Below are 56,972 nucleotides of genomic sequence, written 5' to 3' on the forward strand. Positions count from 1 at the left end.
GCAAGTCCTCACGTCCCATGGGCCGGGGCGAGCGTGTGCGCACCCTGCGTCCGGCCCACGACGGCGCGCCGTCCACCGAACAGCGCCCGGCTCGCCAGCCGCGTGGCGATTCGGCGCCGGCTTCGCGCAAGGACAGTGGCCGTGGCACACCCGTGGCCGAGCGTCCGGCGGACATGAACAAGCGCCCGGCCAAGCCTGCGGGCAAGCCAGGTGCCAAGCCTGCGGCGAAGCGTCCAGGCATCAAGCTGGTGGACGACGCGCCTTCGGGCAATCGTCGCGGTCCGGCAGCGGGCACGGGTCAGCGTCCAGGCTTCGGCCGTCGCAAGCCCAAGCCTGAGTAAGGACGGCTGATGTCCACGTGCGCCAACCTTCCAGGGTTGGCGTTTTTTTGTGGGGTGTCGGTGGGGGGCTCTTCGCGGGCAGAGACCCGCTCCCACAGAACACCAGCGTGAAGCGATAGGCTATTGCGCCTTCAATACTTCAAGCATTGAACAAGTGACTTCTCCCTGATGACTGAACCAAACCAGCTCAAGCGTGGGCTGAAGAATCGCCACATCCAATTGATCGCCCTGGGCGGAGCCATCGGCACCGGGTTGTTCCTGGGATCTGCGGGCGTGCTCAAATCGGCCGGGCCGTCGATGATCCTGGGTTACGCCATCTGCGGCTTCATCGCCTTTCTGATCATGCGCCAGCTGGGCGAGATGATCGTCGAGGAGCCGGTCGCCGGTTCCTTCAGTCATTTCGCCCATAGCTACTGGGGCCGGTTTCCCGGATTCCTGTCGGGCTGGAACTGCTGGGTGCTGTACATCCTGGTGGGCATGTCGGAGCTGACTGCCGTCGGCAAATACGTGCACTACTGGTGGCCGGAGATACCGACCTGGGTATCGGCTGCGGTGTTCTTCGTGATGATCAATGCCATCAACCTGACCAACGTCAAGGTGTTCGGGGAAGCCGAGTTCTGGTTCGCCATCATCAAGGTGGCGGCGATCGTCGGCATGATCGCCCTGGGCAGCTACCTGCTGGTCAGCGGCAATGGCGGCCCGCAGGCAGGTGTCAGCAACCTTTGGGAGCATGGCGGCTTCTTCCCCAACGGCGTCGGCGGCTTGGTCATGGCCCTGGCGATCATCATGTTCTCCTTCGGCGGCCTGGAAATGCTCGGTTTCACGGCGGCCGAGGCGGACAGCCCGAAGACGGTGATCCCCAAGGCCATCAATCAGGTGATCTACCGTATTCTGATCTTCTACATCGGCGCGCTGGTGGTGCTGTTGTCGCTGACCCCGTGGGATGGCCTGCTGGCCAGCCTGAATGCCTCGGGCGACGCCTACAGCGGCAGCCCGTTCGTGCAGGTGTTCTCGATGCTGGGCAGCGACACGGCGGCGCATGTGCTCAACTTCGTGGTCCTGACCGCAGCCCTGTCGGTGTACAACAGCGGTACCTACTGCAACAGCCGCATGCTGCTGGGCATGGCCGAGCAGGGCGATGCGCCGCGCGCGCTGGCCAAGGTGGATGCGCGCGGCGTACCGGTACGTGCGCTGCTGGTGTCGGCGGCAATCACGCTGGTGGCCGTGGCGTTGAACTACTTCGTGCCACAGCAGGCGCTGGAGCTGTTGATGTCGCTGGTTGTCGCGACTTTGGTGATCAACTGGGCGATGATCAGCTACTCGCACCTCAAGTTCCGCCAGCACCTGCAGCGCCAGGGCCAGGTGCCGTTGTTCAAGGCGCTGTGGTATCCGTACGGAAACTACCTGTGCCTGGCGTTCGTGGCGTTCATCTTGATCATCATGCTGATGATTCCGGGTATTCGCATTTCGGTGTATGCCATTCCACTGTGGGTCGGCGGGATGTACCTGTGCTATCGCCTCAAGCCCAAACCCCTGTCCTGAGCGGAGTGCCGCATGCTGGAGATCTCCAACGCCGTCCATCTGCCCGACGCTGAAATCGAACTCAGCGCCATCCGTGCGCAAGGCGCGGGAGGGCAGAACGTCAACAAGGTTTCCAGCGCGGTGCATCTGCGCTTCGACATAAGCGCCTCGTCGTTGCCGCCGTTCTACAAGGAGCGGCTGCTGGCGCTGCGTGACAGCCGGATCACCGGTGACGGCGTGATCGTGATCAAGGCGCAGCAGTTCCGTACGCAGGAGCAGAACCGGGCCGATGCGTTGCAGCGCTTGCGTGAGCTGATTCTCATGGCCACCAAGGTCGAGAAGAAGCGGCGGCCGACCAAGCCCACGCTGGGCTCCAAGACCCGCCGCCTGGAAGGCAAGACCAAGCGTGGCGCGATCAAGGCCGGGCGCGGCAAGATCGACTTCTGAAGGGCGTTATCCTCAGACCAGCTTGTCTTCCGGTGGTGGGAGGCGAGCGGCCTGGCGGTACAGATAGAAGGTCAGGCCCAGGCCCGTGCACGCAGCAACGGCTGCAAACAGGAAGATCGAACTGAAGTCGAAGCCGGCGGCTATGGCGCCGGCCACCGGCCCGGTGATGCCCAGCGACATGTCGATGAACAGCGAGTAGGCCCCCACTGCAGCACCGCGGCTCGACGCTGGCACCAGATTGACCGCTTCGACGCCGAGCGCCGGGAATACCAGGGAAAAACCGAAACCGGTCAACGCCGCACCGGCCATGGCCAGTTCCTGGCTGGGTGCCAGCCATAGCAGCAGCAAGCCCAGGGTCTCCACGCTCAGGCAGACGATCGCCACGCGAAAGCCACCCAGACGGTTGATCAGGTTGCCGAACAACAGCCGAGCCAGGATAAAGCTGGCGCCGAACAGGCTCAGGCACAGCGCTGCGTTGTCCCAGGCATTGCTGGCGTAGTACAGGGTGATGAACGTGGCGATGGTACCGAAGCCAATGCCGCCCAAGGCCAGCCCGGTGCCGTGGGGCAGCACCCGCCCCAGAACGTGCAGAAACGGCAGGCGCTCGCCGGCCACCACCGGCGCAGGCAGCTTGTTCCAGGCCAGGGCGATGCCCACGCCCGCCAGTACGATGATGCTCGCGCCCATGCTCCACAAGCCCAGATGCTTGACCATCAAAACACCCAGCGGCGCACCGATGGCCAGTGCGCCGTAGCTGGCGATGCCGTTCCAGGAGATGACCTTGGCCGTGTTGGCCGCCCCGACGCGACCGATCCCCCAGCCAATGGAACCAGAGCCCACCAGGCTTTCCGCCGACCCGAGCAACACCCGACCCAGCAGCAGGCTGGTGAGGCTCAGTGCCGGCCAGCTTTGCAACCAGCCGGCCAACAGCATGAACAACCCGCTGATGCCGCAGCCGACCAACCCGTAGATCACGGCCTTCTTGCTGCCCAGGTTGTCGATGATCTTGCTCGCCTGGGGGCGGCTGAGCAGGGTGGCCAGGTATTGAACGCTGATCACCAGGCCAGCGATCACCGCGCCGTAGCCCAGGTCGCTGTGGACGAAGCCGGGCAATACCGCCAGGGGAATGCCGATGCTCAGGTAGCCGATGAAGGTGAACAGTACGATGGAGACGACTTGCAGCGTGACCGTCATGGGGCGCTGGGAGTGGGGCATGGGTAGATCCGTCGCAAAAGCAGAAAGTAGGCGCAGGCACCGCCAGGCAGGTGGAGTGCTCGATGCGCGGGAAAGCATGGACAGGCTTACGTGACGCTCATGATAGAGGCACGAGGCACAAAAAGAGAGGTCGGGAGAGGAAAGGCTTGGTTTGCGTGCAGCGCCAGTGGCGTGTGGGAGGAGCCAGCAGCGGGGCCTGGGCCCCGGCGCTGAAAGGTACTCAGCTGTTTGTACAGCCGTTGCCCATGACGTGGTATTCCATGATGTGGCGCTTGCCCTGCGAGTCTTCGTAGGTCAGGCGCGCTGGCACCACGGCGCAGACATTGGGGATCGCCGAGTTGGAAATGACATGGGCGATGTCCGGGTGCTGTGAATACTCATAGGGTTCTACCACGGGTTTCTGTGTGGCGGCAGTGGTCGTCTCATCGGCCAGGGCGATACCGCTCGAGCCAATCAGCGCAAGAATCAACAAAGCTTTCATTTCGATTTTCCTGTTTTACAGTCGTCAGGGGGCACGCGGCCCTTGTGAGGTCACGTGTGAAACTTGAGAGTGGGAAAGTTGCGATCGACAGCCTTCGTGGGGGATACAGTCTTTGTCGATCGCAGTGCCGTTGCTGGCGAAATCGATTCTAGGCCCCGGTGCCTGTGGTAAACAGAGCGGGTTTGGATAAACAGTTTTATCCGAATCTGCATTAATCGCGCATCGCCGAGCAGGCATCGGCACGGGTCCCGGTACTACCATCGTCGAATGGCTGCCTGGAGCAGATACCCTTAAAACAGGTCCATACAACAACAACTATTCAACCGAGGTAAGAATGATGAGTGCGGCTTCCCTGTATCCCGTTCGTCCCGAAGTGGCAGCGTCCACGCTGACCGATGAGGCGACCTACAAGGCGATGTACCAGCAGTCCGTGGTCAACCCGGACGGTTTCTGGCGCGAGCAGGCGCAGCGTCTCGATTGGATCAAGCCCTTTACCAAGGTCAAGCAGACCTCGTTCGACGACCACCATGTCGACATCAAGTGGTTCGCCGACGGCACCCTCAACGTTTCCTACAACTGTCTGGACCGGCACCTGGCCGAGCGCGGCGATCAGGTCGCGATCATCTGGGAGGGTGACGATCCCTCCGAGAGCCGTCACATCACTTATCGTGAGCTGCATGCCGAAGTGTGCAAGTTCGCCAATGCCCTGCGCGGCCAGGACGTGCACCGTGGCGACGTGGTGACCCTGTACATGCCGATGATCCCCGAGGCGGTGGTGGCCATGCTTGCGTGCACGCGCATCGGCGCGGTGCATTCGGTGGTGTTCGGCGGGTTCTCGCCCGAGGCGCTTGCAGGGCGCATCATCGACTGCCAGTCCAAGGTGGTGATCACCGCCGACGAAGGTCTGCGCGGCGGGCGCAAGACGGCGCTCAAGGCCAACGTCGACCGGGCCCTGACCAACCCTGAAACCAGCAGCGTGCAAAAGGTCATCGTGTGCAAGCGCACCGGCGGCGACATCGAGTGGAACCGTCATCGCGACATCTGGTACCACTCCCTGCTGGAAGTGGCGTCGAGCACCTGCGCGCCGAAGGAAATGGGCGCCGAGGAAGCGCTGTTCATCCTCTACACCTCCGGCTCCACCGGCAAGCCCAAGGGCGTGCTGCACACCACCGGCGGCTACCTGGTGTATGCCGCGCTGACCCATGAGCGGGTGTTCGACTACAAGCCCGGCGACGTCTACTGGTGCACCGCGGACGTGGGTTGGATCACCGGCCACAGTTACATCGTCTATGGCCCCTTGGCAAACGGCGCCACCACGCTGCTGTTCGAGGGCGTGCCCAACTACCCGGACATCACCCGGGTGTCGAAGATCGTCGACAAGCACAAGGTCAACATCCTCTACACGGCGCCCACGGCGATCCGCGCGATGATGGCCGAGGGCTCCAAGGCGGTCGAGGGCGCCGATGGCTCGAGCCTGCGCCTGCTCGGTTCGGTCGGCGAGCCGATCAACCCGGAAGCCTGGAACTGGTACTACAACACGGTCGGCAAGCAGAACTGCCCGATCGTCGACACCTGGTGGCAGACCGAAACCGGCGGCATCCTGATCAGCCCGCTGCCGGGTGCGATCGGCCTCAAGCCGGGCTCGGCGACCAAGCCGTTCTTCGGTGTGGTGCCGGCGCTGGTGGACAACCTGGGCAACATCATCGAAGGCGCCGCCGAGGGTAACCTGGTGATCCTCGATTCGTGGCCGGGCCAGTCGCGCACCCTGTACGGCGATCACGATCGCTTCGTCGACACCTATTTCAAGACCTTTCGCGGCATGTACTTCACCGGCGACGGTGCGCGTCGCGACGAAGATGGCTATTACTGGATCACCGGGCGGGTCGATGACGTGCTCAACGTTTCCGGGCACCGCATGGGCACGGCCGAGATCGAAAGTGCGATGGTCGCCCATCCCAAGGTGGCCGAAGCCGCTGTGGTGGGTGTGCCTCACGACCTCAAGGGGCAGGGCATCTACGTCTACGTCACGCTCAATGGTGGCGAGCAGGCCAGCGAGGAATTGCGTCTGGAACTCAAGAACTGGGTGCGCAAGGAGATCGGTCCCATCGCGTCGCCGGATGTGATCCAGTGGGCGCCGGGGCTGCCCAAGACGCGTTCGGGCAAGATCATGCGGCGCATCCTGCGCAAGATCGCCACGTCCGAGTACGACGCGCTGGGCGATATCTCCACCCTGGCCGATCCGGGGGTGGTGCAGCAGTTGATCGATACCCACAAGGACATGCATCGGGCTTCTGCGTGATTTGAGGTGATGTGATGTGATCTTGAGGGCCTCTTCGCGGGCAGAGGGCTCGGCCGCCCGCCCCGCTCCCACATGTGCGCGTCAATGCACGCTCATGTGGGAGCGGGGGTGGGCGGCCGAGCCCTCTGCCCGCGAAGGGGCCATCAAAGGTTGTCGAAGATTGCCTGTGTTACTGCATGAAGGTTCAGCGCACACCACTTGCCACTCAATACCCCACTGCAATGCCTACGCACTCCCGCCTGCAACGCCACACTTGCCGTCCCAGAAGGCTTTGCCAATAATGGGCGCGCTATTTGCCTCACACTCAGGTTGCCTCTTCTTTCGCCGAATCATACTCGAATAGGCCTGTCAATCCCTTGGTGTGGGTGTCTCGTTGCTTCTGTAACTACTTGTCGCATTGACGAAATATCGACTGGCACAGTGCCGTTAGAATGCGCTCACTCGCCGGACCCTGCGGCGTCGCCTGTTCAGCTTCATTTTTTCGCATTCTGGGCCTGCGCTCACTTTGCCCATACTGCCCTTTTCGCTGGAGCTCACCCAATGAAGAAACTCGCACTGTTTGGCGCATTGGCACTGTCCGTGCTGTCGGCGGCGTCGTTCGCCGATGAAAAGCCGCTGAAGATCGGCATCGAGGCCGCTTACCCACCGTTCGCCTCCAAGGCGCCGGACGGCAGCATCGTCGGTTTCGACTACGACATCGGCAACGCGCTGTGTGCCGAGATGAAGGTCAAGTGCACCTGGGTCGAGCAGGAATTCGACGGCCTCATTCCAGCCCTCAAGGTGCGCAAGATCGACGCCATTCTGTCGTCGATGTCGATCACCGATGACCGCAAGAAATCCGTCGATTTCACCAACAAGTACTACGCCACGCCGGCGCGCCTGGTCATGAAGGCGGGCACCACGGTCGGTGACGACATGAGCGAGCTCAAGGGCAAGAAGATCGGCGTGCAGCGCGGCACGATCCATGACCGTTATGCCACCGAAGTGCTCAAGCCGCTGGGCGTGGAAGTGATGCCGTATGGCTCGCAGAACGAGATCTACCTGGACGTGGCTGCCGGTCGCCTGGACGGTACGCTGGCCGATGCCACCCTGTTGCAGGACGGTTTCCTTAACACCGACGCCGGCAAGGGCTACGCCTTCGTCGGCCCGTCGGTCAACGATCCGAAATACTTCGGTGACGGTATCGGCATCGCCGTGCGCAAGGGTGACAAGGCCAACGTGGAGCGTATCAACGCGGCCATCGACGCCATTCGTGCCAATGGCGAGTACAAGAAGATCCAGGACAAGTACTTCGACTTCGACATCTACGGCAAATAAGCCGGCAGGCGTTACCTGACTGATGGTGCCAACGGCGGGGAACCGCGGTTCGCACCATTTTTCATTCTCCGGGCGAGGATCTCTACATGTTGAAAGGCTACGGGGCCGTCATTCTCGATGGCGCTTGGCTGACGCTGCAGCTCGCCTTGTCGTCCATGGCGCTGGCCATCGTGCTGGGTCTGTTCGGCGTGGCCCTGCGCCTGTCGCCGGTACGCTGGCTGGCCTGGCTGGGCGATCTGTACGCCACGGTGATTCGTGGCATTCCCGATCTGGTGTTGATCCTGCTGATCTTCTACGGCGGCCAGGACATCATCAACCGTGTCGCGCCGCTGGTGGGGTACGACGACTATATCGACCTGAATCCGCTGCTCGCCGGTATCTTCACCTTGGGCTTCATCTTCGGGGCGTACCTCTCGGAAACCTTTCGCGGTGCGTTCATGGCCATTCCCAAGGGCCAGGCCGAGGCTGGCATGGCCTATGGCATGAGCAGCCTGCAGGTGTTCTTCAGAGTACTGGTGCCGCAGATGATTCGCCTGGCGATCCCCGGTGTGACCAACAACTGGTTGGTGCTGACCAAGGCCACGGCCCTGATTTCGGTGGTCGGTCTGCAGGACATGATGTTCAAGGCCAAGCAGGCGGCGGATGCCACCCGCGAGCCGTTCACCTTCTTCCTCGCAGTGGCGGCGATGTATCTGGTGATCACCAGCGTGTCTCTGCTGTTGCTGCGCGCCGTCGAAAAACGCTATTCGGTGGGCATCAAGGCGGCTGAACTATGATCTTCGATTACAACGTCGTCTGGGACAGCCTGCCGCTATACATGAGCGGCATGCTGGAAACCTTGAAACTGCTGGCCATCTCGCTGTTCTTCGGCCTTCTGGCGGCGCTGCCGCTGGGCTTGATGCGGGTGTCCCGGCAGCCACTGGTTAACGGTGTCGCGTGGCTCTACACCTATGTCATCCGCGGCACGCCCATGCTGGTGCAGCTGTTCCTGATCTACTACGGCCTGGCCCAGTTCGAGGTCGTGCGCAACAGTGTGCTCTGGCCCTGGTTGTCGAGTGCCACGTTCTGCGCCTGCCTGGCGTTTGCCATCAACACCAGCGCCTACACTGCCGAGATCATCGCCGGCAGTCTGCGCGCCACGCCGCCGGGCGAGATCGAAGCGGCGCGGGCGATGGGCATGTCCAAGGCTGGGATGTATCGACGCATCCTGCTGCCTTCGGCGCTGCGTCGGGCGCTGCCGCAGTACAGCAACGAAGTGATCATGATGCTGCAGACCACCAGTCTGGCCTCGATCGTGACCCTGATCGACATCACCGGCGCGGCGCGTACGGTGAACGCCCAGTACTACCTGCCGTTCGAAGCCTACATCACGGCGGGCGTTTGCTACCTGTGCCTGACGTTCATTCTGGTGCGCCTGTTCAAGCTGGCCGAGCGCCGCTGGCTGGCCTACCTCGCTCCACGCAGGCACTGACCGCGTGCAGCGAAAACCCTTTCGTCGCGAGCCAGTGAGCCGTGACTGACCGATCTGCGAGACCCCCGATCATGTACAAACTTCAAGTTCAGGACCTGCACAAGCGCTACGGCTCGCACGAGGTGCTCAAGGGTGTCTCGCTGGCGGCCAAGGCGGGCGATGTGATCAGCATCATCGGCTCCAGCGGATCGGGCAAGAGCACGTTCCTGCGCTGCATCAACCTGCTCGAACAGCCCCATGCGGGCAAGATCCTGCTCAATGACGAAGAACTCAAGCTGGTGCCCGGCAAGGACGGCGCGCTCAAGGCCGCCGATCCCAAGCAGTTGCAGCGCCTGCGCTCGCGGCTGTCGATGGTGTTCCAGCACTTCAACCTGTGGTCGCACATGACCGCGCTGGAAAACATCATTGAAGCACCGGTGCACGTATTGGGTGTTTCGAAGAAGGAAGCCCTGGAGAAAGCCGAGTACTATCTGGCCAAGGTCGGCGTTGTGCACCGCAAGGATGCCTATCCGGGGCACATGTCCGGCGGTGAGCAGCAGCGTGTGGCCATCGCCCGCGCGCTGGCGGTGGAGCCTGAGGTGATGCTGTTCGACGAGCCGACCTCGGCGCTGGATCCCGAGCTGGTCGGTGACGTGCTCAAGGTGATGCAGGCCCTGGCCCAGGAAGGGCGGACCATGGTCGTGGTCACTCACGAGATGGGCTTTGCCCGCGAAGTCTCGAACCAGCTGGTGTTCCTGCACAAGGGGCTGGTCGAGGAGACCGGCGACCCTCGCGAGGTGCTGGCCAATCCGCGCTCCGAGCGGTTGCAGCAGTTTTTGTCCGGCAGCCTCAAGTGATCCTTGCTTGAAACATTTTGCCGAGTGTTTTCGTGTGTGCAGGGCAGGCATGCCTGACCCGGCGCAGTACCATGTCCCATTCGGTTTTTGATACTTAAGGTTTCGGTCCGCATCAGATGACAGCCCAACGAATCGGTTTCCTCTATTGGCCCAGCACGCGAGCCCTGACCCTGGCGCTGGCCGAGGAGGCCCTGCGAGTGGCGCAGAAGGTGCACCCGGACGTGACCTACGAATTGCTGTTCCTGCAGGCCGAGCCGCCCGTGCCGGGTGGTTGGCAGCTGCCGGGGGAGGCGTGGAACGGTCGCCTGGAAGGGTGCAACAAGCTGTTTCTGCTGGCCGACGAGCCACCGGCGGCGTTGGCGCCGGCACTGTCCACTGCGCTGAAGCAGACCGTCCGAGCCGGCTGCATGGTCGGTGGACTGTCGGCCGGGGTGTACCCGCTGGCGCAATTGGGGCTGCTCGACGGTTACCGCGCGGCGGTGCACTGGCGCTGGCAGGATGATTTCGCCGAGCGCTTCCCCAAGGTCATCGCCACCAGCCATTTGTTCGACTGGGATCGCGACCGCATGACGGCCTGCGGCGGTCTGTCGGTGCTCGACCTGCTGCTGGCGGTGCTGGCCCGCGATCATGGCGCCGAACTGGCCGGGGCGGTCTCCGAGGAACTGGTGGTGGAGCGTATCCGCGAAGGCGGGGAGCGCCAGCGCATTCCCCTGCAGAATCGCCTGGGCTCCAGCCACCCGAAGCTGACCCAGGCGGTATTGTTGATGGAGGCCAACATCGAAGAGCCGTTGACCACCGACGAGATCGCCCAGCACGTGTGTGTATCGCGGCGTCAGCTGGAACGCATCTTCAAGCAGTACCTCAATCGCGTGCCAAGCCAGTATTACCTTGAGCTGCGCTTGAACAAGGCTCGGCAGATGCTGATGCAAACCAGCAAATCGATCATCCAGATCGGCCTGTCGTGCGGGTTTTCTTCCGGGCCGCACTTCTCCAGTGCCTACCGCAATTTCTTCGGCGCCACCCCCCGCGAAGACCGCAACCAGCGCCGCAGCAGCAGCCCGTTCGAACTGTCCTCGGTACCGGCCGAACGCGGCTGACCCTGCCTCTGGGGTGGGCTGGGTTAGACGAAGCGCGGTGCGGCTTTCGCGGGCAGAGCCCGCTCCCACAGGGAAGCAGAAGCAAGCTCTGTCCGCGAAGGGTGCCCTCCTACCAGAATGTGGGAGCGGGCTCTGCCCGCGAAGGGCGCGCCGCCATATATCAGGCTGAACCGCAAGGCGAGCATCTTTATATCCCTATTTGTCGCATTCGCGACAACCCCCGTAGAATGGCGGTTTGGCGCTGTAACAAGTTGTCGCATGGCGGCAATGCCGCGCGTGCACCAGTCCTTACAATTCCCCATCGCTCGCCCATTTTGCGCTGAGCGTTCCTTGACAGGAGACTCCGATGTCCGTTGAGCAAGCCCCCGTGCAACGTGCCGATTTCGACCAGGTAATGGTTCCCAACTATGCGCCGGCCGCTTTCATTCCCGTGCGCGGTGCCGGTTCCCGGGTATGGGATCAGGCCGGTCGCGAGCTCATCGATTTCTCCGGTGGCATCGCCGTCAACGTCCTGGGCCACGCGCACCCGGCATTGGTCGGCGCGTTGACCGAACAGGCCAACAAGCTGTGGCACGTGTCCAACGTCTTCACCAACGAGCCGACCCTGCGCCTGGCCAAGAAGCTGGTCGACGCTACCTTCGCCGACCGCGTGTTCTTCTGCAACTCCGGCGCCGAAGCCAACGAGGCCGCCTTCAAGCTGGCCCGGCGTGTGGCGCACGACAAATTCGGTCCCGAGAAATACGAGATCGTTTCGGCCATCAATAGCTTCCACGGTCGCACGCTGTTTACCGTCAGCGTCGGCGGTCAGCCGAAATACTCCGATGGCTTCGGTCCGAAAATTACCGGCATCCGTCACGTGCCGTACAACGACCTCGAAGCGCTGAAAGCGGCGGTGTCCGAGAAGACCTGCGCCGTGGTGCTGGAGCCGGTTCAGGGCGAAGGCGGCGTGGTGCCTGCCGACCCGGCCTACCTGCAAGGCGCGCGCGCCCTGTGCGACCAGTTCAATGCCCTGTTGGTGTTCGACGAAGTGCAAAGCGGGATGGGCCGCAGCGGCGAGCTGTACAGCTACATGAACTACGGCGTGACCCCGGACATCCTCTCCAGCGCCAAGAGCCTGGGGGGCGGCTTCCCCATCGGCGCGATGCTGACTACCGACGCCCTGGCCAAGCATTTCGCGGTCGGCGTGCATGGCACCACCTATGGCGGCAACCCGTTGGCCTGCGCCGTCGCCGAGGCGGTGCTCGACGTGGTCAACACCCCGCAAGTGCTGGCCGGCGTCAAGGCCCGGCACCAGCGCTTCAAGACGCGCCTGGAGCAGATCGGCCAGCGCTACGGCGTGTTCACCGAGGTGCGCGGCCTGGGCCTGCTGATCGGCTGCGCCTTGAGCGACGCCTGGAAGGGGCGCGCCAAGGACTTCTTCAATGCTGCCGAGCAGCACGACCTGATGATCCTGCAAGCCGGTCCCGACGTGGTGCGCTTTGCCCCGAGCCTGGTCATCGAGGAAGCCGACATCGACGAAGGCCTGGACCGTTTCGAGCGCGCCGTGGCGCACCTGACCCAGGCCTGAACAGCCTGTTCGCGGCGCCGGCCCCAGGTCGGCGCTGCCTTTGCAATCGACCGCTGCAATCGACCGCTTCAACGACAAGGAGTGACACCATGCTGGTAATGCGCCCTGCGCAAATGGCTGACCTGGCCGAGGTTCAGCGGCTGGCCGCCGACAGCCCCATCGGTGTCACCTCCCTGCCGGACGATGCTGGTCGGCTGAGTGACAAGATCACCAAGTCGGAAGCGTCCTTCGCCGCCGAAGTCAGCTTCAACGGTGAAGAAAGCTATTTCTTCGTGCTGGAAGACCTGGCCACCCAGCGTCTGGTGGGGTGCTCGGCGATCGTCGCCTCTGCCGGTTACTCCGAACCGTTCTACAGTTTTCGCAACGAGACCTTCGTGCACGCTTCGCGCGAGCTGAAGATCCACAACAAGATTCACGTGCTTTCGCAGTGTCACGACCTGACCGGCAACAGCCTGTTGACCAGCTTCTACGTGGTGCCCGAGCTGGTGGGCAGTATCTGGGCCGAACTCAACTCCCGCGCCCGCCTGCTGTTCATGGCCAACCACCCGGAACGCTTCGCCGATTCGGTGGTGACCGAGATCGTCGGCTATAGCGACGAGCAAGGTGATTCGCCCTTCTGGGACGCAATCGGCCGCAATTTCTTCGACCTCAACTACGCCGAGGCCGAACGCCTGTGCGGCATCAAGAGTCGCACGTTTCTTGCCGAACTGATGCCGCATTACCCGATCTACGTGCCGCTGCTGCCCGACCAGGCCCAGGAGGCCATGGGCCAGGTGCATCCACGGGCCCAGGTGACGTTCGACATCCTGATGCGCGAAGGCTTCGAGACCGATCACTACATCGACATCTTCGACGGCGGGCCGACCCTGCATGCCCGTGTGTCGGGCATTCGCTCCATCGCCCACAGCCGTGTCGTCCCGGTCAAGCTGGTCGCGGCCAGCGATGAACGTGGTGGTCCGGGCCGTCCCTATCTGGTCTCCAACGGGCTGCTGCAGGATTATCGCGCGGTGCTGCTGGAGCTCGACTGGGTGCCCGGCAAGCCGGTCGGCCTGGATCTGGCGACAGCCGAAGCGCTGGGTGTGGGCGAGGGCGCCAGCGTGCGTCTGGTTGCAGTTTGATACCTGGTTGAACAGGCCGAGTTCTGCGGGTGCCGCGCGGCGCCCGCTCGAGGAGAAAGCATGATCGTTCGTCCCGTACGCAGCAGCGACCTGCCAGCGCTGATCGAATTGGCCCGCAGCACCGGCCCCGGCCTGACCACCCTGCCAGCTAACGAAGAGCGGCTGGCGCACCGCGTCGGCTGGGCCGAGAAGACCTTCCGTGGCGAAGCCGAGCGCGGTGATGCCGATTACCTGTTCGTCCTTGAAGACGACGACGGCACGGTCGTGGGTATTTCGGCCATCGCCGGCGCCGTGGGCCAGCGCGAGCCCTGGTACAACTACCGGGTGGGGCTGACGGTCAGCGCCTCGAAGGAACTGAACATCTATCGCGAGATTCCCACGCTGTTCCTGGCCAACGACCTGACCGGCAATTCGGAACTGTGTTCGCTGTTCCTGCGCGAGGGTTACCGCAAGGGCCTGAACGGCCGTTTGCTGGCCAAGGCGCGGCTGCTGTTCATCGCCCAGTTTCCGGAGTTGTTCGGGCGCAAGGTGATTGCCGAGATGCGCGGCATTTCCGATGCCGACGGACGCTCGCCGTTCTGGGAAAGCCTGGGTCGGCATTTCTTCAAGATGGAATTCAGCCAGGCCGACTACCTCACCGGTGTTGGCAATCGCGCCTTCATCGCCGAGCTGATGCCCAAGTTCCCGCTGTACAGCTGCTTTCTGTCGCCGGCGGCGCGGGAAGTGATCGGCAAGGTTCACCCGGACACCGAGCCGGCGCTGACGATGCTCAAGGCCGAGGGCTTCAGCTATCAGGGTTACGTCGACATCTTCGACGCAGGCCCGGCCGTGGAATGCGAAACCAGCAAGATCCGCGCGGTCCACGACAGCAAGAGCCTGGTCCTGGCCATCGGCACTCCAGGTGACGATGCGCCACCGTTCCTGATCTACAACCGCGAGCGCGAAGCGTGCCGCATCACCGCAGCCCCTGCGCGTTTCGCCTCCGGCACCCTGGTGGTCGATCCGTTGACCGCCCGCCGCCTGCAACTGAGCGCGGGCGATCAGGTGCGCGCAGTGCCCATGACCCCGCCAGCACGGGAGGTGCTCTGATGAATACCCTGTACATCGATGGCCAGTGGCTGGCAGGTGAAGGTGAACAACTGACGTCGCTCAATCCCGTGGGCCAGGCCGTGGTCTGGCAGGGATGCTGCGCCAGCGCCGAGCAGGTGGACAAAGCCGTTCTGGCGGCGCGGCATGCCTTCGTGGGTTGGGCGAGCCAGCCGCTGTCGGCGCGCATCGCCGTGCTGCACGCGTTCGCCGATCGGCTCAAGGCCTGCGCCGACGAACTGGCGCGGTGCATTGGCGAAGAAACCGGCAAGCCATTGTGGGAAGCGGCCACCGAAGTGACCAGCATGGTCAACAAGGTCGCCATCTCGATTCAGAGTCACGCCGAGCGCACCGGTGAGAAGAGCGCACCCCTGGCCGATGCCACGGCGGCCCTGCGGCACAAGCCCCACGGTGTGGTGGCGGTGTTCGGCCCGTACAACTTCCCCGGTCACCTGCCCAACGGCCATATCGTGCCGGCGCTGCTGGCCGGCAATTGCGTGCTGTTCAAACCCAGCGAACTGACGCCCAAGGTGGCTGAGCTGACCGTGCGCTGCTGGGCCGAAGCCGGGCTGCCAGCGGGCGTGCTGAACCTGCTGCAGGGTGGTCGCGAGACGGGTATGGCGCTGGCTGCCAACGCCGGGCTCGACGGGCTGTTCTTCACCGGTTCCAGTGCCACCGGCAATCTGCTGCATCAGCAGTTCGCTGGCCAGCCAGGCAAGATCCTCGCGTTGGAAATGGGTGGCAATAACCCGCTCGTGGTCGAGCAGGTCCAGGACCTGGATGCGGCGGTCTATACCATCATCCAATCGGCGTTCATTTCCGCCGGGCAGCGGTGCACCTGCGCGCGGCGCTTGCTGGTACCCGCCGGGGCGTGGGGCGACCGGTTGCTCGAGCGGCTGGTGCAGGTCTGCGCCACCCTCGAAGTCGGCGAATACGACCGTCAGCCGGCGCCCTTCATGGGGTCGGTGATCTCGCTGCAAGCGGCGCAGGCGCTGCTCGAGGCGCAGGAACACCTGCTGAACAGCGGCGCGCTCAGCCTGCTGAGCATGACCCAGCCACGGGCCGACGCCGCCTTGCTCACCCCTGGCATCCTCGATGTCACCCAAGCCCACGGTCGACGGGACGAAGAGCTGTTCGGCCCGCTGCTGCAAGTGGTGCGCTACGTTGACTTCGATGCGGCCATCGCCGAGGCCAACGCCACCCAATACGGGCTGGCCGCAGGGCTGCTCTCGGATTCCGAAGAACGCTATCGTGAATTCTGGCTGCGCAGCCGGGCGGGTATCGTCAACTGGAACAAGCAGCTGACCGGCGCCGCCAGCAGCGCGCCGTTCGGCGGTGTCGGCGCGTCCGGCAACCACCGCGCCAGCGCCTACTACGCCGCCGACTATTGCGCCTATCCAGTGGCCTCGCTGGAAACCCCCGCGCTCAGTCTGCCGGCGACCCTGAGTCCGGGCATCACGCTGTAGAACGTCGTAGCAACGTTGCGTACAAGAACAGATCCACGGAGCCGAACCGATGAAACCCTGTGAAGTGAAATTTCGATGGCCTGGTGGGGCCGACCCACAACTACGGTGGGTTGTCCTACGGCAACGTGGCGTCGCAGAGCAACAGCCAGCAAGGCTCGAACCCGCGCGAAGCGGCGCGTCAGGGCCTGGCCAAGATGAAGGCGCTGATGGAGCTGGGCTTCACCCAGGGTGTGCTGGCGCCTCAGGAACGTCCCGATGTGGCCGCATTGCGGCGCCTGGGCTTCACCGGCAGCGATGCCGAGGTGATCGCCCAAGCCGCGCGCGACGCCATGCCGCTGCTGGTGGCCAGTTGCTCGGCGTCGAGCATGTGGGTCGCCAACGCGGCGACCGTCAGCCCCAGCGCGGACACCGCCGATGGCCGCGTGCATTTCACCGCCGCCAACCTCAACTGCAAGTTCCACCGCAGCATCGAGCACCCCACCACAAGCCGTGTGTTGCAGGCGATGTTCGCCAACCCGACCTATTTCGCTCATCACCAGGCGCTGCCTGCCGTTGCCCAGTTCGGCGACGAGGGCGCCGCCAACCACACCCGCCTGTGCCGGGACTATGGCGAGGCCGGGGTGGAATTCTTCGTCTACGGTCGCAGTGCCTTCGACGCGCGCCTGCCCGCGCCGCAGAAGTACCCCGCGCGCCAGACCCTGGAAGCGTCCCAGGCCGTGGCCCGGCTGCATGGGCTGGGCGAGGAGGGCGTGGTGTTCGCCCAGCAGAACCCGGACGTCATCGATCAGGGCGTGTTTCACAACGACGTGATCGCGGTCGGCAATGGCGAGTTGCTGTTCCACCACCAGGACGCGTTCCTCGACAGCGACCGCGTGCTGGCCGAACTGCAGACCAAGCTCGCTGCGCGTGGCGGGCGCTTGCAGGCGATCGGCGTGCCCCGCGCCGAGGTCTCGGTGGACGACGCCGTGCGCACCTACCTGTTCAACAGCCAGTTGCTCAGCCGTGCCGACGGCAGCATGCTGCTGGTGGTCCCGGAAGAATGCCGCGCCAACCCGCGGGTCTGGAGTTATCTGGAACGCCTGACCGGGCAGGGCACCGGCATTGCCGAGGTCAAGGTGTTCGACCTCAAGCAAAGCATGCGCAATGGTGGCGGGCCGGCCTGCCTGCGACTGCGCGTGGCGCTCAAGCCCGAGGAGCTGGCAGCGGTCAACCCTGGCGTGATCCTGACGCCTGCGCTCTACGAAACGCTGAACGACTGGGTCGAGCGCCATTACCGCGACCGCCTGGTCGAGGCCGACATGGCCGACCCGCAACTGCTGATCGAATGCCGCGAGGCATTGGACGAGCTGACTCGGATCCTGGCACTGGGTTCGGTCTATCCTTTCCAGCGCTGACCATTTTTTCAACACTGAATATCATTGAGGTAACTGTATGTCCGACGCCCTGCGCTTGATTCTCGAAGACACCGACGGCACCCAACTGGAAACCTCCTGCACCCGCTTCTGCGTGGTCTGGCAGGGCAAGGAAGTCTGGATCCAGCACGACGGCCGTGGCCAGCTGCTGATCGGCGTGGACGTCGAAGAAGGCGATGCCGAATACGCCAACCTGTTGCTGCGACCCCTGGCGACCAACCTGGTTAGCCTGCAGCTGGAAATGGAACCGGCCGATGCGGGCGCCGAAGAAGAGGACGGTCACGTTCACGGTCCGGACTGCAACCACTAAAACTCCATCCTTCAGGGACGCCGCCCCATGCTCGCTCTTGGCAAACTGCTCGACTTGACCTTGGCCGGCCGCGAGCCGGCGCAGAAGATCCAGCTGACCACCGGCGGCGTCAGCCTGCGCTGGCTCGGGGAAGGCGCCCTGGAAGTGCGCCCCGCGGCCAACACCGACAGCGGCCTCGACTTGCTGCTGTCGGCCGGTGTGCACGGCAATGAAACCGCGCCCATCGAATTGCTCGACACGCTTGTTCAGGCCATCGCCCGCGGCCAGTTGGTTCCCCGCGCACGCATCCTGTTCCTGTTCGGCAATCCCGAAGCGATGCGCCGTGGCGTCCGCTACATCGAGCGCGACGTCAACCGGCTGTTCAACGGCCGACACGATGCTGTCAGCGGCAACGAAGCCCTGCGTGCCTGCGAACTGGAACGCCTGGCCACGACCTTCTTCAGCCTGCCGCAGCGCACGCGTCTTCACTACGACCTGCACACCGCCATCCGTGGATCACGGATCGAGCAATTCGCCCTCTATCCCTGGAAGCAGGGCCGCGAGCATTCCCGGCAGGAACTGGTGCGCCTGCAGGCGGCAGGCATGCGCGCCGTGTTACTGCAGAACAAGCCTTCCATCACGTTCAGCGCGTTCACCTACGAGCAGCTCGACGCCGAAGCCTTCACCTTGGAGCTGGGCAAGGCCAGGCCGTTCGGGCACAACGCCGAGGTCGATCTGAGTCGTCTGGAGGCCAGCTTGCGGCACTTGATCGAAGGGGTCGAGACGGACCTCGAACAGCCTCTGGATGAGCTGGCGCTGTTTTCGGTTTCGCGCGAAATCATCAAGCACACGGATGCCTTCCGCCTGCACCTGGATGACGATATCGAGAATTTCACCGAGCTGGATCAAGGCTACCTGCTGGCCGAGGACGGTCGTGAGCAGCGCTGGGTCGTGGAAGAGCAGGGGGCGCGCATCATCTTCCCCAACCCCAAGGTTGCCAATGGCCTGCGCGCCGGCATTCTCATCGTGCCGACGGCGCAGGCCTGAGCCTCAAGCGCTTTTCTGTTGCTGCTGCAGGCGACGCAGGGCCCGTACTTTCTGCACGGTATCGGCCACGGTGCGCGCGGCTTCCGCGCCCTTGTGCAGGAAGTGGTTGAAGAAGTAGGTGTGATGCTGCTCGCCGTCGTGGAAATGGTGCGGGGTCAGCACCACCGAGAATACCGGCACTTCGGTTTCCAGCTGCACCTGCATCAGCGCGCTGACCACCGACTGGGCGACGAACTCGTGACGGTAGATACCGCCGTCCACCACCAGGGCCGCGCCGACCACGGCGGCATAGCGGCCGGTCTTGGCCAGCAGCTTGGCGTGCAGGGGGATTTCGAAGGCGCCGCCGACTTCATAGAAGTCGATATCGGCTTCCTGATAACCCAGCGCGCGCATTTCTTCGACGAAACCTTTGCGGCTCTGATCGACAATATCCTTGTGCCAGCAAGCCTGGACGAAAGCGATCCGTTCGTGGGTGTGGCTCTTGCTATCAATTGCAGTGGGTTGCATCGGTTCATTCCTGTTCAAGAAGAAAACAGGGCATGTGGATCGAAGGGGATCTGTGGGTACATGCGTATGGCACGGCCCTGCGTTGGCCTTTTGAAGGTGTCGCAATCCCGTTCTCTCTTCATCCGGACTATGACCGTCGGCCCCGGGATCACACCGGGTCTGCTGACCTTGCGGGCCGTTGCCGACTCACAAGCGCTCGCGGGCTCGACGCGTTGCGCGCCATCACCGCCGGTGGGGAGTTGCACCCCGCCCTGAGAACGTTTGCCACCCCCCATGGGGCGGCGCGAGTTTTGTAACATACTTGCGGACGCGCTGAACAGCGGCCTGGACAATTGTTTCGACAAGGCTTGATTCGTGGCCGCGCAACCCGCAGTAATAGAAGCTGACACGAACCCGAGGCCATCATGTCCATCATCGACCTGCGCAGTGACACCGTTACTCAGCCCACGCCCGGCATGCTCGCGGCCATGCACGCAGCACCGACCGGCGATGATGTCTATGGCGAAGACCCGACGGTCAACCGCCTCGAAGCCGAGCTGGCAACCCGTCTGGGTTTCCAGGCGGCGCTGTTCGTGCCCAGCGGCACCATGAGCAACCTGCTCGCCCTCATGGCCCACTGCGAGCGTGGCGAGGAGTACATCGTCGGGCAGCAGGCGCACACCTACAAATACGAAGGCGGCGGGGCTGCCGTGCTCGGCTCCATCCAGCCCCAGCCCCTGGAATTCCAGCCTGACGGCACGCTGGACCTGGATCAGGTCAAGGCGGCGATCAAGCCCGACGATTTCCATTTCGCCCGCACCCGCTTGCTGGCGTTGGAAAACACCATGCAGGGCAAGGTATTGCCGCTGAGCTACCTGGCCCAGGCCCGCGACTTCACCCGCGTGCATGGCCTGCAACTGCACCTGGACGGCGCCCGGCTGTACAACGCTGCGGTCAAGCTGGGTGTGCCGGCCGGTGAGATCACCCAGTATTTCGATTCAGTCTCGGTGTGCCTGTCCAAGGGCCTTGGCGCACCGGTCGGTTCGGTGCTGTGCGGTACCCAGGCCTACATCGCCAAGGCGCGGCGCCTGCGCAAGATGGTCGGCGGCGGCATGCGCCAGGCCGGGATCCTGGCCGCGGCCGGGCTCTACGCACTGGATCACCAGGTACAGCGCCTGGCGCAGGATCATGCCCATGCCGCGCGGTTGGCCCAGGGACTGCAGGCACAGGGTTACACGGTCGAGCCGGTGCAGACCAACATGGTCTACGTACATCTGGATGCGCGCGCCGGCGCGTTCAAGGAATTCGCAGCCGCCCGCGGCGTCACTGTGACGGCCGCACCGCGGCTGCGCATGGTCACCCATCTGGGTGTCGATGCGCAGCAGATCGAGCAGGTCGTCGGTGTATTCGCCGATTTCGCGCGCAGCTGAACGCTTTGCTGTCCAATTGAGTGGACCAATCGTATAAACACACTGTACCCAGGCCGCAGGGCCTATATAATGCGGCCCTTTGCCGTCGCATCGCCCGTCGGGCGTGCGCACTGGCCTCTGGCCGCAGCCTGTCGTGGAAGAACCTATGAAAAGCGCAGAAATCCGTGAAGCCTTCCTTCGCTTCTTCGAGGAGCAAGGCCACACCCGAGTCGCCTCCAGCTCCCTGATCCCGGGCAACGACCCGACCCTGCTGTTCACCAACGCGGGGATGAACCAGTTCAAGGACTGCTTCCTGGGCCAGGAGAAGCGCGCCTACACCCGTGCCGTGAGCAGCCAGAAGTGCGTACGCGCCGGTGGCAAGCACAACGACCTGGAAAACGTCGGCTACACCGCTCGCCACCACACCTTCTTCGAGATGCTGGGCAACTTCAGCTTCGGCGACTATTTCAAGCGTGACGCGATCACCTATGCCTGGACGTTCCTGACGTCCGAGCTGTGGCTGAACCTGCCCAAGGAAAAACTCTGGGTCACGGTCTACGCCAGCGACGACGAAGCCTACGATATCTGGACCAAGGAAATCGGCGTGCCGGCCGAGCGCATGGTTCGCATCGGCGACAACAAGGGCGCCCCCTATGCGTCCGACAACTTCTGGACCATGGGCGACACCGGCCCCTGCGGTCCCTGCACCGAGATCTTCTACGATCACGGCGCCGACATCTGGGGTGGCCCGCCCGGCTCGCCCGAGGAAGACGGCGATCGCTACATCGAGATCTGGAACAACGTGTTCATGCAGTTCAACCGCACCGCCGACGGGGTTCTGCACCCACTGCCGGCGCCATCGGTGGACACCGGCATGGGCCTGGAGCGGGTCAGCGCGGTCCTGCAACATGTCAATTCCAACTACGAAATCGACCTGTTCCAGAGCCTGCTCGAAGCCTCGGCCAGCGCCATCGGCTGCGCCAACCAGGGCCAGGCCTCGCTCAAGGTTGTGGCCGATCACATCCGCTCCTGCGGCTTCCTGATCGCCGACGGCGTGCTGCCGTCCAACGAAGGCCGTGGCTACGTACTGCGCCGCATCATTCGCCGGGCCTGCCGTCACGGCAACAAGCTGGGTGCCCAGGGCAGCTTCTTCTACCAGATCGTCGCCGCCCTGGTGGCCGAGATGGGCGATGCCTTCCCGGAACTCAAAAGCCAGCAGGCGCACATCGAACGCGTGCTCAAGGCCGAGGAAGAGCAGTTCGCCAAGACCCTGGAGCAGGGCCTGAAGATCCTCGAACAGGATCTGGCCGAGCTCAAGGGCAGCGTCGTGCCGGGCGATGTGGTGTTCAAGCTCTACGACACCTACGGCTTTCCGATGGACCTGACCGGTGACATCGCCCGCGAACGCGAGCTGACCCTGGACGAGGGCCGGCTTCGAGCGCGAAATGAATGCGCAGCGCGAACGCGCCCGTTCCGCCAGCTCGTTCGGCATGGACTACAACAGCCTGATCAAGGTCGATGTACCCACCGTGTTCCTGGGCTACGACGCCAATCACGGCAATGGCAAGGTCATTGCGCTGTACAAGGACGGTGTCGCGGTCGACGTATTGAAAGAGGGCGAGGAGGGCGTGATCATCCTCGACCAGACGCCGTTCTACGGCGAATCCGGTGGCCAGGTCGGTGACCGTGGCTACCTGCTGGCCGGCGGTTCGCGCTTCGACGTGCGCGACACCACCAAGACCAGCGGCGCCTTTGTGCACCACGGCGTGGCCGTGCTCAGCGACCTGGCGGTCGGTGTCGAAGTCAGTGCCGTGGTCGACGAGACCCTGCAGCGGGCCACCGGCCTGAACCACTCCGCCACCCACTTGCTGCACGCGGCCCTGCGCCAGGTGCTGGGCGATCACGTGCAGCAGAAGGGCTCGCTGGTCGACAGTCAGCGCCTGCGCTTCGACTTCAGCCACTTCGAGGCGATCAAGCCCGAGCAGATCAAGGCGCTGGAAGACATCGTCAACGCCGAGATCCGCAAGAACACCCCGGTGCAGACCGAAGTGATGCCGATCGACGAGGCGCGCAAGAAAGGCGCCATGGCGCTGTTCGGCGAGAAATACGGCGACACCGTGCGCGTGCTGACCATGGGTGGCGATTTCTCGGTGGAGCTGTGCGGGGGCATTCACGCCAAGCGCACCGGCGACATCGGCCTGTTGAAGATCACCAGCGAAGGCGGTGTGGCGTCGGGCGTGCGCCGCATCGAAGCGGTCACCGGCGCGACTGCGCTGAACTACCTGAACCAGGCCGAAGAGCAGCTCAAGGAAGCCGCGCAGCTGGTCAAGGGCAGCCGCGACAACCTGATCGACAAGCTCTCGGCAGTCATCGAGCGCAACCGTGCCCTGGAAAAGCAGCTGGAACAGTTGCAGGCCAAGGCCGCCAGCGCCGCTGGCGACGACCTGTCCGCCTCGGCGGTCGAGGTCAAGGGCGTGAAGGTCCTGGCCGCACGTATCGACGGTCAGGACGGCAAGGCACTGCTTGCGCTGGTCGACCAACTGAAGAACAAGCTGGGCCAGGCCGTGATCCTGCTCGGCGGCGTGCACGACGACAAGGTCGTGCTGGTGTCCGGCGTGACCAAGGACCTGACGGCCCGGCTCAAGGCCGGCGACCTGATGAAGCAGGCGGCGACAGCCGTCGGCGGCAAGGGCGGTGGTCGTCCGGACATGGCCCAGGGCGGCGGCGTCGACGCCAGCGCCCTGGACGCTGCACTGGCCCTGGCCGTGCCGTTCGTGGAAAACGCGAACTGATTCAACCCTCGCCAGGGCTCGTGCCTTTCGCGACGAGCCCGGTGTTGTATTTAATGGGCGCCCTTCACGGGCTGAGGCGGCTTTGAAATGGCTTTGATCGTACAGAAATTTGGCGGCACCTCGGTGGGCACTGTCGAGCGTATCGAACAGGTCGCCGACAAGGTGAAGAAATTCCACGATGCCGGCGATGACCTGGTGGTCGTGCTGTCGGCCATGAGTGGCGAGACCAATCGCCTGATTTCCCTGGCCAAGCAGATCAGCGACCAGCCGGTACCACGCGAGCTGGACGTGATCGTTTCCACCGGCGAGCAGGTCACCATCGCGCTACTGGCCATGGCCCTGATCAAGCGCGGCGTCGATGCGGTGTCGTACACCGGCAATCAGGTGCGCATCCTCACTGACAGCGCGCACAACAAGGCGCGCATCCTGCAGATCGACGACCAGAAGATCCGCGCCGACCTCAAGGCCGGTCGAGTGGTGGTCGTGGCGGGTTTCCAGGGGGTCGACGAAAGCGGCAACATCACCACCCTGGGTCGCGGCGGCTCGGACACCACCGGTGTTGCCCTGGCGGCCGCACTGAAGGCCGACGAGTGCCAGATCTACACCGACGTCGATGGTGTCTACACCACCGACCCGCGTGTGGTTGCCCAGGCTCAGCGCCTGGACAAGATCACCTTCGAGGAAATGCTGGAAATGGCCAGCCTCGGTTCCAAGGTGTTGCAGATTCGCGCGGTGGAATTCGCCGGCAAATACAACGTCCCGCTGCGCGTCCTGCACAGCTTTCAGGAGGGTCCGGGCACCCTCATTACCATTGACGAAGAGGAATCCATGGAACAGCCGATCATTTCCGGCATCGCCTTCAACCGCGATGAAGCCAAGCTGACCATCCGTGGCGTGCCAGACACCCCCGGCGTGGCCTTCAAGATCCTCGGCCCGATCAGCGGGGCGAACATCGAAGTCGACATGATCGTGCAGAATGTTTCTCACGATAACACCACCGATTTCACCTTCACCGTGCACCGCAACGATTACCAGGCCGCTCTGGCCGTGCTGGAGCAGACCGCCAGCGAGATCGGTGCGCGTCAGGTGGTGGGCGATACCAAGATCGCCAAGGTGTCCATCGTCGGTGTCGGCATGCGCTCGCACGCCGGTGTAGCCAGCCGCATGTTCGAGGCCCTGGCCAAGGAAAGCATCAACATCCAGATGATCTCCACTTCCGAAATCAAGGTTTCGGTGGTCATCGAGGAGAAGTACCTGGAGCTGGCCGTGCGTGCGCTGCACACGGCCTTCGAGCTCGATGCCGCCCGACAGGGTGAGTAACGTGCAGTGAGAGAAGGGCGCGGCTAACCGCGCCCTTCTTTGTTTTCGGGCGATGTCCATGGCTTCCCACCATGGGTGAGTGCCCTTTTTTGCAGACTGTGTTGTCCCTGAAATGAAAGCGTAAGGAGAAAGGTATGCTGATTCTGACTCGTCGGTGCGCGGAAAGCCTGATCATTGGCGACGGTGAAATCACCATCACGGTGCTTGGCGTGAAAGGTGGCCAGGTACGAATCGGGGTGAATGCACCCAAGGAAGTGGCCGTCCACCGCGAAGAAATCTACCTGCGGATCAAGAACGAGAAGGACGACGAACCAAGCCATTAATTTTTATCGTTTTTTATGTTTGCAAACGGGGAAGAAGGTGGTTAATATACGCCCCGTGTTGCGGAGAGCTGGCCGAGTGGCCGAAGGCGCTCCCCTGCTAAGGGAGTACACCTCAAAAGGGTGTCGGGGGTTCGAATCCCCCGTTCTCCGCCATTATTTGCGTAGTACGTTGAATCTGGCTTTTTCTGTAAGTTGTTGAAATTACTGAAAAAAGCGCTTTACAAAAGAAATCGACGGCCTATAATGCGCGGCAACAAATGCACTCGTAGCTCAGCTGGATAGAGTACTCGGCTACGAACCGAGCGGTCACAGGTTCGAATCCTGTCGAGTGCACCATACAAGAAGCTGTTTTCAGCAATGTCTGCAGCTTCTGCTTCAACCAGTGGTAACCTGGTCCAACAAAATGCCACCTGCACTCGTAGCTCAGCTGGATAGAGTACTCGGCTACGAACCGAGCGGTCACAGGTTCGAATCCTGTCGAGTGCACCATACAAGTGAAAAGCCCGCATTTATTGCGGGCTTTTTGCTTTCTGCGTTTTGAGTGTTCTGGAAGACGGCGTCTGCTCCTCAGCCAGGTACTTGGGTCTTCTCTTTTTCTTCATGCGACTGGCTTTTTTCGGTGCCTTGACGGGCGGCGTGGGTGGCGCTGCCAACCGTGTACGTGTGCCGTCCTCGACGATCGTGACCGGCAGCCGACGGGGCGCCGCCTTGCGCGCCATGGGCTTTCTTCCGGATGCCGGGTTCAGCGCTCGCTGACGCACCCAGGGCTGGGTTTCGGGGCAGTTCGAGTGGGTGAAGGTAATGTGCCCCTGCGGGCCTTGGCAGCGTTGCACTACGTCGGCGTCGGCCGGGTGCGCCAGCGAAGCCAGCAGCACAAGCGTGGAGAAGGATCTGTACACCGGTGTCCGTCCTGGGTTGTGGATCGTGTTGGCTTGCAGACTAGTCAGCCCTGGCGACGCACGCTTTGTGCTTTGTTTACCGAATGCGTCGTCCCACCCCCGTTGAGGCATGATTTGCGAGCGTTGCACGCAAGCAGTTGTTTCACCCTGTTTTTTTCGCTATGAATCCGTACAACTTGTGTATGATTGCGCCCGTCAGCCCCGCCGGGGCTTTGGAAAACCTCCATGGACTTACCCAGTAGTTACTCGCTAAAGCTGTATACACATCAAGAATCGACCGATTGATTCTCCCGGCGGGCCCACTGCTGGGAGTGGAGTTCGCCTATGTCTGAAGTAGAAGCAAAAAAAACGCAAGAAAGCCTGCAGGATCGTCTGGCCCAGGTCATCGACCTGTTGCAGCGCCAGCGTATCGTCGAAAGCCTGGCTCATCGCCAGGAAGGCCAGCACAACGATCTGGTCGAAAATCTTGTTCACCGGCAGAACCTGGTCGAGTTGCAACGCAAGCTCGACGATCTTCACTCCGCCGACGTCGCCTACATCCTCGAAGCCTTGCCCCTGGAAGAGCGCCTGACGGTCTGGCAGTTGGTCAAGGCCGAGCGCGACGGCGACATCCTGCTCGAAGTATCGGACTCGGTACGCGAAACCTTGCTTGCGGACATGGACGATTTCGAGATCCTCGCTGCGGCCAAGGAAATGGACGCCGACGAACTCGCCGACCTGGCCTCCGAACTGCCGCGCGACGTGGTTCACGAGCTCATGGAAACCCTGGATGCCCAGCAGCGCGAGCGCGTGCGTTCGGCCCTGAGCTACGAGGACGACCAGGTCGGTGCGCTGATGGACTTCGAGATGGTCACCATCCGCGAAGACGTCAGCCTGGAAGTGGTGCTGCGTTATCTGCGCCGTCTCAAGGAGCTGCCTGGCCACACCGACAAATTGTTCGTGGTCGACTCCGACGGCATTCTCAAGGGCGTGCTGCCGATCAAGCGCCTGCTGGTCAACGACCCGGAAAAACAAGTGGCGGCGGTGATGGCCAGTGATACCGTCAGCTTCCATCCGGACGAAGATGGCTACGAAGCGGCGCAGGCGTTCGAGCGCTACGACCTGATTTCCGCGCCCGTGGTGGACAAGCACGGCAAGCTGATCGGGCGTCTGACCATCGACGTCATGGTCGACCTGATTCGTGAAGAAAGCGAAAGCGAAGCGCTGCGCACGGCCGGTCTGCGCGAGGAAGAAGACATCTTCGCCTCGGTATGGCGTTCGCTGCGCAACCGCTGGTCATGGCTGGCGATTAACCTGATCACGGCGTTCATGGCTTCGCGGGTGATCGGCCTGTTCGAAGGCTCGATCGAAAAATTGGTGGCTCTGGCGGCGCTCATGCCGATCGTGGCCGGTATCGGCGGCAACTCCGGCAACCAGACCATCACCATGATCGTGCGCGCCATGGCGTTGGACCAGGTCAGCCCTGGCAACGGCAATACCAAGCGCCTGATGCGCAAGGAACTGGGCGTCGCGCTGGTCAACGGCGTGGTCTGGGGCGGTGTGATCGGGGTCGTGGCGTATCTGCTGTACGGCAGCTGGTCGCTGGGCGTGGTGATGACTGCCGCGATGACCTTGAACCTGCTGCTCGCCGCGTTCATGGGCGTGTCGATTCCCATGGCCCTGGCCAGGTTCGGTCGCGACCCGGCGATGGGCGCCAGTGTGATGATCACCGCCGTCACCGACAGCGGTGGATTCTTCATCTTCCTTGGCCTGGCCACCCTGTTCCTGATGTAGGCCCGCGACCCCATCGCCGGACCGCCGGATCGGCATCCAGCGATGGGGTAGGGCACGTGCTTGCGTGCCCTTTACTCTACGCCTGCACCCCCTCGAAGTGTTTCATCGCCAGCGGCTTGCCGATGGGCCCGCGCCAGATGCGTTGCGCTTCGTCACCCTGCTCCTGCTGCCAGCGCAAGCCCTGCATGCGTTGATCCGGCCGCTTGATGTGGGCTTTTTCGAACTGCTCGAACCTCGCCCGCTCCCGACGGTAGTGAAAGTGTGCGTACCACAGCGGGACGGGTGGCTCGGCGGTGAGGTCACGGATGACGTACTCCTGAAGAAAATCGGGTTCGGCCCGTCCGGTGCCGATGGGGGTGCGATTTCCCACTTTGGCGATATCCACCTGGCGTTGTTCGAGTAGATAGTCCAGGTATCCCTCGGTGGGCGTCTGGCTGCTCATCGCCTGCTGGATGCGCAAGGCCCGACCCTTGGCCCGCAGCTCCCTGGCCCGCGTGCGCAGGCGCTGTGCCAGTTCATGCTCAGGCTGGCGCTGCTCGATGGCCAAGGCACGCAACTCCAGTTGCCTGCCCTGGTTGACCATCAAGTCTTCGAGATTGGCCGGTGCTTCGCCTGGGACGGCGTAGCGGGCCACTCGTCGTTCGTGGGCATCGCTGGCATCCAGCCATTTCCGGCCTTCGGCGAGCAGTTCACTCAGGGGCTGCGCAGGGCCCGGCAACGTGGTGCCCGGTGCATCGTCCTGCAGGCGCCACTGGTTGCCCACCCGTCGGTAGGTTTCCTGTCTGCCGCCAGCGCCGGTGAGGGTGAAGATCCGTTCTCCGTCCGCCCCGCGGCCTTGGTTGCCGATGAAGAAATCATGCTCGTGGGTTTCGAACACCCTGCGGCTCGAAGGGCCGGGTCGTTTGGGCCGCCGGGCGATGCTGCCCAGTTGCGGCATCATCCGGTCGGCATGGTCGATCAGACGATCCAGAGACTGCATCATCCGCTCGAACGCTTCCAGGTCGAAGCGATCCGGCCGATTGCGCCGCCAGATGTTCATCTGGTTGCGATAATCGACGTAGATCTGCCGCGAGCTGCGAAGCACGTTCTGTCGCTCGCGCAGGTCGGCTGCGGTCTCGAGCAGCTGATAATGGCTCTCCAGACCGTTATGGAAGCGGTTTCTCAAGGGCCGGGTATCGAGCAGGTGATACATCTGCGATACATCGCTGACGTCCGCAGTTCTGTGCGCCAATTGCGTCAGGTTGGAGGCGCGGCCGATTTCCAGGTCCGCGTCTGTCAAGGCGTCCAGCACTTCGCGCAGCTGGGCGCGGTCGCTACGCTGGGTCACCCGGCCGGTCCAGGTCTCGGCCTGCTGCAGGCGCTGCCTCATGAGTTCGAACTGTTGGTCCATGGCCAGGCGCATGCGGCGTTGTTCGAGCATTTTCGCCACGGGTAGATCGAACAGCTCCCCCGGGGTACGGACCTGGTCGAGCGCTTCGATCAGCTCGTTGATCGTGCGTCGGGCCAGGTTGGCATGGTTGATCTTGCGTCCTGCGACGATATAGGCGACCTCGCTCTGGAATTGCTTGTTGCGCTTGAGGAAGTCACGGGAGACCAGGCCTTCGTGTTCCTGCAACAGCATGTAGAGCGTTTCGGCGCGCTGGATGTCGCTGGCACACGCCGCTTCGGCACTGGCGCGCCGCTGCGGGTCGGCGGCTTGCGTCATGATCAGCGGTTCATGGCGTTCCAACTGCGTGTGCAGCTGTCTGTTCTGGTGCTCGATGCTACCGGAGAGTTCGAAGTGACGGCGGTACTGGCGATCCACCAGCCAGCGCGGCAGTCGTTCGCGGACAGCGGCAGGCCAGAGCGGCTGCAAGCCATCGGCGGCGCGATGGCCGAGATAGCCCAGCACGCCACCGCCGCCCGCCAGCCCCTCCTTGATCAACGTGCCGTAGAGCGCGCCATGGGTCTGCCAGCGCCCGCTGGGATCCAGTGCAATGGGCTGCGCATAGGTCTTGCCGGCCGTGCCGTGCAGGCGCCAGGTCTGCGGGCTGGCGTGAAGCGTGACGCGGTAGGGTTGGCCGTCGCGCAGAATGAAATCGCCGTCGGCATGGCGGTAGATACCACGGTACAGACCCTGGGTGGCCGGTTGCAGGTCACTCAGGTCCAGCGGCAAGGTATAGCCATAACCGATGAAAGGGTCGGGTCTGCCTGCCGAGGCTGACTGCACCGCGCGGGGGCCGCCTGCGCGCCTGGCCAGCATCGACCACTGTCTTGCGCGAGCCCGCAAGCGGCCGCCGGCGGGGAGCGAAACGGCGCCTGGGACGATATCGATGGCCGCATCGATCAGGGCACCGAGCATGGCTTCCAGCTGGTCCAACCCTTCGCTCACATGGCCAGCACGCCACGCACCGACTGCGGCGTTGGCGGCCGTCCAGGCATCGAGCAAAGCCACTGCGGTGCCGACGAAGGGCAGGACGCCGAGGGCCATTTTCAGGTAGTTGAATACGTTGCCGTGGGCCAGGGCCGCTTGCTGCAGGTACAGGGCATCATTGCTGCGCCCTCGCCGGCGCTGGGCTTCGATGAGCCGACCCATGTGCGCGTCGAGCAGATGACTGGCCAGCGAGGTGGTGGCTGGCCAAGGGTGGCCGACGCCAATCAACGCGTCGAAGTTGCGCAACCCTGCCTGATCGATTCGCGCCTTGTGGCTGGCGGCGCTGCCGGCAATGGCCCGATCGGCCAGGTAGTCGGCCATCGTGCTGTCGAAGCTCAGGTTGAACAGCCCCAGGCGTGCGGCTTCAAGGCTTGGGTATTCGCGCAGGCAGCGATGGTCGGGAGCGTCGGGCAGGTACAGCAGGGTTGGGCCGCCGCTGCGATCGTGAATGAAGGTCAGCCCGGACAGCGTGGTGGGTCGATCATCGGTATCGCTGCCGCCGACCGTGAGCCGCGCGGGCAGTAACTGCACGTCTTGCCCGCCAGCGCGCCAGGCCGATGCTGCGCTGGCGTCGATGGCGAGCACGGCCAGGGCGTGGCCACGGGTGCTGATCCAGCCCCGATGACGGGCATAGTCGCTTTGCATGTGCAGCATCAGCCGCATGGGTTCGAGCAGGCATTCGCGCTGATGGGCCTGGGCATAGGCAGACTGTCCGGCGCGACCCAGGAACGCCTGGCGGATCTTGTCTTCGCATGCCTGCGCCAGATCCAGGTCGCGCACCGTTCGACGCAGGTAGTCGAGATCGATGCCGGCCACGACCCGAGCGCGCTGCTCGGCATCGGCGCCGCTGACCTTGACCTGCATGAAGCCCAGACGTTGCAGCACGTCGTCGTCGATGTTGTGCTGCGCCAGCCGGACGAGGGGCCATGGCGTGCGTTCCGGGCCCGCGCTGGCGACGGTCTGCTGCGGCGTGCCAGGCGCGCCGGAACCGGACACGGGTTGTTTGCGATGGATGACCCGGTCGGGGATGTCGATCACCACTTCCACGTCGTCGGTCAGCTCGAAGTCGGTGCGCAGTCGCTGCTGCAGCAGCGCATGGGCGTAGCGATCGAGGTCCGGCAGATCCCGTTCCAGTTGCCGATTGGTTGCACGCACCGCGCGCACGTAGTCGCTGAGCAAAGCCTTCAGGCGCCCACGGTCCTCAGGTGCAAGGGTTTTCAACCAACCGGGCAGTTCACCTTCCAGGCGCTCGCTGAAACCTTCCTGGGCCAGTTGCACATAGGCACGGTCGCGCGCGGCGTGGGCAGGTACCAGCAATTGCTCGTAGGTGGATGCAGTCAGTTGCTGCAGGGCTTCCAGGCGCTCCGGCGCATGAGTGGCGGCCGGCAGACGCGCGATGAGCTCACTGGCCTGTTGCTCGCACGCGGACAGTTGATTCTGCAGGCCATAGTCGAAGAAGTCGCCGGCCACCGGGGACAGGTGCAGGGTGACATCGTGGGTACCTGCACTCAGGCGCAACAGTGTGCGCTTGAGGTGGGCCACGGATTCGAACGGCTCCAGGCCGCCGCCGACGCCTGGCCAATACACCAGCACGGAGCCGTCACTCGCCGGTGTTTGCGTGGGCATGAACGCCACCACGCCGGGCAGTTCCTGAGTCAGGGTCGTGGTGGTGGTACCGCTCAGACTGGCGACGGACAGTGCCAGCGCGCAAGCGAGGCCGCTCTCGGTGCCGCGCGTGCTTGCTTGCGGGTGAGCGAGCAGGCCGTGCATCAATTGCACTTGGGGCGGGGTCAGCAGCCCCAGCGCCTGTTGCACGGCCACTTCGGCGCGCAAGCCTTCCAGGCGCGCCTGGTACAGGGACGAATAATGCGCGTTGGGCAAATAGCGCAGGCGGTAGAGATCTTCCAGCCGTTCGGCGCCCAGCAGCCCGGCCGCTGCCTGGGCCGCGCGCTGCTGGGCGGCGGTCAGGGCGGCGAGAAGGCCCTTGAGGCGCACCCAACCTGGGCTGTCGGAGCCGGCTGGCAGCTCGTCCCCGAGCAGCTTCAGCATTGCCTGATACTGGCGTTTGAGCTCGGCCCAGCGATGGTTCTGCGGAATGTCAGGGCTGAGGCTGCCGAACGTGGTGAAGTTGTCGACACTGTGCGGCGGCTCGGGGGGGTCGAAGGCGGTCAGGTTGGCGAACGGCAGTGCGGTTGCGGGCAGGCTTGCAGCGTCGGTTTTTTCTGCAGACGGATCCTCATCGTAGGAACGCGGCAAGGTGCGCGCCGCTTCCAGATAGCGCGTGCGGCTGTGGCTCAACCATTGCTTGCAGGCGCTGGAAAGCTGCGCGGGTTGGTAGCTGAGCTTCACGGCGGCATCGGCGGGCAGGGTTGCGTGGGGCCAGACCTGAGAACGATTCTGCAGCAGGTAGGTCTGCAATGCCTGGCGATCGGCAAAGGCCAGCAATGCGGGATCGTGTGAGGGCAGGTAGAGCAACTGCGCGACAGGCGCATCGCTGTCCAGGGTCAGCAGCAGGGCTCCGGCAGTTTTCAAGCGGGTGCCGTCGGCCGTCTGCAAGGCGACGGTTTCCACATAGATCTGTCGCGAGTGTGTTTCGCTACCGCCTTCGAGCAGGGTCAACAGCGGCAGGAGCTGGGTGTGGTTCAGTTGACCGTGATAGTAGGCGAGCTGCGCAGCCGCCTGCAGGTGGTCGAGGAAGGCTTGTTCGGCCACCGCTCGACGCGAGACCGCCGAATCGGGTGCACGGCCGTTCCAATAGTCGATCCAGTGTTGCCTGCGTCGATCCTCCAGCGCCTGATCGTCCAGCGGTGGCTGCTGCGCCGGGAGGGCGTCGCTCGCGCGCGGCGCGTGCGCAAGCAGTGTCTGCAGGCGAGTGCGGGCGCGTTCCCAGAGCAGGGAGCCCTCCTGCAACAGGTTGTCGTGGCGCATCGGATAGGTACGGTAGGTCAGCGCACGGGCAACGAAGGGGGTAGGGGCATCGTTCATGTAGACGGTTTCCTGATGTCGAGGCGATGACCGGCAGGGTCATCGCGCTCGCCATTACGAACCGTGAGCGAGGCGCCAGGGCGCTACTTAGATAGTGCCTGGTCTGCCGGACTCAGCGTACCGCGCTGACGCCGTCCAGGGTCGAGAACGAGGTGTCCTTGGCAGTCAGCAGGAAGTCACGCATGTAGGGCGCGTCGAGCATGTCGGTGCGCACCGCTGCATACAGCGTCGCGAACAGGCCCTTGTCGCCCAGGCGTTTGGCCTTCACATAGCCGCGCGAACTGTATTCGTGCAGCGCCCAGTGAGGCATGCCACAGACGCCGCGACCGCTGGCCACCAGTTGCATCATCATCACCGTCAGTTCGGAGGTGCGCACCTGCGCCGGCTCGATGTCGGCCGGCTCCAGGAAGCGCGTGAAGATGTCCAGGCGGTCGCGCTCCACCGGGTAGGTGATCAGGGTTTCGCTGGCCAGGTCTTCGGGCACGATGAAGGGTTTGCTCGCCAGTGCGTGCTGGTTGGCCACCGCCAGCATGGCTTCGTAGGTGAACAGCGGTACATAGGTAATGCCTGGTAGCTCCAGTGGATCAGAGGTCACCACCAGGTCCAGGTCGCCGCGGGCGAGGGCCGGCAAGGGCGCGAAAGCGAAGCCGGAGGCCAGGTCCAGTTCCACTTCCGGCCAGGCATCGCGGAATTGGTCGATGGTCGGCATCAGCCATTGGAAGCAGCTGTGACATTCGATGGCCATGTGCAGCCGGCCTGCGGTGCCGCCGGCCAGACGAGCGATGTCACGCTCGGCGCCGCGCAATAACGGCAGTGTGGCGTCGGCCAGCTGCAGCAGGCGCAGCCCGGCGCTGGTGAAGCGAATCGGTTTGGTCTTGCGCACGAACAGTTGCATGCCCAGGCGCTCCTCCAGTTCCTTGAACTGGTGGGACAGCGCCGACTGGGTCAGGTGCAGGCGCTCCGCAGCTTCCACCAGGCTGTCGGCCTCGCGCAGGGCGTGCAGGGTTTTCAGGTGACGGATTTCGAGCACCTTGGTCTCCATGAGTAGAACTTGTGATCAACACGAAAAGATTGAGTTTGTCTCATGTTGGTGTGGTTGTCGACAATGGCGCCATCATTTACAAGGAGCTGCACTCATGGCACTGGCCCACACCCTCGGATTTCCTCGCATCGGCGCCGACCGCGAACTGAAAAAGGCGCTCGAAGCGTATTGGAAAGGCGATCTCGATCAGGCAGCCCTTCGTCAGACCGGCCGCGAGCTGCGTGCCCGCCACTGGCAGTTGCAAGCGCAGGCCGGCATCGAATTGCTGCCGGTGGGGGACTTCGCCTGGTATGACCAGATGCTGGCCCACTCGGCTGCCTTCGGCGTGGTGCCCAGCCGTTTCGCCGATGCCCTGGGCGCCGATGGCAGGCCCACGCTCGACACGTTGTTCGCCATGGCGCGTGGTGCCGGAAGCTGTTGCGGCGGTGCAGCGGGCGAGACCCAGCATGCTTTGGAGCTGACCAAGTGGTTCGATACCAACTACCACTACCTGGTGCCTGAATTCAGTGCCGACCAGCGCTTCGTGCTCAGTTGGGAGCAGTTGTTCGAAGAGGTCGACGAGGCCGTCGCGCTCGGATACAAGGTCAAGCCCGTGCTGATCGGGCCGCTCACGTACCTGTGGCTGGGCAAGGCCAAGGGCTCGGCCTTCGACAAGCTCGACCTGCTCGAACGCCTGTTGCCGGTGTACGGTGAGATCCTTTCGCGCCTGGCCCGGCAGGGGGTGGAGTGGGTGCAGATCGACGAACCGATCCTGGGCCTGGATTTGCCCCAGGACTGGAAGAATGCGTTCGAGCGCGCCTACCACATTCTCCAATACTCACCGCTGAAGAAGCTGCTGGCGACCTACTTCGCCAGCCTGGACGACAACCTCGGCCTGGCTGCGGGCCTGCCGGTAGATGGCCTGCACGTCGACCTGGTGCGCGCGCCCGAGCAGCTGCCGGCGGTGCTCGATCGCCTGCCCACCTACAAGGTCCTCTCGGTCGGGGTGGTCAACGGCCGCAACGTCTGGCGCTGCGACCTGGAGGCGGCGCTTGCGCACCTGCAGCAGGCCCGCGAGCGTTTCGGCGCCAATCTGTGGGTGGCCAGTTCCTGCTCGTTGCTGCACAGCCCGGTCGATGTGCGCCGCGAGGATCGACTCGATGCCGAACTCAAGAGCTGGCTGGCCTTCGCCGTGCAGAAGTGCGAGGAGATCGCCGTGCTCGTGCAGGCCCTGAACACACCCGAAGCACTCCAGGTAAAGCAGGCGCTTGCTCAGAGCCAGGCGGTAAGGGTCAGTCGCGAGCACTCACCGCGCATTCACAAGCCGGCCGTGCAAGCGCGTCTCGCAGCGGTGACGCCTGCCGATACGCAACGTTCGTCGGCCTTCGCCACGCGCATCGACGTACAGCGGGCGCACCTGCGCTTGCCGACGTTTCCTACCACCACTATTGGTTCCTTTCCGCAAACCGCATCGATTCGTCTGGCTCGCCAGGCGTACAAGTCCGGCAAGCTCTCGGCCAACGACTACACCGACGCGATGCACGTCGAGATTCGCCATGCGATCCAGGTTCAGGAGCGTCTGGGCCTGGATGTGCTGGTGCATGGCGAGGCCGAGCGCAACGACATGGTCGAGTACTTCGCCGAGCAGTTGGATGGCTACCTGATCACCCGCTTCGGCTGGGTACAAAGCTATGGTTCGCGCTGCGTCAAACCGGCGGTCATCTACGGCGACATCAGCCGCGAGCGCGCCATGACCGTGGACTGGATCACCTATGCCCAGCGACAGACCGGCAAGTGGGTCAAGGGCATGCTGACCGGTCCGGTGACCCTGCTGATGTGGTCGTTCGCCCGCGAAGACCTGCCGCGGGAAGTCCAGGCACGGCAGTTGGCCCTGGCGGTTCGCGACGAAGTGCAGGACCTGGAACGCGCCGGGATCCGCATCATCCAGATCGACGAGGCGGCGTTTCGCGAGGGGCTGCCGCTGCGTCGGGCACAGTGGCCGGCCTACCTCGAATGGGCCGTGCAGGTATTCAGGCTGTGCGCCAGTGGCGTGGCCGATGCGACGCAGATTCACACGCACATGTGCTACAGCGAATTCAACGACGTGATCGAGGCCATCGCCGCCATGGACGCGGATGTCATCACCATCGAGACCTCGCGCTCGGACATGGAGTTGTTGCAGGCCTTCGAAGCGTTCGAGTACCCCAATGACATCGGCCCGGGGGTGTACGACATTCATTCGCCGCGCGTCCCGGACACCGAACAGATGCTGCGCTTGCTGACCTTGGCCGCAGCGCGTATCCCGGCCGAACGGTTGTGGGTCAACCCCGATTGCGGGCTGAAGACCCGTGCCTGGCCCGAAACCGAAGCGGCGCTGGTCAACATGGTGGCGGCCGCGCGCCAGGCCCGGCAACGGCTGGCCTGAGCGCGAACCACAGACCGTACAGCGGAGTTCATCAAACGGTCACAGAAGTGTGGCAGCGCGATGTACGAAAAGTCATCAGACTCGCGCCTCAATGGGGTTCTGCGTTCTGGTGCAAGTCATGCGTCTATGGGTGTTTCTGACCGCGCTGCTGTGCGGTCAGTGGGTTTTTGCAGCTGCACGCTGCGATGTCGATGTTCCGCTTCAACACGCTCCACTGGCTCAGGTCAGCCTGGCCTATCAAAGTATCGGTCGCGTTCAGGACCCAGCGCTGTTGCTGGTGATGGGGCTGGGTGGGCAACTGATCGACTGGCCCGATGAAGTGGTCAGCGCCCTGTGTGAGCAGGGCTTTCGGGTGATTCGCTACGACAATCGCGATGTCGGCCTGTCGACCTGGTCGCAGCCGCCGCCGTCGGCCAACCTGGCCTTCGAGGTGCTGCGCTACAAGCTGGGCCTGGCGGTGTCGGCGCCGTACAGCCTGACCGACATGGCCGATGACGCACTGGAATTGATGGATGCGCTGCAGGTGCAACGCTTCCACGTGCTGGGCGCGAGCATGGGCGGGATGATCGCCCAGCACCTGGCCGATCGTGCGCCGCAGCGGGTGCAGAGCCTGACCCTGATCATGTCGAGTTCGGGCGCGCCGGGCCTGCCGGAGCCGCGTCCGGCCTTGCTTCAGCTGCTGGCCAAGCGCAGCGCGCCGAGCCGGGAGTTGGCGCTGCAGCAGCAGGCTGACTTGCTGGCAGCGTTGGGCAGCCCGCAGATCGCCGATGATCGCGCCGAGCTGCTGCATCAGGCGCAGGTGTCATACGACCGTGCGTTCAATCCACTGGGGGTGCAGCGACAGATCATGGCGATTCTGGCCGAGCCCAGCCGGGTGGCCTTGCTCAACCGCCTGCGGGTGCCGACGCTGGTGGTGCATGGCACGGCCGATCCGCTGCTGCCGGTGATGCATGGGGTGCATCTGGCGGCGCATATCAAGGGCAGCCAGTTGCGGCTGATACCGGGGTTGGCGCATCGCTTCCAGGAGGCCTTCAAGGCGCCGCTGTTGGGGGCGGTGTTGCCGTACCTGGCGCAGCAGCGGCAGCGGGAGGGAGTGTTGGCGGGGTTGTAGTGGGTTGTGGGGTGTCAGGCGGGGCCTCTTCGCGGGCAGAGACCCGCTCCCACAAGTAAAGGCTCACTAGGTCTCTGTGGGAGCGGGTCTCTGCCCGCGAAGAGGCCCGCAAGCCAATCACACCTATCAGTTCAACCCGTACTTCTTGACCTTGTCGAACAGGGTGGTCTTGGCCATGCCCAGCTCCTGGCTGGCCTGGCTGAGGTTGCCCGCCGTTCGCTGCAGAGCCTCGGTCAGCAAGTTGCGCTCGAACGCCTCCACCGCTTCGGAAAAGCCCAGGCTGACCACGCTGGCCGCACCGTTCTTCTTGAAGGCCGGCAGGCCCAACGCATAGCGCTCGGCCACGTTGCGCAGTTCGCGGACGTTACCGGGCCAGTCGTGGCTCATCAGGCGCGACACGGTCTGCGCATCGAGTTCCGGCGGCTCGCGGTCGAAGCGCAAGGCGGCCAGCTGCAGAAAATGCTGGAACAGCTCGAGAATGTCTTCACGGCGCTCGCGCAGCGGCGGCAGCTCCAGCGTGACCACGTTGAGGCGGTAATACAGGTCGCTGCGAAACTGGTTCTGCCGGCTCAACGTGTCCAGATCCGACTTGGTGGCAGCGATAAGACGGCAATCCACGGCAATGCTCTGATTCGAACCCAGGCGTTCCAGGGTGCGTTCCTGCAGCACCCGCAGCAGCTTGATCTGCAAGGGGATGGGCATGCTTTCCACTTCGTCGAGGAACAACGTGCCCTGGTCGGCGTGTTCGATCTTGCCGATGCGGCGCTTGCCGGCACCGGTGAAGGCATTGGCCTCGTGACCGAAAATCTCGCTTTCGAACAACTGTTCCGGCAGCCCGCCGCAGTTGAGCGCCACGAACGGCTGTGGCTGACGGCGGCTGAAGTCGTGCAGGCAGCGGGCGACCAGCTCCTTGCCAGTGCCGGTTTCGCCTTCGATCAGCACGTTGGCCGAAGTGTCGGCGACATTGGCGATCAGCTCGCGCAGGTTCTGCATGGCCGGTGAGCGACCGATGATGCGACCTTCCAGGGAGCTGCGCTCGGCCAGTTGCCGACGCAACGAGCTGACCTCGCGGGCCAGGCCGCGCTGCTCCAGCGCGCGGCGGACCACGTCCACCAGGCGTTCGGGCGAGAAGGGCTTTTCCATGAAGTCGTAGGCGCCGCTGCGCATGGCACCCACGGCCATGGAGATGTCGCCATGGCCGGTGATCAGCACCACCGGCAGGCTGGGGTCACGCGCCTTGAGTTGGCTCAGCAGTTCCAGGCCGTCCATGCCGGGCAGGCGGATGTCGCTGACGACGATGCCGGCGAAGTCGTCGCCGATGCACGCCAGCGCGGCCTCGGCACTGGCCACGCCCTGGCTGGGTATGTCTTCCAGCGCCAGGGCCTGCTGGCAGCCGAGCAGTACATGGGGGTCGTCTTCGACGATCAGGACGGTCAAGGCGTTCATGGCGACTCGCTGGGCGACGCTGCCGCAAGCGGCAGGCTGAGAATGAAAGTGGTGCCACCGTCGGCCGGGTGCTCGACGGCCAGGTTGCCACCGGCGGCGGCCGCCAGGCTGGCCGACAGGGTCAGGCCAAGGCCCAGGCCGTGATCGCCGGGCTTGGTGGTGAAGAAAGGTTCGAACAGGTGCTTGCGGGTCTCGACATCGATGCCGTGGCCGTTGTCGCGCACGCGCAGGGCGTAGCGTTCACCCTCCATGCGGCCGTCCAGCCACAGCGTCGGTTCCGATGCGCCGGCGGTGGCATCCAGCGCGTTGCCGATCAGGTTGACCAGAATCTGCTCGAGACGGGTCTGGTCGATCGCCAGTTGCAGCTCGGCGCACGTGCGTTCCACGCTCAGGTGGCTGGCCTCGATGCGGCTGGCCAGCACCTGCAGCGCACCGTCCAGGGCCTTGCCCAGGCTGGCCTGACCCTTGTCGTCGCCACGCCGAGCGAAGGAGCGCAGGCTGGCAGTGATGCGGCCCATGCGATCGATCAGTTCGTTCATGGTGCTCAGGTTGGTGCTGGCCGTGTCCAGCGCACCGCGCTCCAGGAAGCGCACGGTATTGCCCGACAAGGTGCGCAGCGCTGCCAGCGGCTGGTTGAGCTCGTGGGCGATGCTGGTCGACATCTGCCCGATGGCCGCCAGCTTGCCTGCCTGGACCAGTTCATCCTGGGCCTTGCGCAGGGTTTCCTCGGCCTGACGGCGTTCACGGATCTGGCCCTTGAGCCGTTCGTTGCTGGCGCGCAGGTCCTGGGTTCGCTCGGCGATGCGGCGCTCCAGGTGGCTGTTGGCCTGTTCCAATGCCTCACGAGCGGCCAGACGGGTGGCCAGCACCTTGCGGCGCTCGTTCCAGGCGATCAGCAGGAAGGCCAGCAAGGCAAACGCCACGGCCACCAGCACGCCCTGGACGATGGCTTCGTGGCGCAGGTCCTGCAGGGACGTGAGCAGGGTGAAACGCCAGGGTGTGTCGGCCAGGCGCCGCGACTGCGACAGGTAGGTGACGTTGATGTCCTTGCCCGGCTTGTCGGTGTGGGTGGCGAAGGTCAGCAGCTCGACGCCATCGGCCAGGCTCTGGCGGGCGAGGGGTTCGAGCTCGTTGAGCGGCCACCAGTAATACTGCAGGCTGCGCGCCAGGCGCTCCTTGATTTCCGGGGTCAGCGGGCGTATCGACTTCAGCCGCCGTGCCGGATCGCTGGACAGGATGATGATGCCGTTCTCGTCGCTGACGAAGGCTTCCAGCCGAGCTTTCTGCCAGCGTTCCTCCAGCGCCTCCAGGCGCACCTTGATGACTGCCACGCCGATCAGCTTGCCGTGTTCCTCCAGGCCATGGGCGAGGAAATAGCCAGGCTCGCCAGTGGTGCTGCCGATGCCGTAGAAGCGACCGGGCTGACCACGAATGGCCGCCTGGAAGTAACCGCGGAAGGACAGATCCTCGCCGAGGAAGCTGTCGGCATCGCGCCAGTTGCTGGTGGCCTGCACGCGGCCGGTGGTGTCGAGCACATAGATGGCGCGGCTGCGGCTGCGCCGGTTCAGGCCTTCCAGGTAGTCGTTGACCGCTTGGCGATGTTCGCCGTCGGGGTCGTTGAGCAGGGTCGAGACGCTGTCTTCGAGCTCCAGCAGGCTGGGCAGGTAGGTGTACTTGGTGATTTCGCTTTCGACCGCACGCGCGTGCAGTTCGAGCTGCCGCTCGCCGTTCTCGGACAAGGCACGAATGCTGTTGTGCTCACTCACCAGAAAGCCCACGTAGCCCAGGCCCAGCGTCAACAGCAGGATCAGGGGCGGGAGGAACAGTTGGCGAATCAGGCGGGGCTTCACGATCAGGTCAGGCTTTGTGGCGGGCAGGCATTTCATCACAGTCGCCTTCAAGCAGCCAGCGTCCCGCCGCCCGACAGCGCGGGCGCGGGACGGCCGGTCATCAGTGCTGCAGGATCTTGGCGAGGAATTGCTGAGCGCGGTCGGAGCGCGCGCTGACATCGCCGAAGAACTCTTCCTTGGGGCAGTCTTCGACGATCTGTCCCTGGTCCATGAAGATCACCCGGTTGGCAACCTTGCGCGCGAAGCCCATCTCGTGGGTCACGCACATCATGGTCATGCCTTCGTGGGCCAGTTGCACCATCACGTCGAGCACTTCGTTGACCATTTCCGGGTCGAGCGCCGAAGTCGGCTCGTCGAACAGCATGACCACCGGATCCATCGCCAGCGCACGGGCGATCGCCACACGCTGCTGCTGGCCACCGGACAGCTGGCCAGGGTGCTTGTGGGCGTGGGCCGACAGGCCGACGCGTTCGAGCAGTTGCAGGCCCTTTTTCGTGGCCTCTTCCTTGCTGCGGCCCAGCACCTTGATCTGCGCGATGGTCAGGTTTTCGGTGATGGTCAGGTGCGGAAAACAGCTCGAAATGCTGGAACACCATGCCCACCCGCGAGCGCAGCTTGGGCAGGTTGGTCTTGGGGTCGGCGATGGAGGTGCCGTCGACCACGATGTCGCCCTTCTGGAAAGGCTCCAGGGCATTCACGCACTTGATCAGGGTCGATTTGCCCGAACCCGAGGGCCCGCACACCACGACCACTTCGCCTTTCTTGACCTCGGTGCTGCAATCGGTGAGCACCTGGAAGTCGCCATACCACTTGTTGATGTTCTTGATGGAGATCATACGGCTAACCTTTTTTGCAGACGCTTGACCAGAAGGGAGGCGCTGAAACTGATGACGAAGTACACCACGCCGGCGAAGATCAGGAACTCGTTGGCCCGACCGATGATGTCGCCGCTGGCACGCGCCGAGTTGAGAAAGTCCACCAGGCCGACGGTGTAGACCAGCGAGGTGTCCTGGAACAGGATGATGCTTTGCTGCAACAGCAGCGGGGTCATCTTGCGAAACGCCTGGGGCAGGATGATCAGGCGCATGGTCTGACCGTAGTTCATGCCCAGCGCTTGCGCGGCGCCCATCTGGCCCTTGGAAATGGACTGCACACCGGCGCGCACGATTTCACAGAAGTACGCGGCCTCGAACATCATGAAGGCCACGAGGCACGAGGTGAAGGCGCCCACCGGCGTGTCTTCGCCGGTGATCCAGCGCAGCACGAAAGGAACCGCCAGGTAGAACCAGGTGATCACCAGCAGCAGCGGAATGGAGCGGAAGTAGTTGACGTAGGCGCCGGCGAAGCGCGACATCAGCTTGTTCGACGACAGGCGCATCAGGGCCAGCACGGTGCCCAGCGCAATGCCGCCGATGACGCCCAGCACCATCAGCTGCAAGGTCATGACCATGCCGTTCCACATGCCCGGCAGGGCTGGAATGATTCCACTGAAGTCCATCATTTACCTCCCAGGGAGATCAGCCCAGGCACGGCGAGCTTGCGCTCGAACACCCGCATCAACAGCATCAGGCTCATGTTCAGGGTGAAGTAGATCAGCGTGGCCAGGGTAAAGGCCTCGAACAGGTTGGCCGAGAACTCCGCGGTCTGCTTGGTTTGCGCCAGCAGCTCCATCAGACCGATCAACGAGGCCACCGACGAGTTCTTGAACACGTTGAGGAACTCGGAGGTGAGCGGCGGAATGATGATGCGGTAGGCCTGGGGCAGCAGCACGTTCCAGTAGATCTGCGACAGGCTGAAACCCATCGCTCGGGCGGCCGATTCCTGGCCGCGCGGCAGCGCCTGGATACCGGTACGCACCTGCTCGCAGACCCGTGCGGCGGTGAACAGGCCCAGGCAGACCACCACGCTCAGGAACGCCGAGGTGGTCGGATTCAGGTCCTGCTTGTACCACTCCTGCATCCCTTCGGGCAGCAGGTCGGGTACCAGGAAATACCAGATGAACAGCTGCACCAGCAGCGGTACGTTGCGGAACAGCTCGACGTAGCAGGTCGCGATACCCGAGACCCAGCGGCTCGGCACGGTGCGCATGACACCCAGTACCGAGCCCAGCAGCAGGGCGATGATCCAGGCGACCACGGCGATGGCGATGGTCCAGCCCAGGCCAGAGATGTACCAATCCAGGTAGATCTCGCTGCCGACGCCAGTGGACTTGAAGAAGACGCTCCAGTCCCAGTTGTAATTCATGGGGAATACCCCTCGGAAATTGATTCACGGGCACAGGCTTTCACCCGAACGCCGGGCGGCGTTCGGGTGAAATCAGGGTGGTGCTTACGACTTCTTGTCGGGAGCCGGCTTGTCGTTGGGGTTGGCGATCAGCGCCTTGAGCTCGTCGCTCATGGGGAAGCCCAGGTTCAGGCCTTTTGGCGGGATCGGCTGGTCGAACCACTTGTCGTAGATGCCGTTGATGTCGCCCGAGGCGAAGGTTGCCTTGATGGCATCGTCGACGGCTTTCTTGAACGGATCATCGCCCTTGCGCACCATGCAGCCGTAGATTTCATAGGACTGCGGGGTACCGGTGACTTCCCAGTCGGTCGGCTTCTTGGCCTTGGCCATTTCGCCGGCGAGCAGGGCGTCGTCCATCATGAAGGCGACGGCGCGGCCCGATTCGAGCATCTGGAAGGACTCGCCGTGGTCTTTCGCCGAGACGATGTTCATGCCCATCTGCTTGTCGGCGTTCATCGACTTGAGGATGCGCTCGGAGGTGGTACCAGCGGTGGTGACGACGTTCTTGCCTTTCAGGTCGTCGAAATCCTTGTAGGCCGACTCTTTCTTGCTCAGCAGACGGGTGCCGATCTCGAAGATGCCGACGGAGAAATCCACCTGCTGAGCGCGTTCGGCGTTGTTGGTGGTGGAACCGCATTCCAGGTCGATGGTGCCGTTCTGCACCAGCGGGATACGGGTCTGCGAGGTCACCAGGTTGTACTTGACCTTCAGGTCCGGCATGTCGAGGTCTTTCTTCAGGGCCTCGACCACCTTGAGCTGGATGTCGTGAGAATAGCCGACCGGCTTGCCGGACGCATCGGCAATGTACGAGAAGGGGATGGAGGCGTCGCGGTGACCGAGGGTGATGGTGCCCGAATCCTTGATTTTCTTCAGGGTGCCGGTGAGTTCGGCGGCCAATGCTGGAGTACTGATCAGAGCGGCGGCAATGGCGGCGCTCAGGAGTTTTGGAACGATGCGCATCAGTGAATCCTCGACTTTGTTTTTTTTATCGAGCCCGCAGGCCCTCGGGGTACGGCGAACTCCGGCGGCTGGTATGCGCCGGTTTCGTTGAAGAGTGTAGAGCATGAGTCATGCCAAGGCGGGGGAAGTGGCTCAGAGCCAGGTCGGCTGGGGCGGGCAGCACTTTTGAGGAGGGAGAGGGATAAGAGGATCGTTCGGGAATCCGAATATCCAAGGGTGCCATGGACGGATTTCCGAGTCGCTGCAAGCATTCACGAGCAGAGGGCTCGCCGCCCGCCCCGCTCCCACATGCACCGCGGTCCTTGTGGGAGCGGGTTCTACCCGCGAAGAGGCCCTTGGATCAAACCCTCAGAACCGCGGCTTCACCGCCTTCCAATCAGGCTTGTACCGAGCCATCTGCCGCACGTCGTCCCGTGAACGAATCCCGCAGCGCAGGAACTGCTCATGGAGCATGCCCAACTGGTCGCGATCCAGCTCCAGACCCAACCCAGGGGTCTTGTTGATCGTCACGCAGCCATCGACGATCGACAGCTTGCCGCCCTTGATCACCTCTTCGTCCGGCTCCTGCCACGGATAATGGGTGTCGCAGGCATAGTCCAGATTCGGCACCGACGCGGCCACATGCGCCATGGCCATCAAGCTGATACCCAGGTGCGAGTTCGAGTGCATCGACACCCCCAGTCCCCAGGTCTGGCACATGCTCGCCAGTACCTGGGTATCGCGCAGCCCGCCCCAGTAATGGTGATCGGCGAGCACGATCTGCACACTGTTGCGCTCGACACTGCGGCGGAATTCGGCGAAGTCGGTCACCACCATGTTGGTCGCCAGCGGCAGCCCGGTGCGTTTGTGCAACTGGGCCATGTCGTCCAGGCCGGGGCAGGGGTCCTCGTAGTACTGCAGGCTGTCGCCCAGCAATTCGGCCATCCTGATCGACGTCTCCAGCGACCAGTTGCCGTTGGGGTCGATGCGCAAGGGATGGTCGGGAAAAGCCTTCTTCAGCGCCAGAATGCAAGCCACTTCACGCTCGGGTTCCAAGGTCCCGGCCTTGAGCTTGATGCTCTTGAAACCGTACTGCTCGATCATGCGCCTGGCCTGGGCCACGATCTGCTCCTCGTTCAACGCCTCGCCCCAGTTGTCCGCAGAGTAGGGCGAGTCGACGTGCTCGGCGTACTTGAAGAACAGGTAGGCGCTGAAGGGCACTTCATGGCGCACCGCACCGCCGAGCAGGTCGACCAGTGGCCGATTCAGCGACCGCGCCTGAAGATCGAGCAGCGCCACTTCGAAGGCCGAGTAGGCATTGGTCACGGCCTTGCTGGCATGTGAACCGGGTGCCAGTTCGGCGCCGCTCACGCTGGCCGGCTTGTGCCGGGCCACGGTGCTGGCGACGATCTGGCGCAGGCCGTTGAGGTTGAACGGGTCCAGGCCCGGCAGTTGATCCTTGATGGCCATCTGAATAGCCAGGGCTGGGGCATCGCCGTAGCTTTCACCCAGGCCGACGTAGCCGTTGTCGCTCTCCACCTCGATGATCGAGCGCAAGGCATAGGGTTCGTGGATACCGCTGGCGTTGAGCAATGGCGGGTCGCGGAAGGCGATGGGGGTGACGGTGACACGTTTGATCTTCACAAGGTTCTCCTCGGGGTGCAGGCCCGCCAGCGCGGACCGTTCCTTTTTAGTACACGGCGGTCAGTACACGGCGGTCAGTGCGCGGCGGCAGGTTGCAGTGGCTTGTCATCGGGCTTCTGCCCGCGAGGCCGGGTGCGGGCGAAGAACACCACGATCGCGGCCAGCACCGAGGTCGCGGCCAGGCCGTACAGGCCGCCCTGGATCGAGCCGGTCTTCTCTTCCAGAAAGCCGAACACGGTGGGCGCGACGAAGCCGCCCAGGTTGCCCACCGAGTTGATCAGCGCCAGGACGGCGGCAGCGATCCGGGCGTCCAGATAGGCCTGCGGGATAGGCCAGAACAGCGCCGATGCCGCCTTGAACCCCACTGCAGCGAAGCAGATGGCGACGAAGGCGAACACCGGGCCGCCATAGGTCGACATGAACATACCCCCGGCCGCGATGATCAGCGTCGTCGCCACCCACGCCTGCTGATGCTTGAAGCGGGCGGCGAGGGCTGCGAAGCCATACATGGCGGCAATCGAGATGATCCAGGGGATGGAGTTGAACAGCCCCACTTCGAAGTCCGAGACGTTGCCCATTTTCTTGATCATGCTCGGCAGCCAGAAGGTGGCGCCATAGATGGTCAGCGCCACCGAAAAGAAGATGAAGCAGAACACCAGGATCTGGGTGTCGGCGAGCAGCTTGAAGATCGACGGCTTGACCACATGCTCGGCTTCACGGGCGCGCTGTTCCTCGGCGATCACCCCGCTCAGGGTCGTTTGCTCGGCAGGGGTGAGCCACTTGGCCTCATGGATGTGCGATTGCAGCCAGTAGTAGACGAACCCGCACAGCGCCACCGATGCACCGCCTTCGATCAGGAACATCCACTGCCAGCCATGCAGGCCCAGCCCGGTCACGCTCAGCAGGGCGCCGGTGATGGGGCCGGAAATGATCGAGGCGATCGCCGAGCCGCTGAGGAAGATCGCCATGGCCTTGCCGCGTTCGCTGGCAGGCAACCACTGGGTGAAGTAATAGAGCACGCCGGGATAGAAGCCTGCCTCGGTGACGCCGAGCAGGAAGCGCATGACATAAAAACTGGTCTCGCCCTGAACGAAGGCCATGCCCATGGCCACCAGGCCCCAGGTGAACATGATCCGGGTCAGCCAGGCACGGGCGCCGAAACGTTGCAGAAGCATGTTGGAGGGCACTTCGAACAGTGCGTAGCCAACGAAGAACAGACCAGCGCCCAGACCATAGGCCGCAGCGCCGATGCCCAGGTCGGTTTCCATGTGGGTGCGGACGAAACCGATGTTCACCCGGTCGATGTAGTTGACGATGAACATCACGACGAACAGCGGAAGCACGTGCCGCTTGACCTTGGCCACTGCGCTGGCGAGCACGCTGGGGTCGACGGCACCGGATTGAACGTTCAAGGGCGACACTCCGATCGTTGTTTTTTTTGGAGGGCTCGATCATGGACTTGGGGTATTGTTTCAGTCCAATTCAAGTTGGCACTTGATTGATACCGAGGTTGAATCAATGTTCGAACTCAGCCAGCTCCGTTGCTTCACCACCGTGGCCACGGAACTCAACTTCCGTCGGGCCGCCGAGCGCCTCAACATGACGCAGCCGCCGTTGAGTCGGCAGATCCAGCTGCTGGAACATCACCTGGGCGTCGAGCTGTTTACCCGCAGCACGCGCAGCGTGGCGCTGACGGCGGCGGGTCGGGCCTTTTTCATCGAGGCGCAGAATCTGCTGGAGCGTGCCCAGCAGGCTGCGGTGTCGGCACGTCGCTTCGCCGATGGCGACATCGGCTCGGTGAACATCGCCTTCGTCGGCAGTGCGGTGTACGAATTCCTGCCCAAGGTCATCGCCGAAGCGCGGCTCAAGCAGCCTCAGGTGAAGATCGATCTTTCCGAAATGAACACCTACCAGCAGCACGAGGCCTTGCGTGCCCGGCGTATCGATCTGGGCATCGCCCGCGCGCCGTTGCTCGACAGTGGTTACCTTACCGAATGCCTGGTGCGCGAACCATTCGTGCTGGCAACGCCGGCCACCCATCGGCTGGCCAATGCAGCCCAGGTACGTGTGCAGGATCTGGACGGCGAACCCTTCCTGATGTACTCGCACGCCGCCTATCCACCGTTCAACGAATTGCTCACCGGCATGCTGCGTTCGGCTCAGGTGACCCCGCAATACGTGCAGTGGCTGGGTTCGTCGCTGACCATCCTGGCGCTGGTCAACGCTGGCATGGGAGTGGCGTTGGTGCCGCGCTGCGCCACCAGCGTGGTCTTCAAGAATGTGGTGTTCCGCGATATCGATCTGGGGGAGGGTGTGCAGAGCGAACTGCACCTGATCTGGCGCGAGAGCAATGACAATCCAGCGTTCGCCATGCTGCTTGAGGCAATCAAGGGCGCAGCCAAGGATGGGTGGGGCGGAGAAAATAACTGATCAAAAAATGATCAGAATTCGCTGAGCCTTGCGGCCTGTGGCCTGCAGCGTGTTCTCCCAAGCTTATCCACAGGCAGGTGCACGCCGAATGTGTACAACCCCTTGAAACTGCTCGTTTTTTAAGCGAAGGCCGGAAACGCTGGCGGGCTGTGGCCTGCAGGGTATTGCACCCAGCTTATGCACAGCCTCATGCAGCTTTTTCTTGGATAACCCAACGGGGTGATTCAACAGCCTCCCAAGCGCAGATAAGCTTGGGAGGTTAAGTACCTATCAGCGGTTTTTCGCGTCCTTGGCATCCATTTCGGCGTTGCGTTCGTGCACCTTCTTGAGTTGCTCGTCGGTCAACGGCAGTTTCTGCGCGCTTTGCTTGAGCACCAGCAATCCACCGACGATCGAGCCGATGGCCACCAACAAGATCAACCAGGCATACCAGGGCATGAGGACACTCCTTGAACGGTGCGCCGAAGATGCGCGGCGCTTGTAGAGATTGGAGCGACAGGGTGTCGCAGTGGTTCCATCATAGCCCGTTCCGGCCTTGGGGCGATGCCACCCGATGTTGGCGTGGACGCGCGCCTGAGCCGGCAAAATCCGCTACAATGCGCGCCGATTTCGACCCGCCTTCAGAGAGCCCGCCATGTCCGCCTGCCAGACTCCCATCATCGTCGCCCTGGATTACCCGACCCGCGAGGCGGCTCTGAAGCTGGCCGATCAGCTGGATCCCGCGTTGTGCCGGGTCAAGGTGGGCAAGGAACTGTTCACCAGCAGCGCGTCGGGCATCGTCGAAACCTTGAATGACAAGGGCTTCGAGGTATTCCTGGACTTGAAATTCCACGACATCCCCAACACCACTGCCATGGCCGTCAAGGCTGCGGCGGAAATGGGTGTCTGGATGGTCAACGTGCATTGCTCGGGCGGCCTGCGCATGATGGCGGCGTGTCGCGAAGTGCTGGAACAGCGCTCCGGTACCAAGCCGTTGCTGATCGGCGTGACCGTGCTGACCAGCATGGAGCGCGAAGACCTCGCTGCCATCGGCCTGGACATCGAACCACAGGAGCAGGTGCTGCGTCTCGCGGCGCTGGCGCAGAAGGCCGGCATGGACGGTCTGGTCTGCTCGGCACTGGAAGCCCAGGCCTTGAAGGCTGCGCATCCCGCTCTGCAGCTGGTCACTCCCGGCATTCGCCCGGCGGGCAGTGCCCAGGATGACCAGCGCCGTATCCTGACTCCGCGCCAGGCGCTGGACGCCGGCTCCGACTACCTGGTGATCGGCCGTCCGATCAGCCAGGCCGCCGATCCTGCCCAGGCGCTGGCCGATGTCGTGGCGCAGATCAACGCCTGATCAGGCCTGCTTGGGCTGACCGTTGGAGGCGTGCAGCCCGCCGTCGACGGGTAGATTCACACCGTTGACGAAACGCGCGTCGTGGCTGGCCAGGAAGGCGATGACGTCCGCCACCTCTTGTGCTTCGGCAGCGCGACCCATGGGAATGCGCTCGGCGAATTTGTCCATCAGGGCCTTGTCGTCGGCCATGCCCGCTGTCAGCTCGCTCTTGGTCAGGGCAGGGCATACGGCATTCACGCGTACACCCTGGCCGCCGTATTCAAGCGCCAGGGCGCGGGTGAAGTTCGTGACCGCACCCTTGGCGGCGTTATAGAAGCTCATGCCCCAGTCGCCGCCCAAGCCCGATACCGACGACACGTTGATGATGCTACCGCCGCTCTTGAGCAAATGCGGCATGGCGGCGCGGCAACCGTAAAACACACCGTCCACGTCGATCGACATCACGCTGCGCCAGTCGTCCAGCGAGGCCTCGGTCAAGGCGCCCGATGGTGCCACACCAGCGTTGTTGACCAGCACGTCCAGTTGGCCGAAATGCTCGACTGCACGCTTGACCAACTGCTGCACGTCTTCCCACTTCGAAACATCGGCGCTGACGACCAGACTCTGGCCAGGCCCGATGCCCTTGGCTACGGTTTCCAATTTTTCAGCGTTGCGCCCCACCAACACGACGCGTGCACCTTCCTTGGCGAAGCGCAGCGCGGTGGCCGCGCCAATGCCGGAGCCCGCGCCGGTGACGATCACGACTTTGTCCTGGAAACGATTCATGCCTGTGTCCTCTGTGATGTGGAGTTACAGGTGTGAAAGCGTCGCCGCAGGTGCGGTTCATTCGGCTTGATGACAATCCTTTAATGATGCTTCAGGCGTCAGGCCTTGCGCGCATTGAGGATGAGCAGCGTCAAGACCCCGGCGATGATGCCCCAGAACGCCGAGCCCACCGAGAACAGCGTCAGCCCTGACGCGGTCACCATGAACGTGACCAAGGCCGCTTCGCGCTCCTTGGGCTCGCTCATGGCTTGAGTCAGGCCGTTGATGATCGAGCCGAACAGCGCTAACGCTGCGATCGACAGCACCAGCTCCTTGGGCAGTGCGGCAAACAGCGCAGCCAGCGTGGCGCCGAAGGTGCCGGCAATGGCGTAGAACACACCGCACCAGACCGCCGCGGTGTAGCGCTTGGCCGGATCTTCGTGAGCCTGTGGGCCGGTGCAGATGGCTGCACTGATGGCAGCCAGATTGACGCCGTGGGAACCGAATGGCGCCATCAGCACCGAGGCGATGCCGGTCACCGAAATCAACGGTGAGGCCGCCACCTGGTAACCGTCGGCGCGCAGTACGGCGATACCGGGCATGTTCTGCGAGGTCATGGCAACCACGAACAGCGGAATGCCGATGCTGATGGTCGCGGCCAGGGAGAAGGACGGGGTGGTCCACTGCGGTTGGGCGACTTGCAGGCTGAAATGGCTGAAGTCGAGCAGGCCGAGCAGCCCGGACACCAGCGTACCGATGACCAGCGCTGCCAGCACCGCATAGCGTGGCGACAGGCGCTTCACGATCAGGTAGGTGAAGAACATGCACAGCACCAGGGCGGTGCGGTGTTGCGCGGCGACGAAGATTTCGCTGCCGATCTTGAACAGGATGCCGGCCAGCAGCGCGGCGGCCAGCGATGCCGGCAGGCGCTTGAGCAGGCGCTCGAAACTGCCGGTCAGGCCACAGATCGTGACCAGCACCGCACAGGTGATGAACGCGCCGATGGCTTCGGCATAATTGACGCCGCCCAGGCTGGTGATCAGCAGGGCCGCACCCGGCGTCGACCAGGCCACCGTGATGGGCGTGCGGTAACGCAGGGAAAGGCCGATGCTGCACACTGCCATGCCGATCGACAGGGCCCAGATCCAGGAGGATATCTGCGCGGTGGTCAAGCCCGCAGCCTGACCCGCCTGGAACATCAGCACCAGGGAGCTGGTGTAGCCGGTCATCATGGCGATGAAGCCGGCCACCACCGCAGAGGGGGCAGTGTCGGCCAGCGGGCGCAGTGGGGCAGAGGTGATGGGGTTGGGCATGGCGGTCGGATCCTTGTCCTGAACAGCGTCGGTCAAGGGTAAGCCAAGGTGTCCGGCCAGCAGCGGTACAGCGGCGCGATCAATCGACGATACAGCTGGGCGACAGCGATCAGGCTGCCGCGAAGCGCTCGTTCAGGTAATCGATGATCACCTTGGAATCGTACATCCAGGTGACCTTGCCGGCCTCCTCGATGCGCAGGCACGGGACCTTGATCTTGCCGCCTTCGGCCAGCAGGGTTTCCCGAGCCACGCTGTCGTTCTTGGCATCGCGCAGGTTCGCCGGCACGTTGAGCTTGTGCAGGGTGCGGCGGGTCTTCACGCAGAATGGGCAGGCGTGGAACTGATAGAGCGTCAGCCCGCTGGCTGCGCGGTCCACCTCGGCCTGGGCCTCGGCGGTGCGCTTGCGCCGCGGTGGACGGGTGAGCAGGTCGCCCGCCACGATTACCTGGCCCAGTCCGATACGCAAGGCTTTCATCAACATGTGGCAGTCCTCGAGATTGGGGTACGGCTTATTTGATCAGGCTGAGAAACTCGCTGCGGGTCGCCGCGTTGTCACGGAACTCGCCCAGCATCACCGAGGTGATCATCGAGGAATTCTGCTTCTCGACACCGCGCATCATCATGCACATGTGCTTGGCTTCGATGACCACCGCGACACCCAGCGCGCCGGTGACCTGCTGCACTGCATCGGCGATCTGCCGGCCCAGGTTCTCCTGGATCTGCAGGCGGCGGGCGTACATGTCGACGATCCGCGCGACCTTGGACAGCCCCAGCACCTTGCCATTGGGAATATAGGCGACATGGGCGCGCCCTATGAACGGCAACAGGTGATGCTCGCACAACGAATACAGCTCGATATCCCGGACCATCACCATCTCGCTCGCATCGGAGCTGAACAGGGCACCATTGGTGACCTCGTCGAGGGTCTGCTCGTACCCGCGGCACAGGTACTTCATGGCTTTGGCAGCGCGTTTGGGCGTGTCGAGCAGGCCTTCGCGGGTGACGTCCTCGCCCAGCTGGCCAAGGATCTCGGTGTAGTTCTGTTCCAGGGACATGATCAAACCTGTGGGGAAATATTTCGCAGACGCGAAGGGTACGGCTCCGCTCGCACGGGTGCAAGCGAAGCGTTATTCGTCACGCCCTTCGAGCATGGTGCGCTTGAGCATCACGTAAACCGCGCCGGCGCCGCCGTGGCGGGGCTGGCAGGAGGTGAAGCCGAGCACCTGCGGGTGCTGGCGCAGCCAGGTGTTGACGTGGCTCTTGATCATCGGCCGCTTGCCGTCCAGGCGCACGGCCTTGCCGTGGGTCACGCGTACGCAGCGGATTTCGAACCGGGTGGCTTCGGCGAGGAACGCCCAGAGGGTTTCGCGAGCCTTTTCCACGGTCATGCCGTGCAGGTCCAGGCTGCCTTCGAAGGGAATCTGGCCGACCTTGAGCTTGCGCATCTGGCTTTCCTGCACACCATCACGGGCCCAGTGCAGGTCGTCCTCGGGGCCGACGTCGATGACGAACTGATCGGACAGGCCGTCGACGGTCGTGACGTTGGTCCCCACCGTCGCAGCCTGACGCAGCGCTTGCAGCTTGGCCTTGTCGGCCTTGGGCTTGCCGGTGTCGGCACGGTCGTGCCGGATCGGCTTGACGCCGCGCATCTGGTCCTTGAACAGGGAAAATTCGTCGTCTTGCATGAAGGCCTCCACCACGGGAGCGCTAGTCTACGCGACTCAATCGTGCTTTTTCATCAGATGCGGGGCCAGATCGAGTTCACGGCTGCGGCGCATCCCGCGGCGGCTGCGCCGCCAGAACCACAGGCCCAGATACAGAACCAGCACGCCGATGCCCGTCAGGATGGCCGCGCCGGTGGTCGTGGTGTCCAGTCCGGTCACCTGGGGCGGATGCCCCAGCAAGGTAGCGATGCCGGCCATGGCCAGCAGCAGGCCAAGGGTCAACAGCACGGCACCCAGCGCTGCGCCGAGACGGTAACGCCAGCCACCTGAACTGCGCTTCCTGAGCCTGCGCGCATTGAAACCCTGGGATGACTTCATTGATTCCTCGATGGCGATCGGGCCGGCTTGGGAGGTCAGAGCAGATCGCCGGTCATGGCGACCGCAGCGAAATTGTCGCGCATGATGGCCATTTCGGCTTCCTGCACCTTGGCCGCAGCCAGCACGCCATCGCCCTGGGGCAGGTCGCGGGTGGCGCAGGCATCGGCCACCAGCGTGCAGCGATAGCCGTAGTCCTTGGAGGCGCGCACGGTGGTGCTGACGCTGGAGTGGCTCATGAAGCCGCAGACGATCAGGTCCAGATGACCGTAGCTCTGCAGCAGTTCGTGCAGGCCGGTGTTGTTGAAGGCATTGGGCATGCGCTTTTCGACCACGGCTTCGTCGCCCTGGGGTTCGAAGCCCTTGATGAACTCGCCACGTTCGCCCTGGGGGTCGAACAACCCACCCACGGTGCCCAGATGGCGGATGTGCACCACAGGACGCTTGGCTGCGCGTGCCGCAGTCACCAGTTTGGCGATGTTGGCCAGCGCCTCGTCCATGCCCGACAGGGCCAGGTCGCCACTGAGGTATTCCTTCTGTGCATCGATGATGATCAGGCTGGCGTTGGCGATCCGCGTGGGCGGGAAACCGCGGCCGCTGAGTTGGAACATCGTCTTTGGAACGGACATCGGGGGCTCCTTTGGCTAGGGCTTTTGCCGCATTGTCCTCTGCTCGAGCCGTTCTGTGAATCGGATTGAGCGAACATGGCGAAAATCGCCCGCGGCCCTCTGTTAATATCCCGGCTTGATTCGACCGAGGAGCTTTTGTGATCACTTCCCGCTTGCGCACCGTGCGCGACCACATCCGTTGGGCCGTCAGCCGTTTTCATGGCGAAGAACTGTTCTTTGGCCACGGCACCGATAACGCCTGGGACGAGGCCCGTCTGCTGGTGCTGGGCGCGTTGAACCTGCCCTACGAAATCGCCGACAGCTACCTCGACTGCCGTCTGGAAGAGGACGAGATCGTACGTGTGCAACACCTGCTCAGGCGGCGCATCGAAGAGCGCGTGCCGGCCGCCTACCTGATCGGCGAAGCCTGGTTCTGCGGCATGTCGTTCATCGTCGACGCACGGGTGCTGGTGCCCCGTTCACCGATCGGCGAGTTGATCGAAAACGGCTTTGAGCCGTGGCTGAGCCAGCCGCCGGCGCGGATCCTCGACCTGTGCACCGGTTCGGGTTGCATCGGTATCGCCTGCGCCGATGTCTTCCCGGACGCTGAAGTCATCCTGGCCGACCTGTCCTTCGAGGCGCTCGAGGTGGCCAATCAGAACATCGAGCGGCACGGTCAGGAAGAACGCGTCTACACCGTGCAGGGTGATGGTTTCGAAGGTTTGCCGGGACAGCGGTTCGACTTGATCGTGTCCAACCCGCCCTACGTCGATGCCGAAGATTTCGCCGACATGCCGGCCGAGTATCAGCACGAGCCGGAGCTGGGCCTGGCCTGTGGCGATGACGGCTTGAACCTGGTGCGACGCATGCTGGCCGAGGCGGCGGATCATTTGACCGACAAAGGCCTGCTGATCGTCGAGGTCGGCAACAGCCAGGTGCACGTCGAGGCGCTGTATCCGGAAGTGGATTTTGCCTGGCTGGAGTTCCAGCGCGGTGGGCATGGCGTGTTCATGCTCAGCGCCGAGCAGTGCCGCGAGCACCAGGCGCTGTTCGTTTCGCGGATCTGATCGCGTACGCCCACTTCACCCCGGCTGATGCTAGCGGTGAGTGGCGATCCAGATCAGCAACGCGGCCTGGAACACGGCGAACGCGATCAGGCAGGCGATGGTGAAGCGCAGGCCGCCTTCCTCGCGCGAGAACTTGCCGATGCGCTCCTGCTGGGTGTGCAGTTTCAACTCCATCTCCTGCAACTGCTGTTCGGCCAGTTGCAGCATTTCGCTGGCCGCCAGCACCTCGACCACCTGGACCTTTTCCGGGTTCCAGGTGCTCAGCAACTGGCTGACGGCGATGGGGTGATAGCGCCCCTTGAGGCGTTGCACGTCGGCGTATTCGACGTTCAGGCCCTGGGTGCGCAGGGCGTGATCGCGGCGATCCAGGCCTGCCGGTTGCAGTGCTTCCTTGCTCGACAGCGCGGCGCCCTGCAGCGTGTAGTGCGGCCAGTGACGCTGCAGCCAGACGGTGGCCTGGGCCATGACGAAACGGCCCAGGCCGCGGTTGACCGGCTCCAGTTGCAAACCGGCTTCGCTGCCCAGAGTGACCTGCTTGAGCTGGTGATCGACCCATACGTCCAGCTGGTTCTGTTCCTTGCGCACACGCTGGCCGGGCAGTTGGATGTCCAGCCGCAGCAGGCTCAGGGCCGGGTCGTGGCGCTCGGCCAGGCCGAACTGCACGAAACGCAGCGGGCGTGGGCCGGTCGCCCGGTCGGCGGGCAGGGGCGCCAGGCGCAGCATCCTGAACTGCTCGGTGGTGACCTCGGCCCATGGCCGCGGCACTTGCGCGGGTTCATCGATGTCGGCGTTTGGCGGGTCTTGTTCGGTCATGGCGCGATCCTCTTCACGCACCTTGTATCGGCTACCTCGACCCACTCTTGAGTGCGCCCGGCGCAGAACGCCGCTCAAAGACCCTGAATGAAGGGCACGACGACGCGGCCCAGTTCTGCTGCCAGCGGCCGATTGTGGTCACGGTACGACTTGAGCTGGGACGGCAGGTCCATCGGCACGATGCGCAGCACATGGTTCATGCCGGGAATGATCGCCAGCTGCGCATCGGGCTTGGCGCGCTGCAGTGCCTGCGCATCGCCGACGCCCACCTGGATGTCGTGGCTGCCCTGCACAATCAGCGCCGGGATCTTCAATGCAGCGAAGGCTTGCGCAGGGTCCTGGCGCAGCAGCGAAATCAGGTAGGGCTGCACGCTGGGGCGAAACAGCACCTGCAAGGGCTGAGGTACGTCCGGGTCGAACTGTCCCGCCTCCAGGCGCTCGATCAGTTGATAGCTGCGCGGCTGCAGTTCGGCCGGCAGACGCTCGCCGATCT

General features: G+C 63.6%; 47 protein-coding genes, 3 tRNA genes, 3 pseudogenes and 1 riboswitch (2 of these 54 only partly in view). Of the genes and pseudogenes, 29 read left to right on the forward strand and 24 right to left on the reverse strand.

The annotated features are described in order from the left end of the window. From rluB to arfB, 3 genes are all read left to right on the forward strand, one after another. Positions 1–341: the final stretch of a 23S rRNA pseudouridine(2605) synthase RluB gene (rluB, locus tag ABMD26_RS17555; protein ID WP_049862170.1), read on the forward strand. It extends 841 nt beyond the left edge of the window; the window shows 341 of its 1,182 coding nt (coding positions 842–1,182); its start codon lies beyond the left edge, outside the window; the stop codon is at positions 339–341. Between the two features lie 168 nt (positions 342–509). Next, complete coding sequence (locus ABMD26_RS17560) at positions 510–1,883, forward strand: amino acid permease (RefSeq protein WP_090359594.1); 1,374 nt, start codon at positions 510–512, stop codon at positions 1,881–1,883. Positions 1,884–1,895: 12 nt separating this feature from the next. Continuing rightward, a complete protein-coding gene (gene arfB, locus ABMD26_RS17565; RefSeq protein ID WP_192067570.1) occupies positions 1,896–2,309 on the forward strand; it encodes an alternative ribosome rescue aminoacyl-tRNA hydrolase ArfB in 414 nt (137 codons plus the stop codon). Between the two features lie 12 nt (positions 2,310–2,321). Here the strand turns inward: arfB and ABMD26_RS17570 are convergent, their stop codons facing one another. After that, entirely contained in the window at positions 2,322–3,524 is a 1,203-nt protein-coding gene (locus ABMD26_RS17570) for an MFS transporter (protein WP_354310956.1), read from the reverse strand. A gap of 220 nt (positions 3,525–3,744) precedes the next feature. Next, positions 3,745–4,005: a DUF2790 domain-containing protein gene (locus ABMD26_RS17575; protein WP_049862165.1), complete on the reverse strand. Its 261-nt coding sequence runs from the start codon at positions 4,003–4,005 to the stop codon at positions 3,745–3,747. 337 nt (positions 4,006–4,342) lie between these two features. Between ABMD26_RS17575 and acs the strand changes: the two genes are divergently transcribed. The 13 genes and pseudogenes from acs (at position 4,343) to astE (ending at position 19,010) form a co-directional block, all read left to right on the forward strand. Then, positions 4,343–6,304, forward strand: coding sequence for an acetate--CoA ligase (acs, locus tag ABMD26_RS17580; RefSeq protein WP_056843945.1), 1,962 nt, complete (start codon positions 4,343–4,345; stop codon positions 6,302–6,304). A 540-nt stretch (positions 6,305–6,844) separates the two neighbouring features. Then, a complete protein-coding gene (aotJ, locus tag ABMD26_RS17585) occupies positions 6,845–7,621 on the forward strand; it encodes an L-arginine-binding protein AotJ (RefSeq protein WP_354310959.1) in 777 nt (258 codons plus the stop codon). Between the two features lie 86 nt (positions 7,622–7,707). Further along, positions 7,708–8,397, forward strand: coding sequence for an ABC transporter permease (locus ABMD26_RS17590; RefSeq protein WP_192067575.1), 690 nt, complete (start codon positions 7,708–7,710; stop codon positions 8,395–8,397). Further along, complete coding sequence (locus ABMD26_RS17595; RefSeq protein ID WP_049862162.1) at positions 8,394–9,092, forward strand: ABC transporter permease; 699 nt, start codon at positions 8,394–8,396, stop codon at positions 9,090–9,092. The genes ABMD26_RS17590 and ABMD26_RS17595 overlap by 4 nt, the downstream gene beginning before the upstream one ends. Before the next feature lie 71 nt (positions 9,093–9,163). Beyond that, a complete protein-coding gene (locus ABMD26_RS17600) occupies positions 9,164–9,928 on the forward strand; it encodes an ABC transporter ATP-binding protein (protein ID WP_354310962.1) in 765 nt (254 codons plus the stop codon). 116 nt (positions 9,929–10,044) lie between these two features. Then, complete coding sequence (gene argR, locus ABMD26_RS17605; protein ID WP_320522592.1) at positions 10,045–11,025, forward strand: transcriptional regulator ArgR; 981 nt, start codon at positions 10,045–10,047, stop codon at positions 11,023–11,025. Between the two features lie 346 nt (positions 11,026–11,371). After that, a complete protein-coding gene (locus ABMD26_RS17610) occupies positions 11,372–12,592 on the forward strand; it encodes an aspartate aminotransferase family protein (RefSeq protein ID WP_049862159.1) in 1,221 nt (406 codons plus the stop codon). Between the two features lie 89 nt (positions 12,593–12,681). After that, complete coding sequence (gene aruF / locus ABMD26_RS17615; protein WP_049862158.1) at positions 12,682–13,710, forward strand: arginine/ornithine succinyltransferase subunit alpha; 1,029 nt, start codon at positions 12,682–12,684, stop codon at positions 13,708–13,710. A 60-nt stretch (positions 13,711–13,770) separates the two neighbouring features. After that, entirely contained in the window at positions 13,771–14,799 is a 1,029-nt protein-coding gene (gene astA, locus ABMD26_RS17620) for an arginine N-succinyltransferase (protein ID WP_049862157.1), read from the forward strand. Further along, positions 14,796–16,262 (forward strand): succinylglutamate-semialdehyde dehydrogenase, encoded by a 1,467-nt coding sequence (gene astD, locus ABMD26_RS17625; RefSeq protein ID WP_354311839.1) that lies wholly within the window; start codon positions 14,796–14,798, stop codon positions 16,260–16,262. The genes astA and astD overlap by 4 nt, the downstream gene beginning before the upstream one ends. Before the next feature lie 49 nt (positions 16,263–16,311). Beyond that, positions 16,312–17,656: pseudogene (gene astB, locus ABMD26_RS17630) on the forward strand (N-succinylarginine dihydrolase). Between the two features lie 37 nt (positions 17,657–17,693). Continuing rightward, positions 17,694–17,984, forward strand: a complete 291-nt coding sequence (locus ABMD26_RS17635) for a hypothetical protein (protein WP_043185377.1) — start codon at positions 17,694–17,696, stop codon at positions 17,982–17,984. 27 nt (positions 17,985–18,011) lie between these two features. Beyond that, entirely contained in the window at positions 18,012–19,010 is a 999-nt protein-coding gene (astE, locus tag ABMD26_RS17640) for a succinylglutamate desuccinylase (protein WP_354310966.1), read from the forward strand. 3 nt (positions 19,011–19,013) lie between these two features. Here the strand turns inward: astE and ABMD26_RS17645 are convergent, their stop codons facing one another. Continuing rightward, entirely contained in the window at positions 19,014–19,517 is a 504-nt protein-coding gene (locus tag ABMD26_RS17645) for a 6,7-dimethyl-8-ribityllumazine synthase (protein ID WP_122743668.1), read from the reverse strand. 105 nt (positions 19,518–19,622) lie between these two features. Continuing rightward, a riboswitch (FMN riboswitch) is annotated at positions 19,623–19,780 on the reverse strand. Positions 19,781–19,921: 141 nt separating this feature from the next. On the opposite strand from ABMD26_RS17645, the gene ltaE reads away from it, so the two are divergent. The 7 genes and pseudogenes from ltaE (at position 19,922) to ABMD26_RS17680 (ending at position 25,829) form a co-directional block, all read left to right on the forward strand. Beyond that, the gene (ltaE, locus tag ABMD26_RS17650) at positions 19,922–20,926 is read left to right on the forward strand and encodes a low-specificity L-threonine aldolase (protein WP_354310968.1); all 1,005 of its coding nucleotides are present in this window, start codon (positions 19,922–19,924) and stop codon (positions 20,924–20,926) included. Positions 20,927–21,071: 145 nt separating this feature from the next. Beyond that, a pseudogene (gene alaS, locus ABMD26_RS17655) lies at positions 21,072–23,697 on the forward strand (alanine--tRNA ligase). A gap of 87 nt (positions 23,698–23,784) precedes the next feature. After that, positions 23,785–25,017 (forward strand): aspartate kinase, encoded by a 1,233-nt coding sequence (locus ABMD26_RS17660; RefSeq protein WP_049862150.1) that lies wholly within the window; start codon positions 23,785–23,787, stop codon positions 25,015–25,017. Positions 25,018–25,151: 134 nt separating this feature from the next. Further along, positions 25,152–25,340 carry a carbon storage regulator CsrA gene (gene csrA / locus ABMD26_RS17665; RefSeq protein WP_043185394.1) on the forward strand — a complete coding sequence of 63 codons (189 nt, stop codon included), beginning with the start codon at positions 25,152–25,154 and terminating at the stop codon, positions 25,338–25,340. A gap of 62 nt (positions 25,341–25,402) precedes the next feature. Further along, positions 25,403–25,493: transfer RNA gene (locus ABMD26_RS17670), tRNA-Ser, on the forward strand. A gap of 106 nt (positions 25,494–25,599) precedes the next feature. After that, a tRNA-Arg gene (locus ABMD26_RS17675) sits at positions 25,600–25,676 on the forward strand. 76 nt (positions 25,677–25,752) lie between these two features. After that, positions 25,753–25,829: transfer RNA gene (locus ABMD26_RS17680), tRNA-Arg, on the forward strand. Between the two features lie 20 nt (positions 25,830–25,849). Here the strand turns inward: ABMD26_RS17680 and ABMD26_RS17685 are convergent. Beyond that, positions 25,850–26,059, reverse strand: coding sequence for a hypothetical protein (locus ABMD26_RS17685; RefSeq protein WP_134723352.1), 210 nt, complete (start codon positions 26,057–26,059; stop codon positions 25,850–25,852). A gap of 504 nt (positions 26,060–26,563) precedes the next feature. On the opposite strand from ABMD26_RS17685, the gene mgtE reads away from it, so the two are divergent. Next, positions 26,564–28,012: a magnesium transporter gene (gene mgtE, locus ABMD26_RS17690; protein ID WP_049862149.1), complete on the forward strand. Its 1,449-nt coding sequence runs from the start codon at positions 26,564–26,566 to the stop codon at positions 28,010–28,012. Positions 28,013–28,088: 76 nt separating this feature from the next. Here mgtE and ABMD26_RS17695 read toward each other — a convergent pair whose 3' ends face one another. Both ABMD26_RS17695 and metR read right to left on the reverse strand, forming a co-directional pair. Then, positions 28,089–33,410 (reverse strand): dermonecrotic toxin domain-containing protein, encoded by a 5,322-nt coding sequence (locus ABMD26_RS17695; RefSeq protein ID WP_354310972.1) that lies wholly within the window; start codon positions 33,408–33,410, stop codon positions 28,089–28,091. 112 nt (positions 33,411–33,522) lie between these two features. After that, positions 33,523–34,440: a transcriptional regulator MetR gene (metR, locus tag ABMD26_RS17700; protein ID WP_049862367.1), complete on the reverse strand. Its 918-nt coding sequence runs from the start codon at positions 34,438–34,440 to the stop codon at positions 33,523–33,525. Between the two features lie 106 nt (positions 34,441–34,546). On the opposite strand from metR, the gene metE reads away from it, so the two are divergent. Both metE and ABMD26_RS17710 read left to right on the forward strand, forming a co-directional pair. Beyond that, a complete protein-coding gene (metE, locus tag ABMD26_RS17705) occupies positions 34,547–36,856 on the forward strand; it encodes a 5-methyltetrahydropteroyltriglutamate--homocysteine S-methyltransferase (RefSeq protein ID WP_354310974.1) in 2,310 nt (769 codons plus the stop codon). 91 nt (positions 36,857–36,947) lie between these two features. Then, on the forward strand, positions 36,948–37,967 hold the full coding sequence (locus tag ABMD26_RS17710) for an alpha/beta fold hydrolase (protein ID WP_354310976.1): 1,020 nt from the start codon (positions 36,948–36,950) through the stop codon (positions 37,965–37,967). 126 nt (positions 37,968–38,093) lie between these two features. Here the strand turns inward: ABMD26_RS17710 and aauR are convergent, their stop codons facing one another. The 8 genes and pseudogenes from aauR to ABMD26_RS17750 all read right to left on the reverse strand — a co-directional run bounded on the left by aauR (position 38,094) and on the right by ABMD26_RS17750 (position 47,508). Further along, positions 38,094–39,413 (reverse strand): two-component response regulator AauR, encoded by a 1,320-nt coding sequence (gene aauR, locus ABMD26_RS17715; protein WP_192067592.1) that lies wholly within the window; start codon positions 39,411–39,413, stop codon positions 38,094–38,096. Next, positions 39,410–41,299, reverse strand: coding sequence for a two-component sensor histidine kinase AauS (gene aauS, locus ABMD26_RS17720; RefSeq protein WP_049862145.1), 1,890 nt, complete (start codon positions 41,297–41,299; stop codon positions 39,410–39,412). Before aauS ends, aauR begins: the two co-directional genes overlap by 4 nt. A gap of 64 nt (positions 41,300–41,363) precedes the next feature. Further along, positions 41,364–42,099 (reverse strand): annotated as a pseudogene (locus ABMD26_RS17725) (amino acid ABC transporter ATP-binding protein). Beyond that, positions 42,096–42,764 carry an amino acid ABC transporter permease gene (locus tag ABMD26_RS17730; protein ID WP_167649349.1) on the reverse strand — a complete coding sequence of 223 codons (669 nt, stop codon included), beginning with the start codon at positions 42,762–42,764 and terminating at the stop codon, positions 42,096–42,098. The pseudogene ABMD26_RS17725 and the gene ABMD26_RS17730 overlap by 4 nt, the downstream one beginning before the upstream one ends. After that, positions 42,761–43,507: an amino acid ABC transporter permease gene (locus ABMD26_RS17735; RefSeq protein ID WP_049862143.1), complete on the reverse strand. Its 747-nt coding sequence runs from the start codon at positions 43,505–43,507 to the stop codon at positions 42,761–42,763. The genes ABMD26_RS17730 and ABMD26_RS17735 overlap by 4 nt, the downstream gene beginning before the upstream one ends. Before the next feature lie 84 nt (positions 43,508–43,591). After that, complete coding sequence (locus ABMD26_RS17740) at positions 43,592–44,506, reverse strand: glutamate/aspartate ABC transporter substrate-binding protein (protein ID WP_354310980.1); 915 nt, start codon at positions 44,504–44,506, stop codon at positions 43,592–43,594. A 348-nt stretch (positions 44,507–44,854) separates the two neighbouring features. Beyond that, positions 44,855–46,129: a glucarate dehydratase family protein gene (locus ABMD26_RS17745; protein ID WP_354310982.1), complete on the reverse strand. Its 1,275-nt coding sequence runs from the start codon at positions 46,127–46,129 to the stop codon at positions 44,855–44,857. A 74-nt stretch (positions 46,130–46,203) separates the two neighbouring features. Then, positions 46,204–47,508: an MFS transporter gene (locus ABMD26_RS17750; RefSeq protein ID WP_177327981.1), complete on the reverse strand. Its 1,305-nt coding sequence runs from the start codon at positions 47,506–47,508 to the stop codon at positions 46,204–46,206. A 139-nt stretch (positions 47,509–47,647) separates the two neighbouring features. Between ABMD26_RS17750 and ABMD26_RS17755 the strand changes: the two genes are divergently transcribed. Next, a complete protein-coding gene (locus ABMD26_RS17755; protein WP_354310984.1) occupies positions 47,648–48,559 on the forward strand; it encodes a LysR family transcriptional regulator in 912 nt (303 codons plus the stop codon). A 270-nt stretch (positions 48,560–48,829) separates the two neighbouring features. Here ABMD26_RS17755 and ABMD26_RS17760 read toward each other — a convergent pair whose 3' ends face one another. Next, positions 48,830–48,997 carry a DUF2897 family protein gene (locus tag ABMD26_RS17760; protein ID WP_354310987.1) on the reverse strand — a complete coding sequence of 56 codons (168 nt, stop codon included), beginning with the start codon at positions 48,995–48,997 and terminating at the stop codon, positions 48,830–48,832. A gap of 196 nt (positions 48,998–49,193) precedes the next feature. Here ABMD26_RS17760 and pyrF point away from each other — a divergent pair, with 196 nt between their 5' ends. After that, positions 49,194–49,895 (forward strand): orotidine-5'-phosphate decarboxylase, encoded by a 702-nt coding sequence (gene pyrF / locus ABMD26_RS17765; RefSeq protein WP_354310989.1) that lies wholly within the window; start codon positions 49,194–49,196, stop codon positions 49,893–49,895. On the opposite strand, the gene budC is transcribed toward pyrF, so the two are convergent. The 7 genes from budC to ABMD26_RS17800 form a co-directional block, all read right to left on the reverse strand. Beyond that, positions 49,896–50,660: a meso-2,3-butanediol dehydrogenase gene (gene budC, locus ABMD26_RS17770; RefSeq protein ID WP_122743659.1), complete on the reverse strand. Its 765-nt coding sequence runs from the start codon at positions 50,658–50,660 to the stop codon at positions 49,896–49,898. It lies immediately after the preceding gene. A gap of 98 nt (positions 50,661–50,758) precedes the next feature. Continuing rightward, positions 50,759–51,952 carry a benzoate/H(+) symporter BenE family transporter gene (locus tag ABMD26_RS17775; RefSeq protein ID WP_134723344.1) on the reverse strand — a complete coding sequence of 398 codons (1,194 nt, stop codon included), beginning with the start codon at positions 51,950–51,952 and terminating at the stop codon, positions 50,759–50,761. Between the two features lie 109 nt (positions 51,953–52,061). After that, positions 52,062–52,433 carry a glutaredoxin family protein gene (locus tag ABMD26_RS17780; protein WP_122743657.1) on the reverse strand — a complete coding sequence of 124 codons (372 nt, stop codon included), beginning with the start codon at positions 52,431–52,433 and terminating at the stop codon, positions 52,062–52,064. A gap of 28 nt (positions 52,434–52,461) precedes the next feature. Then, on the reverse strand, positions 52,462–53,007 hold the full coding sequence (gene folE, locus ABMD26_RS17785; protein ID WP_043185450.1) for a GTP cyclohydrolase I FolE: 546 nt from the start codon (positions 53,005–53,007) through the stop codon (positions 52,462–52,464). Between the two features lie 72 nt (positions 53,008–53,079). Continuing rightward, positions 53,080–53,637 (reverse strand): Smr/MutS family protein, encoded by a 558-nt coding sequence (locus ABMD26_RS17790; protein ID WP_049862134.1) that lies wholly within the window; start codon positions 53,635–53,637, stop codon positions 53,080–53,082. Positions 53,638–53,673: 36 nt separating this feature from the next. Next, complete coding sequence (locus ABMD26_RS17795; RefSeq protein WP_134723343.1) at positions 53,674–53,994, reverse strand: hypothetical protein; 321 nt, start codon at positions 53,992–53,994, stop codon at positions 53,674–53,676. Positions 53,995–54,029: 35 nt separating this feature from the next. Beyond that, positions 54,030–54,620 (reverse strand): cysteine hydrolase family protein, encoded by a 591-nt coding sequence (locus ABMD26_RS17800; protein WP_049862132.1) that lies wholly within the window; start codon positions 54,618–54,620, stop codon positions 54,030–54,032. A 137-nt stretch (positions 54,621–54,757) separates the two neighbouring features. Here ABMD26_RS17800 and prmB point away from each other — a divergent pair, with 137 nt between their 5' ends. Beyond that, the gene (prmB, locus tag ABMD26_RS17805; protein ID WP_354310994.1) at positions 54,758–55,666 is read left to right on the forward strand and encodes a 50S ribosomal protein L3 N(5)-glutamine methyltransferase; all 909 of its coding nucleotides are present in this window, start codon (positions 54,758–54,760) and stop codon (positions 55,664–55,666) included. Between the two features lie 30 nt (positions 55,667–55,696). Here prmB and ABMD26_RS17810 read toward each other — a convergent pair whose 3' ends face one another. Continuing rightward, complete coding sequence (locus ABMD26_RS17810; RefSeq protein ID WP_134723342.1) at positions 55,697–56,479, reverse strand: hypothetical protein; 783 nt, start codon at positions 56,477–56,479, stop codon at positions 55,697–55,699. 74 nt (positions 56,480–56,553) lie between these two features. Continuing rightward, positions 56,554–56,972 carry the 3' portion of an alpha/beta hydrolase gene (locus tag ABMD26_RS17815; protein WP_354310996.1) on the reverse strand. Its footprint extends 535 nt past the window's final position, so only the last 419 of its 954 coding nucleotides appear in the window; the start codon falls outside the window, past its right edge; the stop codon is at positions 56,554–56,556.

The sequence above is a fragment of the Pseudomonas sp. PvP001 genome, from assembly GCF_040546375.1.
GTDB lineage: Bacteria > Pseudomonadota > Gammaproteobacteria > Pseudomonadales > Pseudomonadaceae > Aquipseudomonas > Aquipseudomonas coleopterorum.

Excerpts from the sequence above, each read along its gene's own strand:
- budC (WP_122743659.1), bottom strand. The coding sequence starts at position 50,660 with ATGAATCGTTTCCAGGACAAAGTCGTGATCGTCACCGGCGCGGGCTCC.
- aauS (WP_049862145.1), bottom strand. The coding sequence starts at position 41,299 with ATGAAATGCCTGCCCGCCACAAAGCCTGACCTGATCGTGAAGCCCCGC.
- ABMD26_RS17590 (WP_192067575.1), top strand. The coding sequence starts at position 7,708 with ATGTTGAAAGGCTACGGGGCCGTCATTCTCGATGGCGCTTGGCTGACG.
- ABMD26_RS17710 (WP_354310976.1), top strand. The coding sequence starts at position 36,948 with ATGGGGTTCTGCGTTCTGGTGCAAGTCATGCGTCTATGGGTGTTTCTG.
- ABMD26_RS17810 (WP_134723342.1), bottom strand. The coding sequence starts at position 56,479 with ATGACCGAACAAGACCCGCCAAACGCCGACATCGATGAACCCGCGCAA.
- folE (WP_043185450.1), bottom strand. The coding sequence starts at position 53,007 with ATGTCCCTGGAACAGAACTACACCGAGATCCTTGGCCAGCTGGGCGAG.
- astA (WP_049862157.1), top strand. The coding sequence starts at position 13,771 with ATGATCGTTCGTCCCGTACGCAGCAGCGACCTGCCAGCGCTGATCGAA.
- ABMD26_RS17575 (WP_049862165.1), bottom strand. The coding sequence starts at position 4,005 with ATGAAAGCTTTGTTGATTCTTGCGCTGATTGGCTCGAGCGGTATCGCC.
- ABMD26_RS17735 (WP_049862143.1), bottom strand. The coding sequence starts at position 43,507 with ATGAATTACAACTGGGACTGGAGCGTCTTCTTCAAGTCCACTGGCGTC.
- csrA (WP_043185394.1), top strand. The coding sequence starts at position 25,152 with ATGCTGATTCTGACTCGTCGGTGCGCGGAAAGCCTGATCATTGGCGAC.
- aruF (WP_049862158.1), top strand. The coding sequence starts at position 12,682 with ATGCTGGTAATGCGCCCTGCGCAAATGGCTGACCTGGCCGAGGTTCAG.
- ABMD26_RS17595 (WP_049862162.1), top strand. The coding sequence starts at position 8,394 with ATGATCTTCGATTACAACGTCGTCTGGGACAGCCTGCCGCTATACATG.
- ABMD26_RS17790 (WP_049862134.1), bottom strand. The coding sequence starts at position 53,637 with ATGCAAGACGACGAATTTTCCCTGTTCAAGGACCAGATGCGCGGCGTC.
- ABMD26_RS17775 (WP_134723344.1), bottom strand. The coding sequence starts at position 51,952 with ATGCCCAACCCCATCACCTCTGCCCCACTGCGCCCGCTGGCCGACACT.
- ABMD26_RS17730 (WP_167649349.1), bottom strand. The coding sequence starts at position 42,764 with ATGATGGACTTCAGTGGAATCATTCCAGCCCTGCCGGGCATGTGGAAC.
- ABMD26_RS17760 (WP_354310987.1), bottom strand. The coding sequence starts at position 48,997 with ATGCCCTGGTATGCCTGGTTGATCTTGTTGGTGGCCATCGGCTCGATC.
- ABMD26_RS17635 (WP_043185377.1), top strand. The coding sequence starts at position 17,694 with ATGTCCGACGCCCTGCGCTTGATTCTCGAAGACACCGACGGCACCCAA.
- ABMD26_RS17740 (WP_354310980.1), bottom strand. The coding sequence starts at position 44,506 with ATGCGCATCGTTCCAAAACTCCTGAGCGCCGCCATTGCCGCCGCTCTG.
- ABMD26_RS17600 (WP_354310962.1), top strand. The coding sequence starts at position 9,164 with ATGTACAAACTTCAAGTTCAGGACCTGCACAAGCGCTACGGCTCGCAC.
- ABMD26_RS17560 (WP_090359594.1), top strand. The coding sequence starts at position 510 with ATGACTGAACCAAACCAGCTCAAGCGTGGGCTGAAGAATCGCCACATC.
- metE (WP_354310974.1), top strand. The coding sequence starts at position 34,547 with ATGGCACTGGCCCACACCCTCGGATTTCCTCGCATCGGCGCCGACCGC.
- argR (WP_320522592.1), top strand. The coding sequence starts at position 10,045 with ATGACAGCCCAACGAATCGGTTTCCTCTATTGGCCCAGCACGCGAGCC.
- ABMD26_RS17755 (WP_354310984.1), top strand. The coding sequence starts at position 47,648 with ATGTTCGAACTCAGCCAGCTCCGTTGCTTCACCACCGTGGCCACGGAA.
- ABMD26_RS17570 (WP_354310956.1), bottom strand. The coding sequence starts at position 3,524 with ATGCCCCACTCCCAGCGCCCCATGACGGTCACGCTGCAAGTCGTCTCC.
- aotJ (WP_354310959.1), top strand. The coding sequence starts at position 6,845 with ATGAAGAAACTCGCACTGTTTGGCGCATTGGCACTGTCCGTGCTGTCG.
- ltaE (WP_354310968.1), top strand. The coding sequence starts at position 19,922 with ATGTCCATCATCGACCTGCGCAGTGACACCGTTACTCAGCCCACGCCC.
- pyrF (WP_354310989.1), top strand. The coding sequence starts at position 49,194 with ATGTCCGCCTGCCAGACTCCCATCATCGTCGCCCTGGATTACCCGACC.
- arfB (WP_192067570.1), top strand. The coding sequence starts at position 1,896 with ATGCTGGAGATCTCCAACGCCGTCCATCTGCCCGACGCTGAAATCGAA.
- acs (WP_056843945.1), top strand. The coding sequence starts at position 4,343 with ATGAGTGCGGCTTCCCTGTATCCCGTTCGTCCCGAAGTGGCAGCGTCC.
- ABMD26_RS17685 (WP_134723352.1), bottom strand. The coding sequence starts at position 26,059 with ATGGCGCGCAAGGCGGCGCCCCGTCGGCTGCCGGTCACGATCGTCGAG.
- ABMD26_RS17780 (WP_122743657.1), bottom strand. The coding sequence starts at position 52,433 with ATGTTGATGAAAGCCTTGCGTATCGGACTGGGCCAGGTAATCGTGGCG.
- astE (WP_354310966.1), top strand. The coding sequence starts at position 18,012 with ATGCTCGCTCTTGGCAAACTGCTCGACTTGACCTTGGCCGGCCGCGAG.
- ABMD26_RS17660 (WP_049862150.1), top strand. The coding sequence starts at position 23,785 with ATGGCTTTGATCGTACAGAAATTTGGCGGCACCTCGGTGGGCACTGTC.
- ABMD26_RS17610 (WP_049862159.1), top strand. The coding sequence starts at position 11,372 with ATGTCCGTTGAGCAAGCCCCCGTGCAACGTGCCGATTTCGACCAGGTA.
- aauR (WP_192067592.1), bottom strand. The coding sequence starts at position 39,413 with ATGAACGCCTTGACCGTCCTGATCGTCGAAGACGACCCCCATGTACTG.
- ABMD26_RS17695 (WP_354310972.1), bottom strand. The coding sequence starts at position 33,410 with ATGAACGATGCCCCTACCCCCTTCGTTGCCCGTGCGCTGACCTACCGT.
- ABMD26_RS17795 (WP_134723343.1), bottom strand. The coding sequence starts at position 53,994 with ATGAAGTCATCCCAGGGTTTCAATGCGCGCAGGCTCAGGAAGCGCAGT.
- ABMD26_RS17800 (WP_049862132.1), bottom strand. The coding sequence starts at position 54,620 with ATGTCCGTTCCAAAGACGATGTTCCAACTCAGCGGCCGCGGTTTCCCG.
- ABMD26_RS17645 (WP_122743668.1), bottom strand. The coding sequence starts at position 19,517 with ATGCAACCCACTGCAATTGATAGCAAGAGCCACACCCACGAACGGATC.
- mgtE (WP_049862149.1), top strand. The coding sequence starts at position 26,564 with ATGTCTGAAGTAGAAGCAAAAAAAACGCAAGAAAGCCTGCAGGATCGT.